Source organism: Chromobacterium haemolyticum (assembly GCF_002081825.1).
GTDB lineage: Bacteria > Pseudomonadota > Gammaproteobacteria > Burkholderiales > Chromobacteriaceae > Chromobacterium > Chromobacterium fluminis.
Map to the genome: position 1 here is coordinate 1 of NZ_MUKU01000031.1, position 57,671 is coordinate 57,671.

At 65.3% G+C, this 57,671-nt stretch carries 46 protein-coding genes (1 of these 46 running past the window's edge); 27 read left to right on the forward strand and 19 right to left on the reverse strand.

Annotated elements, in window-relative coordinates; all coding sequences use genetic code 11:
* Nucleotides 1-597 precede the first annotated feature (597 nt).
* The 10 genes from B0T39_RS18725 to B0T39_RS18770 all read left to right on the forward strand — a co-directional run bounded on the left by B0T39_RS18725 (nt 598) and on the right by B0T39_RS18770 (nt 12,889).
* On the forward strand, nt 598-1,623 hold the full coding sequence (locus B0T39_RS18725) for a hypothetical protein (protein WP_081549245.1): 1,026 nt from the start codon (nt 598-600) through the stop codon (nt 1,621-1,623).
* 10 nt (nt 1,624-1,633) lie between these two features.
* Nucleotides 1,634-3,601 carry a hypothetical protein gene (locus tag B0T39_RS18730; RefSeq protein WP_081549246.1) on the forward strand — a complete coding sequence of 656 codons (1,968 nt, stop codon included), beginning with the start codon at nt 1,634-1,636 and terminating at the stop codon, nt 3,599-3,601.
* A 13-nt stretch (nt 3,602-3,614) separates the two neighbouring features.
* Nucleotides 3,615-4,676, forward strand: a complete 1,062-nt coding sequence (locus B0T39_RS18735; protein WP_166454250.1) for a ferritin-like domain-containing protein — start codon at nt 3,615-3,617, stop codon at nt 4,674-4,676.
* Between the two features lie 292 nt (nt 4,677-4,968).
* Nucleotides 4,969-6,201: a 3-dehydroquinate synthase gene (locus B0T39_RS18740; protein WP_217806279.1), complete on the forward strand. Its 1,233-nt coding sequence runs from the start codon at nt 4,969-4,971 to the stop codon at nt 6,199-6,201.
* On the forward strand, nt 6,188-7,423 hold the full coding sequence (gene eboE / locus B0T39_RS18745) for a metabolite traffic protein EboE (protein ID WP_081549248.1): 1,236 nt from the start codon (nt 6,188-6,190) through the stop codon (nt 7,421-7,423). The genes B0T39_RS18740 and eboE overlap by 14 nt, the downstream gene beginning before the upstream one ends.
* Nucleotides 7,399-8,361 (forward strand): UbiA family prenyltransferase, encoded by a 963-nt coding sequence (locus B0T39_RS18750; RefSeq protein ID WP_217806280.1) that lies wholly within the window; start codon nt 7,399-7,401, stop codon nt 8,359-8,361. The genes eboE and B0T39_RS18750 overlap by 25 nt, the downstream gene beginning before the upstream one ends.
* A 16-nt stretch (nt 8,362-8,377) precedes the next feature.
* Nucleotides 8,378-9,076 (forward strand): EboA domain-containing protein, encoded by a 699-nt coding sequence (locus tag B0T39_RS18755; protein ID WP_081549249.1) that lies wholly within the window; start codon nt 8,378-8,380, stop codon nt 9,074-9,076.
* A complete protein-coding gene (locus B0T39_RS18760; protein ID WP_206119060.1) occupies nt 9,063-9,953 on the forward strand; it encodes a TatD family hydrolase in 891 nt (296 codons plus the stop codon). The genes B0T39_RS18755 and B0T39_RS18760 overlap by 14 nt, the downstream gene beginning before the upstream one ends.
* Nucleotides 9,954-9,957: 4 nt before the next feature.
* A complete protein-coding gene (locus B0T39_RS18765) occupies nt 9,958-11,373 on the forward strand; it encodes an alkaline phosphatase family protein (protein WP_081549251.1) in 1,416 nt (471 codons plus the stop codon).
* Between the two features lie 1,066 nt (nt 11,374-12,439).
* The gene (locus B0T39_RS18770) at nt 12,440-12,889 is read left to right on the forward strand and encodes a hypothetical protein (RefSeq protein ID WP_081549252.1); all 450 of its coding nucleotides are present in this window, start codon (nt 12,440-12,442) and stop codon (nt 12,887-12,889) included.
* A gap of 127 nt (nt 12,890-13,016) precedes the next feature.
* Here the strand turns inward: B0T39_RS18770 and B0T39_RS18775 are convergent, their stop codons facing one another.
* From B0T39_RS18775 to B0T39_RS18785, 3 genes are all read right to left on the reverse strand, one after another.
* Nucleotides 13,017-14,549 carry a catalase gene (locus B0T39_RS18775; protein WP_081549253.1) on the reverse strand — a complete coding sequence of 511 codons (1,533 nt, stop codon included), beginning with the start codon at nt 14,547-14,549 and terminating at the stop codon, nt 13,017-13,019.
* A 127-nt stretch (nt 14,550-14,676) separates the two neighbouring features.
* Complete coding sequence (locus tag B0T39_RS18780) at nt 14,677-15,255, reverse strand: TMEM175 family protein (RefSeq protein WP_081549254.1); 579 nt, start codon at nt 15,253-15,255, stop codon at nt 14,677-14,679.
* A 185-nt stretch (nt 15,256-15,440) separates the two neighbouring features.
* On the reverse strand, nt 15,441-16,472 hold the full coding sequence (locus B0T39_RS18785) for a sensor histidine kinase (RefSeq protein WP_081549255.1): 1,032 nt from the start codon (nt 16,470-16,472) through the stop codon (nt 15,441-15,443).
* 125 nt (nt 16,473-16,597) lie between these two features.
* Between B0T39_RS18785 and argH the strand changes: the two genes are divergently transcribed.
* From argH to B0T39_RS18800, 3 genes are all read left to right on the forward strand, one after another.
* Nucleotides 16,598-17,986 (forward strand): argininosuccinate lyase, encoded by a 1,389-nt coding sequence (gene argH / locus B0T39_RS18790; RefSeq protein ID WP_081549257.1) that lies wholly within the window; start codon nt 16,598-16,600, stop codon nt 17,984-17,986.
* Nucleotides 17,987-18,354: 368 nt separating this feature from the next.
* The gene (locus tag B0T39_RS18795) at nt 18,355-19,950 is read left to right on the forward strand and encodes an EAL domain-containing protein (RefSeq protein WP_166451449.1); all 1,596 of its coding nucleotides are present in this window, start codon (nt 18,355-18,357) and stop codon (nt 19,948-19,950) included.
* A 120-nt stretch (nt 19,951-20,070) separates the two neighbouring features.
* Nucleotides 20,071-20,838, forward strand: coding sequence for a DeoR/GlpR family DNA-binding transcription regulator (locus tag B0T39_RS18800; RefSeq protein WP_019103455.1), 768 nt, complete (start codon nt 20,071-20,073; stop codon nt 20,836-20,838).
* A 126-nt stretch (nt 20,839-20,964) separates the two neighbouring features.
* Here B0T39_RS18800 and B0T39_RS18805 read toward each other — a convergent pair whose 3' ends face one another.
* Nucleotides 20,965-22,554, reverse strand: coding sequence for a GGDEF domain-containing protein (locus B0T39_RS18805; protein ID WP_240937303.1), 1,590 nt, complete (start codon nt 22,552-22,554; stop codon nt 20,965-20,967).
* 113 nt (nt 22,555-22,667) lie between these two features.
* On the opposite strand from B0T39_RS18805, the gene B0T39_RS18810 reads away from it, so the two are divergent.
* Nucleotides 22,668-24,578, forward strand: coding sequence for a ribonuclease catalytic domain-containing protein (locus B0T39_RS18810; protein WP_081549261.1), 1,911 nt, complete (start codon nt 22,668-22,670; stop codon nt 24,576-24,578).
* A gap of 119 nt (nt 24,579-24,697) precedes the next feature.
* On the opposite strand, the gene B0T39_RS18815 is transcribed toward B0T39_RS18810, so the two are convergent.
* From B0T39_RS18815 to edd, 3 genes are all read right to left on the reverse strand, one after another.
* The gene (locus B0T39_RS18815; RefSeq protein ID WP_081549263.1) at nt 24,698-25,519 is read right to left on the reverse strand and encodes an HDOD domain-containing protein; all 822 of its coding nucleotides are present in this window, start codon (nt 25,517-25,519) and stop codon (nt 24,698-24,700) included.
* Between the two features lie 230 nt (nt 25,520-25,749).
* Nucleotides 25,750-26,376 (reverse strand): bifunctional 4-hydroxy-2-oxoglutarate aldolase/2-dehydro-3-deoxy-phosphogluconate aldolase, encoded by a 627-nt coding sequence (locus B0T39_RS18820; RefSeq protein ID WP_081549265.1) that lies wholly within the window; start codon nt 26,374-26,376, stop codon nt 25,750-25,752.
* Between the two features lie 2 nt (nt 26,377-26,378).
* Entirely contained in the window at nt 26,379-28,229 is a 1,851-nt protein-coding gene (gene edd, locus B0T39_RS18825; RefSeq protein ID WP_081549267.1) for a phosphogluconate dehydratase, read from the reverse strand.
* Between the two features lie 254 nt (nt 28,230-28,483).
* Here edd and zwf point away from each other — a divergent pair, with 254 nt between their 5' ends.
* The 6 genes from zwf to gltS all read left to right on the forward strand — a co-directional run bounded on the left by zwf (nt 28,484) and on the right by gltS (nt 36,061).
* Nucleotides 28,484-29,962, forward strand: a complete 1,479-nt coding sequence (zwf, locus tag B0T39_RS18830; protein WP_081549269.1) for a glucose-6-phosphate dehydrogenase — start codon at nt 28,484-28,486, stop codon at nt 29,960-29,962.
* Nucleotides 29,963-30,258: 296 nt separating this feature from the next.
* A complete protein-coding gene (pgl, locus tag B0T39_RS18835) occupies nt 30,259-30,936 on the forward strand; it encodes a 6-phosphogluconolactonase (RefSeq protein ID WP_081549271.1) in 678 nt (225 codons plus the stop codon).
* Nucleotides 30,917-31,942, forward strand: a complete 1,026-nt coding sequence (locus tag B0T39_RS18840) for a glucokinase (RefSeq protein ID WP_081549273.1) — start codon at nt 30,917-30,919, stop codon at nt 31,940-31,942. The genes pgl and B0T39_RS18840 overlap by 20 nt, the downstream gene beginning before the upstream one ends.
* A 4-nt stretch (nt 31,943-31,946) precedes the next feature.
* Nucleotides 31,947-32,798: a transcriptional regulator HexR gene (hexR, locus tag B0T39_RS18845; protein ID WP_081549275.1), complete on the forward strand. Its 852-nt coding sequence runs from the start codon at nt 31,947-31,949 to the stop codon at nt 32,796-32,798.
* Between the two features lie 5 nt (nt 32,799-32,803).
* Nucleotides 32,804-34,462, forward strand: a complete 1,659-nt coding sequence (gene pgi, locus B0T39_RS18850; RefSeq protein ID WP_081549277.1) for a glucose-6-phosphate isomerase — start codon at nt 32,804-32,806, stop codon at nt 34,460-34,462.
* Between the two features lie 381 nt (nt 34,463-34,843).
* Entirely contained in the window at nt 34,844-36,061 is a 1,218-nt protein-coding gene (gltS, locus tag B0T39_RS18855; RefSeq protein WP_081549279.1) for a sodium/glutamate symporter, read from the forward strand.
* Between the two features lie 52 nt (nt 36,062-36,113).
* Here gltS and B0T39_RS18860 read toward each other — a convergent pair whose 3' ends face one another.
* The 6 genes from B0T39_RS18860 to B0T39_RS18885 form a co-directional block, all read right to left on the reverse strand.
* The gene (locus B0T39_RS18860) at nt 36,114-36,791 is read right to left on the reverse strand and encodes an META and DUF4377 domain-containing protein (RefSeq protein ID WP_081549281.1); all 678 of its coding nucleotides are present in this window, start codon (nt 36,789-36,791) and stop codon (nt 36,114-36,116) included.
* A 65-nt stretch (nt 36,792-36,856) separates the two neighbouring features.
* Nucleotides 36,857-37,528, reverse strand: a complete 672-nt coding sequence (locus B0T39_RS18865) for an META and DUF4377 domain-containing protein (RefSeq protein WP_176219606.1) — start codon at nt 37,526-37,528, stop codon at nt 36,857-36,859.
* Between the two features lie 317 nt (nt 37,529-37,845).
* Entirely contained in the window at nt 37,846-39,222 is a 1,377-nt protein-coding gene (locus B0T39_RS18870; protein WP_081549285.1) for an NAD(P)(+) transhydrogenase (Re/Si-specific) subunit beta, read from the reverse strand.
* Nucleotides 39,223-39,231: 9 nt separating this feature from the next.
* The gene (locus tag B0T39_RS18875) at nt 39,232-39,528 is read right to left on the reverse strand and encodes a proton-translocating transhydrogenase family protein (RefSeq protein ID WP_019101645.1); all 297 of its coding nucleotides are present in this window, start codon (nt 39,526-39,528) and stop codon (nt 39,232-39,234) included.
* Between the two features lie 10 nt (nt 39,529-39,538).
* Nucleotides 39,539-40,660, reverse strand: a complete 1,122-nt coding sequence (locus tag B0T39_RS18880; protein ID WP_081549287.1) for a Re/Si-specific NAD(P)(+) transhydrogenase subunit alpha — start codon at nt 40,658-40,660, stop codon at nt 39,539-39,541.
* Nucleotides 40,661-41,123: 463 nt separating this feature from the next.
* A complete protein-coding gene (locus B0T39_RS18885) occupies nt 41,124-41,867 on the reverse strand; it encodes a substrate-binding periplasmic protein (RefSeq protein WP_141111298.1) in 744 nt (247 codons plus the stop codon).
* Nucleotides 41,868-42,177: 310 nt separating this feature from the next.
* On the opposite strand from B0T39_RS18885, the gene B0T39_RS18890 reads away from it, so the two are divergent.
* Nucleotides 42,178-43,113, forward strand: coding sequence for a GlxA family transcriptional regulator (locus B0T39_RS18890; protein WP_081549291.1), 936 nt, complete (start codon nt 42,178-42,180; stop codon nt 43,111-43,113).
* Nucleotides 43,114-43,161: 48 nt separating this feature from the next.
* Here the strand turns inward: B0T39_RS18890 and B0T39_RS18895 are convergent, their stop codons facing one another.
* The 6 genes from B0T39_RS18895 to B0T39_RS18920 all read right to left on the reverse strand — a co-directional run bounded on the left by B0T39_RS18895 (nt 43,162) and on the right by B0T39_RS18920 (nt 49,552).
* Nucleotides 43,162-43,632 (reverse strand): thioesterase family protein, encoded by a 471-nt coding sequence (locus B0T39_RS18895; RefSeq protein ID WP_081549323.1) that lies wholly within the window; start codon nt 43,630-43,632, stop codon nt 43,162-43,164.
* On the reverse strand, nt 43,625-44,587 hold the full coding sequence (locus tag B0T39_RS18900) for an L-carnitine dehydrogenase (protein WP_081549293.1): 963 nt from the start codon (nt 44,585-44,587) through the stop codon (nt 43,625-43,627). The genes B0T39_RS18895 and B0T39_RS18900 overlap by 8 nt, the downstream gene beginning before the upstream one ends.
* A 1-nt stretch (nt 44,588) precedes the next feature.
* The gene (locus tag B0T39_RS18905) at nt 44,589-45,491 is read right to left on the reverse strand and encodes a 3-keto-5-aminohexanoate cleavage protein (protein WP_081549295.1); all 903 of its coding nucleotides are present in this window, start codon (nt 45,489-45,491) and stop codon (nt 44,589-44,591) included.
* Nucleotides 45,488-46,444, reverse strand: coding sequence for a choline ABC transporter substrate-binding protein (choX, locus tag B0T39_RS18910; protein WP_081549297.1), 957 nt, complete (start codon nt 46,442-46,444; stop codon nt 45,488-45,490). The genes B0T39_RS18905 and choX overlap by 4 nt, the downstream gene beginning before the upstream one ends.
* Nucleotides 46,445-46,674: 230 nt before the next feature.
* On the reverse strand, nt 46,675-48,747 hold the full coding sequence (locus tag B0T39_RS18915; protein WP_081549299.1) for a M60 family metallopeptidase: 2,073 nt from the start codon (nt 48,745-48,747) through the stop codon (nt 46,675-46,677).
* A gap of 319 nt (nt 48,748-49,066) precedes the next feature.
* Nucleotides 49,067-49,552: a hypothetical protein gene (locus tag B0T39_RS18920; protein ID WP_081549301.1), complete on the reverse strand. Its 486-nt coding sequence runs from the start codon at nt 49,550-49,552 to the stop codon at nt 49,067-49,069.
* A gap of 496 nt (nt 49,553-50,048) precedes the next feature.
* Here B0T39_RS18920 and B0T39_RS18925 point away from each other — a divergent pair, with 496 nt between their 5' ends.
* From B0T39_RS18925 to B0T39_RS18950, 6 genes are all read left to right on the forward strand, one after another.
* Complete coding sequence (locus B0T39_RS18925; RefSeq protein ID WP_217806281.1) at nt 50,049-51,305, forward strand: MFS transporter; 1,257 nt, start codon at nt 50,049-50,051, stop codon at nt 51,303-51,305.
* Nucleotides 51,306-51,334: 29 nt separating this feature from the next.
* Nucleotides 51,335-52,459, forward strand: coding sequence for a LuxE/PaaK family acyltransferase (locus tag B0T39_RS18930; protein ID WP_081549303.1), 1,125 nt, complete (start codon nt 51,335-51,337; stop codon nt 52,457-52,459).
* Between the two features lies 1 nt (nt 52,460).
* Nucleotides 52,461-54,884, forward strand: coding sequence for an acyl-CoA reductase (locus tag B0T39_RS18935; protein ID WP_081549305.1), 2,424 nt, complete (start codon nt 52,461-52,463; stop codon nt 54,882-54,884).
* Entirely contained in the window at nt 54,881-56,155 is a 1,275-nt protein-coding gene (locus B0T39_RS18940; RefSeq protein WP_081549308.1) for a phenylacetate--CoA ligase family protein, read from the forward strand. Before B0T39_RS18935 ends, B0T39_RS18940 begins: the two co-directional genes overlap by 4 nt.
* Nucleotides 56,152-57,063 carry a GNAT family N-acetyltransferase gene (locus B0T39_RS18945; protein ID WP_081549309.1) on the forward strand — a complete coding sequence of 304 codons (912 nt, stop codon included), beginning with the start codon at nt 56,152-56,154 and terminating at the stop codon, nt 57,061-57,063. The genes B0T39_RS18940 and B0T39_RS18945 overlap by 4 nt, the downstream gene beginning before the upstream one ends.
* A gap of 296 nt (nt 57,064-57,359) precedes the next feature.
* Nucleotides 57,360-57,671: the 5' portion of a DUF1484 family protein gene (locus B0T39_RS18950; protein WP_141111299.1), read on the forward strand. The gene runs 69 nt beyond the window's last position; only the first 312 of its 381 coding nucleotides appear in the window; it begins with the start codon at nt 57,360-57,362; the stop codon falls past the right edge of the window.

A 57,671-nucleotide genomic window follows, 5' to 3' on the forward strand; every position in this document is an offset into this window, starting at 1 on the left:
GGTGGGGGGGAGGGCCATGATGAAAGTTTCCAATTGATGTCGGCGCAGCCTGTCCGGTACCGATCGGAAGCGGGCAAGTCCATGGCGGGGCGGCCTGCCGGCCTGCGTGGGCCGCGTTCCCGGCGCCGGGGAACTCCGGCGCGTCGTGGATTGTCGTCCAGCGCCGCGCTTGGGGTCAAGGCCGGAGGGGAGCCGCCGCGCCCAAACCGCTTTAGGACCTGTTCAAAGTCTGCTGCGCTTCGGCGATACAGCGTTGAAAACCGTTTCGAAATGCTCATGTACCAACTGTACATTCCGCTTTTTCGCTCATTTTCGCCTCGTCTCGCTCTGGCTCGCGAGCCTTTGAACCAGCACTTAGTTCGCATCTCACATTTTCCTTTGCGGCTGATCTGGCCGGCAGCTATAACCACACTTGCATGTAATGATAAAAGCATGATTGTTGGCGTGGATTAATACTAAGTGACTATACGTAGTGCGCTGCATCAGGGAGGGCGGGTCCGCCGCCTGCGAAGCGGCGCCGTCCGCAGTCAGCCGGGAAGGCAACGGCCGCCAAGGGGGCGGATGGCACCGGGGTTCCAATATGAAGGAGCACAATCGATGTCATTGCAACAGTCTGTCTCCGCCAGCGCGCGCTGGGGGTGGCTGGTTCTGGCCTGCGCCGCCGCCGGCGTCCAGGCCGCCGACATGCCGGAGGCTTCCGCCGCCGCCGCGCTCAAGGCCTTGAAGAGCACGCCGGCGGGTCGCCACAGCTACTACACCGGCGGCGTGCATAACACCGTCGGCTGTCTGTTGCCGGGCAGCTGCGTCTATCCGCGCAAGCCCGGCGAACCCAGCGATCCGCTGTTCCCCGAATGGTGGGTCAGCGACTGGACCATGTATCGCATCTTCAATCAGGCGGCGATCAAGGAATATCCGCCGCCGTACGCCTCGCCGCCAGCCGGGATGAGCGAGGGCCAAGATTACGAAACGTCCTACGGCGCCAGCTATTACGATTCCAGCTATGTACCGGCGGACGGCGACGGCCGCGGCGCGATGATGGAACACTATGAAAAACGCTGCCTGCCCATCTTCCCCGGCAGCAATCATTACAGCTGCTCCTTCGTGTCCTTGGGCAACAAGGCTTATTTCCTGCGCTACGCGGACCGGCCCAAGGGCACGCCGCAGTGTTGCCAGTTTTCCTTGGACAATCACCCGCCGCGCCGCGACTTCATCAAGCATCTGCCGTACAACGCCGAGCAGAGCACCCACTTGAACGGCAGCGTCCAGGCGTATTCGCGCCTGGTGCAGCCGGGCAGCATCCTGTTCGGCTACGCCTTCTACAAGCAAGCGACCCGCGACGGCGGCAAGGGCGCGCCGTACCGGCATCCGCAGTCCTTCTTCTTCTCCGGCGATCCCGGCTCGCCGCCGGACGCGCCCATGGTCAGCCAGAACTACAGCCATTTCCGCGCTCAGAAACCGGACCCCAAACAGACCTGGATGAAGGTGGCCGAGATGTGCCCGGCCAAGCCGGAATGGTGCTGCCTGTTCGCCACCGATTGCCCGGACAAGGGCAAGGCGGACGCGCCGGCGGCCGACAAGGCCAACGCCCAACCCGACCCGAGTTGGGCCACTTTGCAGCCGTAAAGGAACCGCCATGAGTTATCTCGACTCTCCCCGCATTCACTTTTCCGGCTACTTCCAGTCGGACGTGTCCACCGTCAACAACAATGTTTGTTATTACGATTCCGACGCCTTCAAGGAGCAATATCAGGAGTATGGCGACGGCGGCTGGAACCCGCAGGGCACCGCCATCTTCCGCTTCGTCAGCTGCAGCGTCACCGGCGCCAGCCTCAACGGCAAGCCGGTCACCAGCAGCGCGCAGGACCCCATCATCGGCATGGCGATGGAAAACGCCGATTGCCGCGCCCCGGGCAAGATGGCGGACCTGGACCCGCAGCAGCAAATGGTGTCCCAGATATGGGCCTTGCAAGTGCGGCTGACCGACAATGTCGAGCGCGCGCTGTTCATCGGCGACATGCTGCCGGTGGGCTTCATGAATTTATGGAAGCGTCAGCAAATCGAGGCGTTCAACGACCAAACGCTGGGTGCCAACTACCAGTCCATCCTGGAAAACGTGCAATGGCACGGGCATAGCCACTCGCCGGTGCTGGAGGCGCTGCGCAAGGCCAGCCAGCACGGCCTGCTGGCCATCGAGTTCAATCTGTTCGGCTACGGCCGCGATCCCTCGATCCCGCGCTACACCCAGGGCCACATCGTCGGCACCATCGGTCCTTACCATGAGCGGGAGCCCAAGCATTTCATCATGGGCCGGCAAATGACGGCGCAGGTGGACAGCAACAATACGACGAAGCCGACGGAAGGGGTTTACAGCTTCCAGTGCAAGAATCATCCGGACCGACAGACCCTGACCGCGGACTTCGGCAACGCGCTGCCCATCATTGACGCCAGCGGCGCCTTCGTCGATCTGGGGCCGTTGACCTTGGCGGTGCTGAAACAGCCGGCGCACGCGCCGATCAGCGGCAGTCTGAGCCAGGACCAGGTCATCGTGCTGGGCCAGGTGGCCTACGACCCGCCGCCGCCGGGCGCGGCGGCCAGCGACGAGCCGTCCGAGTGGTTTCGTCAGACCGCGGCGATCCAGGACTTCGACTACGCCGCCATTCCCGGCGCCAGGCAGGCGCTGGAAGCCTGTCCGCTACTGTTGCTGAGCCCCGCTGACGACGGCTACCAAGTGCGGGTGCAAGAATCCATCGACGGCCTCTACGTGCGTTCCGACGATCATGTGCTGCGGCTGAACGCCGGTCAGCAACTGCCGGTCAGCTTTTTCGCCAGCCGTTATGGCCAGCCGCTGTCTGCCGAAGTCGACGTAGGCTTGTTGCCCAAGAGCAAGAACCCAATGGGCGGCGGCCAGCCGCTGCCGCCTTCGCCGCCGGACAACAAGCCGGTGCTGCCGCCCAGGATCAGCGTGCCGACGGACGCGGTGCACTACCCGGCCAGCTTCCACACCAACGACAGCGGTCATGGCCGAGCGGTGGTCAGCGCGATTCCGGCCGGGCCGGGCAATCCGCGCGGCTATATCGACGGCCAGCTCTACGGCATCGGCTACCAGTTGCGGCAGCAACCTCAAGACTACATCAGCAACCCGTGGAATTTCGTCAGCGTGCTGGCCTTCGACCGCGTGCCGGTGCCGGATCATCCCACTTGGTATGACGACATCCGGCCCATCTTCGTCCAGTACGGCAACCTCTATCCCATCATGAGCAAATACGTGGTGGACCTGAGCGATTACGACTCCGTGGTGCGCCATGTCGACATCCTCAAACTGGCGTTCGCCCTGCCGATGAGCGATCCCAACCACATGCCGGTGACTCGCGACCTGTCCGACGACAAGCGCGCCATCATCCTCAAGTGGCTGAACCAGACCGACGCTCAGGGCAAGCCGCTCAAGGGCGCGCCGCCGCTCAAGGCCGCCGTCGTGCCCGCGCCGCGTGAGGTGGACACCGATGCGGTGGCGGTGCCATTGGACGATCTGCAAATCGCCGGCAAGAGCGCGGTGGTGTTGCAACTCCAGGCGCGACGCAAAGCCGCGCCGTCGCAGGATTGAGGGAGAACAGGCCATGATTCGCTTGCAACGCAGCATCATCCACGGCATCCGCGCCGCCAAGACCGCGGCCGAACTGCATTACTACCTGCAAAACGCGGTGGAACTGGAGCATGCCACCATTCCGCCCTATCTGACCGCGATGTTTTCGCTGAAGCCGGGCTACAACGTGGAAATCCGCCAGTTGATCCATAGCATCGTGATGCAGGAAATGCTGCACATGTGCATCGCGGGCAATATTCTGATCTCCATCGGCGGCCACCCGCAGATCAACAAGCCGCCGTTCATCCCCAAGTATCCGGGGCCGCTGCCAATGTCCATCGGCGGCGATGACTTCATCGTGGGCATCGAGCCTTTTTCCAAGGAGTTGGTGTTCAACACCTTCATGGTGATCGAGGAGCCGGAAGACCCGGTGCCGGTGGAAACGCCCAAGCTCGCCGCCGAGGACGAGCCGGACTACGCCACCATCGGCGAGTTCTACGACGCGATCAAAAAGAAGATCAAGGAACTGGGCGACGGCATCTTCATTCCGGCCACGGTGCCCAAGCAGGTGCTGGGCTGGTTCTCGCCGGAGCGCTTGTTTCCCATCAAGGACATCGCCAGCGCCCTGCACGCCATCAACATCATCATTGTTGAAGGCGAGGGCACCAGCACCAACCCGAACCAATCTCCGGGCAACCCGGCGCACTACTACAAGTTCGGCGAAATCTACTACGGCCGCCGCATCGTCAGCACCCCGGACGGCGGCTACGCCTACGCCGGCGCGGAAGTGCCCTACGACCCGGCCGGGGTCTACCCGATGGTGTCCAACCCGCAGGACTACGACTATCAGGACAACACCCAGGCCAAGGTGAGGGTGGAAGCCTTCGCCTACAGCTACAGCAGCCTGCTCAACGCCTTGCACCAGGCTTTCAACGGCGATCCCAAGCGCATCGACACCGCCATCGGCCTGATGTACGACCTCAAGGTGCAAGCGGTGAGCCTGATGGAAACGCCGGTGGCGCCGGGTAGCGAGAAGACGGCTGGACCCAGCTATCGCTACGTGAATACGCAAGGAGGGATGGACACCAGCGATTAAACGCCGTCCGCCATTGCGCAAGGCCAAAGCGGTCCGGCGGATGCCGGGCCGCGTTTGCCGTCTCATCGGCGCCAGCGCACTGGCCGCGGGATACGAAAGCCAGCCTTGACGGGCCGCAGCGCCGGACCGTCAACGCGCAGCAGATTTAAGAACCGCTAACAAAACCTCGCAGAAAACCTGAGCCAAGGCGCGCCGACGCAGGCAGTACAAAGTGGTACGACAAGGAGGCGCAACGCGGGACCAGGGGTTTTGTTAGCGGGTCGTAAGAGCCGGTTTTTTTAGGAGCAGAGCCATGCCACTGCCAGTCAGCAAGCCAGACCTCGGAGACGCCGCAAGCGGCCGCAGCGCCGGGGCCATGACCATGCAGCGCTTCAGCGTGCCGTTCGAATACCCGGTGTATTTCGGCCGCGGCCTGCTGAGCGACCCTGGCAACCCGCTGTTGCGGCAAGCCATCTGCCGGCGCGAGCCGGAAAGGCGCCATCGATTCGTGGTTCTGATTGACCAAGACGTGGCCGCCGCCCACCCGTGGCTGCCCGCCGCCTTCGAGCGCTACGCCCGGCGTCACCGCGACGCGCTGGAACTGGCCGCGCCGCCTCGGCTGGCGCCGGGCGGTGAAGCTTGCAAGAACGATCCGGAACAACTATTCGCGCTGCAAAGCTGGTTGCAGCAATGCCATGTGGACCGTCACAGCTGCGTGGTCATCGTCGGCGGCGGCGCGCTGCTGGACATGGCCGGCTTCGCCGCGGCCACCACCCACCGCGGCGTGCGCGTGGTGCGCATGCCCACCACCGTGCTGGCGCAGAACGATTCCGGCGTGGGCGTCAAAACCGCGATCAACGCCTTCGGCGCCAAGAACTTCCTCGGCGCCTTCGCGCCGCCGTTCGCCGTGCTCAACGACTACGACTTCATCGCCAGCCTGCCGCGCCGAGACCGCATCGCCGGCATCGCCGAGGCGGTGAAAGTGGCGGCGATACGCGACCGCGCCTTCTTCGACTGGCTGGACGCCAACGCCGAAGCGCTGGCCGACGGCGACGACGAAGCGATGCAATGGATGATACGGCGCTGCGCCGAACTGCATCTGAACCACATCGGCCAGGGCGGCGACCCCTTCGAGTTCGGCAGCGCCCGGCCGCTGGATTTCGGCCATTGGGCCGCGCACAAGCTGGAAGCGCTGAGCGCTTACGCCTTGCGCCACGGCGAGGCGGTGGCGATAGGGCTGGCGCTGGACTGCCGCTACGCGGTGTTGGCCGGCCTGTTGCGCGAACCGGCGCAACTGAGTTTGCACCGGCTGCTGCTGCGGCTGGGCTTTTCGTTATGGCACCCGGCGTTGGACTGGCGCGACGGCGAGCGTCGCCAGGTGCTGGCCGGGCTGGATGAGTTCCGCGAACACCTAGGCGGCGAACTGACCATCACCCTGCTGCAGCGTTTGGGGCAGGGGGTGGAAGTGCACGCCATCGATGCGGATCGGATGAACGCGGCCATAGACTGGCTGCGCGACAGGAGCGATGACCATGTTGCTGCTTGACCCCCAACAACGGCCGGACAGTCTGCCCGCCGCCACTCTGCCCGCGGTCCACATGAGCTACTGCACCAATATCCACCCCGGCGAAAGCTGGCAGGAAATGCGCGCTCAGCTGGGCTTCCACCTGCCGCGCATCAAGGCTCGCGTGGCGCCGGACCGGCCGTTCGGCATTGGGCTGCGGCTGTCCGCGCTGGCCGCGCGCCAGCTGGAGGAAGAACCGGCGCAGGCGGAATTCCGCGATTTTCTGGCCGAACACCAATGCTATGTGTTCACCCTCAACGGCTTTCCCTTCGGCGCCTTCCATCGGCAAGCGGTGAAGGACGCGGTTTACCTGCCGGACTGGCGGGACCCGCAGCGGCTGATCTACAGCAACCGGCTGGCCCAGTTGCTGGCCGCGCTGCTGCCGCCGGAACTGGAATACGGCAGCGTCAGCACCGTGCCCGGCGGTTATCGCCAACACCTGAGCGGCGACGGCAGCGGCGCGCTGTGGATCGCCACCCATCTGCTGGAGCACGCCGCCTTCCTGCATCGGCTGCGACAGGACAGCGGCCGCCGCATCATGCTGGCGCTGGAACCGGAGCCGGACTGCCTGCTGGCCACCAGCGAAGACGCGGTTGCCTTCTTCGAGCTGCACCTATTGAGCCGAGCCGCGCTCAATCAAGTGGCCAAATGGTGCAATGTCAAACGCGAAGAAGCCGAAGCCATCGTGAGGCGGCACCTGGGCGTGTGCCTGGACGCCTGCCACGCCGCGGTGGAGTACGAACAGCCGGAAGACGCGGTGGCGCGGCTGGATCAGGCCGGCATCGCCATCGCCAAGCTGCAGCTCAGTGCCGGCCTGCGCGTGACCCGGCCGGACCGGATGGCGGCGGAAGCGCTGCGCGCCTTCGCCGAAGACACCTATCTGCACCAAGTGGTGGCGCGGCGCGGCGACGACCTGTGGCGCTACCCGGACCTGCCGGCGGCGCTGACGGCCCTGCCGCGGCAGCCGGCCGACGAATGGCGCATCCACTTCCACGTGCCCATCTGCCACGCCGCGCTGGGGCCGTTCGCCAGCACCCAGGACTTCCTGTCGCGGCTGCTGGTCCTGCAACGCCAGCGGCCGCTGAGCAGCCATCTGGAGGTGGAAACCTATAGCTGGGGCGTGCTGCCCCCGGCCCACCGTCAGGGCGATCTGGGCGAAGCCATCTGCCGGGAGCTGCAATGGGCGGAGGGCCAGCTGCGATGAGCGGCCAGCGCGCCCTGCCCATTCCCAAGACCTGCGCCCGGCGGCGGCTGTCGCGGCGGCACGCGCGCCAGACCCGCCGGCGCGTGGCCGGGGTCTGGTCGCTGGCGCTGAGGCTGGGCCGGGTGTCCAACCTGCCCACGGTGTGGAGCAACGTCCTCGCCGGCGCGGTGCTGTCCGGCCACGCCGTGGCCGGCGGCCCGCTCGCCTTGCTGCTGTTGTCGCTGTCCTTGATCTACGTGGCCGGCATGTATCTGAACGATGTCTGCGACCGCCACATCGACGCGCGCGAACGGCCGGAGCGCCCCATTCCCGCCGGGCTGGCGTCGGCGCGGCTGGTGTTGCTGGCCGGCGCCGCCCAGCTTGCCGTCGGCGTCGCCCTGCTGGCGGCGCTGGGCCTGCCTGTCTTGCTGGCCGGTCTGTGCCTGGCCGCCACCGTGGTGCTCTACGACCTTTGGCACAAACACAATCCGCTCAGCCCGCTGCTGATGGGCCTGTGCCGGATGCAGGTTTATCTGATCAGCGGCCTGGCGCTGGGCGCCGGCGCCTTGTCCGGCCCGCTGCTGCTGGCGGCGCTGGCGCTGCTGGCTTATCTGATCGCGCTGACTTACGTGGCCAAGCAGGAAGGCCGCGCCGGACTGGGGCGGCTGGCCCCGTTGTTGGGTCTGGCCGCGCCGCCGCTCTACCTGCTCAGCCAACCGTTCCAACCCTGGGCGCTGCCCTTTTTGCTGCTCAGCCTGAGTTGGAGCGCGCATTGCCTGCGGCTGGCCTGGCCCGGACCCGGCCGTGACACGCCGCGCGCCGTCGGCGGCCTGATCGCCGGCATCGCGCTGGCGGACGCTTTGTTCATCGCCGCCGCGGGCCAGCCGCAGTGGGCGGCGTTGGCGGTTTTGGCCGCCTGGCTGACCCGGACATGGCAACGCCGGGTGCCGGGCACTTGAACGGAGAATCTGCGCGATGGAAACGCAAACCATGCTGGCGGATCAATTGCACGCCAGCCTGCTGGACGCGGCGGACCGCCACAACGCCGCCCAGGCGCTGGTGTGGTTGGAAGCCTGTCGCCGGCTGACCGCCGAGGCGCCGGAGCCCGCCGCCTGTCGCCGCTTGTTCAGCGTGGCCAACCGGCAACTGGCGGCGCTGACCCTGCTGCCCAAGGCCGCGATCAAGGCCTTGCAAGCCCAACGCGTGCTGGCGGCGGAAGCCTGGTCCCCCGGCGACGCCGGCCGCGCCTTGCTGCTGCTGAGGGCCTTGGCCGCCGGCGCTGGCCCGGCGTTGGCGTTCGATCTGTATCGTGGCGGCGACAGCCTGGAACAGCAGGCGGTGGTCAAGGCGCTGATCCTGCTGCCCAAGCCGGAAGACTGGCTGGCGCTGGCCACCGACGCCAGCCGCAGCCACGTGGCCGGCGTGTTTCAGGCGCTGGCCTGCGACAACGCCTACCCGGCGCAACAGTTTCCCGAACTCAATTTCAACCAGCTGGTGCTCAAGGCCTTGTTCACCGGCGCGCCGGCGCGGCATATCGCCGGCCTAGAGCAGCGCTGGAGCCCGGAGCTGGAACACATGGTGGCCGCCTACGCCAGCGAGCGACGCGCCGCCGGCCGCAGCGTGTCCGACGACGTCGTTTTCCTACTGCAAGGACTGCATCATGAAAATGTTTGACCCGCACATCCACATGACTTCCCGCACCACCGACGACTACCAGGCGATGAGCCGGGCCGGCATCAGCGTGGTGGTGGAGCCGGCGTTCTGGATGGGCCAGCCGCGCCGGCACGTCGGCAGCTTCGACGACTACTTCCTGTCGCTGCTGGGCTGGGAACGCTTCCGCGCCGCGCAATTCGGCATCCGCCACTTCTGCACCCTGGGCCTCAACCCCAAGGAGACCAACAACCCGGACGTGGCCGACGGCGTGATGGCGCTGCTGGAACGCTATCTGGACAAGGACGGCGTGGTGGCGGTGGGGGAAATCGGCTTCGACGACGAAACCCCGGCCGAGGAGCGCTACTTCGCCCGCCAGCTGGAACTGGCGATGGAGTTCGACCTGCCGGCGCTGGTCCACACCCCGCACCGCGACAAAAAGGCCGGCACCCTGCGCAGCCTGGCGCTGGTGCGCGACAGCGGCATTGCGCCGGAGCGGGTGCTGATAGACCACAACACCGAAGAAACCTTGCCGCTGGTGCTGGACTCCGGCTGCTGGGCCGGCCACTCCATCTACCCCAACACCAAGATGGACGAACCGCGGATGGTGGCGTTGGTGCGCCAGTACGGCAGCGAACGCATCATCATCAACAGCGCCGCCGACTGGGGCGTCAGCGATCCGCTGAAAGTGCCCAAAACCGTGGAGGCGATGCGCGCCGCCGGCATTGCCGAGCGCGACATCGAAACCATCGTCTGGCGCAACCCGCTGGACTTCTTCGCCCAGAGCGGCCGTCTGGACATCGAAGAAGCCAACAGCCCGCTGGCGGTGGACCAGCGCCGGCTGTATCAGGGCAATTCCGTGCTGCGCGGCCAAAATCCGCAGGTGGACATCGTGGAGTGACATCATGCAACGCACACTCGTTCTGAATGTGGTGGGCCTGACGCCGCAACTGCTGCGGCATGCGCCGCACCTGAGCCGGCTGGCGGAGCGCGGCGCGCAGCGCCCGCTCATGGCGGTGACGCCGGCGCTGACCTGCCCGGCGCAAGCCACCTATCTGACCGGCCAACTGCCGCAGGCGCACGGCTGCGTCGCCAACGGCTGGTATTCGCGAGAGCTGGCCGAGCCGCTGTTCTGGAGACAGAACAACGCCTTGATTCAGGGCGAGAAACTCTGGCACGAAGCCCGGCGCCTGCACGCCGGCTTCAGCTGCGCGCAGTTGTTCTGGTGGTACAACATGTACGCCGACGTGGACTGGAGCGTGACGCCGCGCCCGATCTACAAGGCCGACGGCTGCAAGATTCCCGACTTCTACTGCAACCCGCCGGAGCTGCACGCGGAATTGCGTCAAAAGCTGGGCGATTTTCCTCTGTTTCACTTTTGGGGGCCGGCGGCGGATATCCGCTCCAGCCGCTGGATCGCGGACTGCGCCTTGCATCTGTACCGCTCGCGCCAGCCCACGCTGACCCTGGTCTACCTGCCGCATCTGGATTACTGCCTGCAGCGCTTGGGGCCGGATCATCCGGACGTGGCGGCGGAGGTGGCGGCGGTGGATCAGTTGTGCGGGGAGTTGATCGAGGAGGCGGACCGGGACGGCTGCCGCGTGATCGTCTTGTCCGAGTACGGCGTCACGCCGGTCAGCAACGACATCGCCATCAACCGCATTCTGCGCATGGCCGGTTGGCTCAAGGTGAGGGAGGAGGCGGGCGAGGACAAGCTGGATTGCGGCGCGTCGGCGGCCTTCGCGCTGGTGGATCACCAGATTGCTCACATCTATGTGCGTCAGCCGGCATTGGTGCCGGAGGTGAAGGCTTTGTTGCTGGAGCTGGAGGGGGTGGAAATGGTGTTGGACCAGGCCGGCAAGCGTTTGCTGGGGCTGGATCATCCGCGTTCCGGCGAGCTGGTGGCGGTGAGCCGGCCGGATCGTTGGTTCAGTTATTACTATTGGCTGGACGATGCGCGCGCGCCGGATTTCGCCCGCACGGTGGATATTCACCGCAAGCCGGGTTACGACCCGGTGGAGTTGTTTTTGGACCCGGCTTTAAGTTGGCCGAAGTTGGACATTGCCTGGACTTTGTTGAAGCGCAAGTTGGGGATGCGGAGTTTGTTGGAGGTGATTCCGCTGGATCCGTCCTTGGTGCGGGGTTCGCATGGCCGTCCCACGCTGAATCCGGAGCATGGTCCGTTGATGATTAGTTCTTTGCCGGACAGCTTGCCGCCGGGGTCGGTGCCGGCGACGGCGGTGCGGGACATCATCATGGATCATATGTTTGGGGAGGTGGAGACGCGGCTGGCGTATGGGGAGCATGGGGTGATGGAGTAGGGCGGAGGCCCCGCGTGGGCTTTTTTATGGGGTTTGAGTCTGTTGGGTGGATGATGATTTGGGATTGGCTTTGCGGGGTGCCTTTCCTCTTATTGATCACGTTGTGTTGAGTGGAGACTGTTCAGTTGTATCCACTGCGCGGATGATGTTTTGGGTGCCGCTTTCCGCGCGGCGAACGGGGAGGGGGCGGGCCGCCGCCCCCTTCCAGCCCCCCTCGTCCCCCAGGACGCGAAACCCCGAAGAAAAAGAGGCCTGCAAGGCGCGGCTGAACTCGCGATTTGCTAGCGTCAAATCGCTCAAACAAAGCAGCCGCTTAAAACCTTGCAGACCCCTTTTTCTCCGGCGCGCCCCGAGGGGACACCTGGGCGCTACACGAAGTGGTCTTTTTTTGAAAAGAAAGAGTGATTTAGCTTTGCTGGCTAGTTCTGTGGATAACTATCCAGTTTGACCCTGCCTGTGGATATCTAAGACAAATCAAGAATAAACCACGTATCCGACGCACCCTGGGTCCCTTCAAGCCTGCCGTCGGGTGGCAGGCCCGAGGTTTTAAGCGGCTGCCTGTTCGAGCAGCGCGACGTTAGCGCGCTGCGAGTTCAGCCGCGCCTCGGGCCTGACGGGTCCCGGCGGGAAGCCGTAGGCCAGGCTTGCAGGGTGGCCTTTAGGAGTGGAGAGGATATTTGGCCAAGCAAATATCCTCTCCCTGCTCGCCGGGCAGCCCCGGCAATGAAAATCATTATCCGCGTAGCGGATACAAAACCCACACACCTAGCCACACCAACCACCCCACCTTGACCCCAACCGCCTCCTCGGCAACAATCCCCCCGTTGCCGCCCACACGCGGCACACGGGATTGGCGTCCCGTCGCTAGCATTATCCCCAGGCCTACGCAGCGTGCTGCGTGGGCTGCTTTGCCATGGCAGTGCCATTCGGCAGGCGTGTGGGAGGAGAGTGCCATGCACTCGCCGGTTTAATGCTAGCCCGGTACGCCAATCCGCTCACGCGCCTGCCTCATACCTCAGCTTCTCTCGGCAGGTGGTTTATCTTGTGTCACAGCAGGAGAAACACCATGCATCACGCTCAAAACTTCCCCCGTCGTCGTCGCTACAAACTGCACTCGCTGGAGCAGCAGGAAGCCTTGCTCCCCTTTGTTCGTTTCTGCCCCGGCCGCACCTATCGGCATTACTGGCAAATGCCCACGCCCAGCAAGGACCACCCCTCCAATGTCAGCTACGGCCGCGAATGCGCGGCCCACCTGCTGCAATGGATGAAGGACAACCGCGAATACGTCGGCAAGGGCCTGCTCAGCCGCGTGGCGCGCGACATCGATTTTGACGACCGCGACGGACGTGGTCAGTGGATGGGCTTCTTCAACTATCTGGAAATCATGATGCTGTTGGGCGCCGACCGGGTCCGGGTCTATCGCCATGTGGATAGCCAACATCAGCTCTATCTGGCGCTGGGACAAAGGCTCAAGCTGGAAGCGCGTTTCCGTCGCATCCGCCTGCGCAATCGCTAACCTAAGCAGGTGGGTGGAGCCGTAGGCGATACCCACCAAACCCCGCCGACACCGCTGCCACAGCGCGGCGCGCGCGCAAAAAAACGGGGCGGCCTTGGGCCGCCCCGCTTCACTCAAGCGGCTACGCTTATTCCTGCAACAGCGCCGCCCTGCGCTCAATCCCCTTCGCGTCCACCTTCAAGGCCTTGGCCAGACGCTCGCCGTACTGGCGGTCCGCCTTGTAGAAGTGCGACAACATCACATCGCGGGTCTCGGCATTGCGCACCTTGGCCAAGTCGCCGGACAGATTGCGAATCAGGTCCGCCTGGTCCTGCGCGCTCAGCGAGCGGTAGAACTCGCCGGCCTGCTGGAAGTTCAGCGTTTTGGCGATGGCCTCTTGCTGGGTGTTGCCCTGCAAGGGCAGGCGGCTGTGCTTGAACTGCGGGTCTTGCGGCTTGGGAGCCAGCCGGCTGGGCTCGTAATTGACGCTGCCCTGACGGCCGGAGGCGTTTTGCGCGCCGTCCTGATTGTTGTTCACCACCTCAACCCGCGGGCGGTTGACCGGCAGCGCCTGGAAATTGGTGCCGACGCGGTGCATCTGGGTGTCCAGATAGGAGAACAGTCGGCCTTGCAGCAGGCGGTCTTCCGAGGCCTCGATGCCCGGCACCAAGTTGGCCGGCGACATCGCCACTTGCTCGGTGGCTTCGAAGAAGTTGGCCGGAATCCGGTTCAGCGTCATGGTGCCCACCTTGCGCTCCGCCACGCCGGTCCACACCTTGGTGGGGTCCAGCGGGTTGAAGGCGAAGCGGTTCATGTCCTCTGGCTGGATCAGCTGCACGTACAAATCCCAGGACGGGTAGCGTTTCTGTTCGATGCTTTGCAGCAGGTCCGCGGTGGCGTGGCCAACCGATTGGCCCTGCACCTTGGGCAGTTCGTCCGGGCGCAGATTGCGCTCGCCCTGGCGCGATTTCCAGGTGAACTTGGCGTATTGGTAGCGGCCGTCGGCGGCCACTAGTTTCAGCGCGTGCACGCTGCTGCCGTTCATTTCACGGTAATTGGCCGGGGTGCCGTAGTTGGAGTACACCCGGGTCAGCATGTGGGTGGATTCCGGCTGGTGGGAGAAGAAGTCGAAGACGCGGTTGGGGTCTTGCTCATTGCTCACCGGGTCCGGCTTCAGCGAGTGCACCATGTCCGGAAACTTGATCGCGTCGCGGATGAAGAACACCGGCAGGTTGTTGCCCACTAGATCCCAGTTGCCTTGCGCGGTGTAGAACTTGGTGGCGAAGCCGCGCGGGTCGCGGTCGGTTTCCGGCGCGCCGCGGCTGCCTATCACGGTGGAGAAACGCACGAACACCGGGGTTTGCTCGCCCTTGCGGAATACCAGGGCGCGGCTGACGTCTTGCAGCCCCTCGCTGGCGACGAAGACGCCGCCGGCGCCCACGCCGCGCGCATGCACCACGCGTTCCGGGATGCGCTCGCGGTCAAAGCGCTGCAGCTTTTGCAGCAGTTGAATGTCTTGCAGCAGGGTGGGGCCGTTGGGGCCGGCGGTTTGGCTGTTCTGGTTGTCGCCCACCGGCGCGCCGTTGTCCTGGGTCAGGACTGCGGCTTGGGTCAGAGCGGCGCTACAAGCCAGCGCCACGGTGAAAAGCTTGCGGTTCACGGAAAAGGTCAGAGCAGACATTGGCACTCCCATAAATTATTAGAACATTTACTAAGGGAGTGGCCATTATCGGAACTGGCAATAGTTTTGTTAAATCTTAAATTACAATTTGTTTGATAGTGTTTATTAATGGGCGACGACGACGGCGTTACTTTTCCGCCAACAGCCGCTCAATGCGCCGGTCTGGCACCAGCCAGATCAGGGCCATCAGCACGTACATCGCCGCGGACAGCCATTCCCAGTAAAAGGCGGCGGCGATGCCGATCAGGTAGCACAGCGGGGAGATCTTGCCCTTGATGTCCTTGCCCAGCGCCTCGGACAGCCGGGTGCGGTTGCCGGGCAGACACAGCAGGGATTGCTGCATCAGCCACCAGGCCAGCGCGCACATCAGCAGCACCACGCCGTACAGGGCCAGCGGCAGCGGGGCGAAGTGGTTTTCCCCCATCCAGCCGGTGACGAAGGGGATGAGGGACAGCCAGAACAGCAGGTGCAGATTGGCCCATAGCACGCGGCCGTCCACGCGCTGGATGGCGTGATAGAAATGGTGGTGGTTGTTCCAGTACAGGCCCACGTAAATGAAGCTGAGCACGTAGCTGAGGAAGACCGGCCAGCGGTCCTGTAACGCCGTCCAAGTGGTGTCGTGCGGCACTTTCAGCTCCAGCACCATGATGGTGATGATGATGGCGAGCACGCCGTCGCTGAAGGCTTCCAGCCGGTTCTTTCCCATGATATCCCTATCAGCTGTTTCAAGTAGATGATAGGGCAGTATAGACGGCTTTCAGATCGTAAACAGGCTCTTAGAGCCGCTAACAAAACCTCGCAGAGAACCTGAGCCAAGGCGCGCCGACGCAGGCAGTACAAGTCGTACGACAAGGAGGCGCAACGCGGGATCAGGGGTTTTGTTAGAGGGTCTCAGCCCGGCTGCTGGGTTGGCGCCGGGCGGTAAGGCAGGCGGATGCGGGTGACGAAGCGCTCGCCGTCCAGGCGCGCGTTGAGCGAGGCCTCGGCGTCGAAATACAGCTCCAGCCGCTCGGCCAGGTTGTCCAGCGCCATGTGGTGTCCGAATGTGGCCGCCGCCGGTTCCGGGTTGACCGGATTGCTCAGCGTCAGCTCCAGCACTTGCTCATGCTGGCGCGCCTGGATGCGGATCTCGCCGCCGTCGGCCAGCCGTTCTATGCCGTGAAACACCGCGTTTTCCGCCAGCGGCTGCAGGATCAGCGGCGGCAGCGCGGCGTCCAGCGGCGCTTGCACGTCCCAGCTCACTTGCAGGCGCGCGCCCAGCCGCTCGGCCTCGATCGCCAGATACATGGCCGCCAGTTCGATTTCGCGGCCCAGCGTGGATTGTCGCGCCGGGTCGCCCAGTTGGGCGCGGAACAAGTCGGCCAGGTTTTCCAGCACCATTTCCGCCTTGTCCGGCTGCTTGCCGATCAGGGCGATGGCGGCGTTGAGGCTGTTGAACAGGAAATGGGGGCGGATGCGGGCCTGCAACGCGATCAGCCGCGCTTCGGACAAGGCCGGGGACAGGGCGCGCGCGCGCAGATTGAGGTAGTGCTGCATCAGCCCGCCCACCGCGCCGGCCAGCAGCACCTGGCCCCAGGGCATGGGCGCCAGCGGGTTGAGCAGGCGGCCGCAGAAGGCGAAGGACAATAGGCAGATGGCGGCGGCGGCCAGCGCGGCGCGGCGCCCGTGGTGGAGGCGGCGGCCCAGCAAGGCCAGCAAGCCCAGGCTCAGCAAGGCGCCGGGCACGAGCAGGCTGGACAGGCGCAGCAAGCGCCAGGGCAGCGGTTCTCCGCCCTCGTCCAGCAGCAGGCCGCCCAGCAGGAACAGGCCCAGCAGCAGCAGCGCGCGCAGCAGCACGCCCAGGTTGCGGTAGTCGGGCAGGTCGGGCGAGGGCGGTAGCGGCATGGCGGCGCGGGGAGGGGTGAAATAGGATAGCAGCATCATAGCAAGGAAAACCCGCACTGGCCGAAGGCGCTCGCCGCTGGCATAGTAAGAGATTCCCGGCAGCGTTGCGCGTGTCCGGGGTTTCGCCAAGTTTTTCGTCCGCAGCCATCGTAGAAAGCATTGCCATGCAAGATCAACACGCCTGGTCCGGCCGTTTCTCGGAGCCGGTATCCGAACTCGTCAAGAAATACACCGCCTCGGTGGATTTCGACCGACGACTGGCCGAATTCGACATCGAGGGCTCGCTGGCCCACGCCGCCATGTTGCAGCGCGCCGGCGTCCTGTCCGCCGAAGACCTGGAAGCGATCCGACGAGGCATGGGCGAAGTGTTGGACGATATCCGCGCCGGCCGCTTTGAGTGGAGCGTGGATCTGGAAGACGTGCACATGAACGTGGAGCGCCGGCTGACCGACAAGATCGGCGACGCCGGCAAGCGCTTGCACACCGGCCGCAGCCGCAACGACCAGGTGGCCACCGATATCCGTCTGTGGCTGCGCGCGCAGATCGACGCCATTGTCGGCCTGATCGGCGAGCTGCAGCACAGCCTGCTGGACCTGGCCGAGCAGCATGCCGAAACCGTGTTGCCCGGCTTCACCCATTTGCAGGTGGCGCAGCCGGTGACCTTCGGCCACCACATGCTGGCCTATGTGGAAATGCTGGCGCGCGACGCCGAGCGCATGAGCGATTGCCGCAAGCGCGTCAACCGCCTGCCGCTGGGCGCGGCGGCGCTGGCCGGCACCACCTTCCCTATCGATCGCCATTACACCGCTCAGCTGCTGGGCTTCGACGATGTCTGCCACAACTCGCTGGACGCGGTGTCCGACCGCGATTTCGCGATTGAATTCACCGCCGCCGCCAGCCTGGTGATGGTGCATCTGTCGCGGCTGTCCGAGGAGCTGATCCTGTGGATGAGCCCGCGCGTCGGCTTCATCGACATCGCGGACCGCTTCTGCACCGGCAGCTCCATCATGCCGCAGAAGAAGAACCCGGATGTGCCGGAGCTGGTGCGCGGCAAATCCGGCCGCGTGGTGGGCCATCTGATTGCGCTGGTAACGCTGATGAAGGCGCAGCCGCTGGCTTACAACAAGGACAATCAGGAGGACAAGGAACCGCTGTTCGACACCGCGGACACCTTGATCGACACCCTGCGCATCTACGCGGACATGATGCGCGGCGTCACCGTCAAGCCGGAGGCGATGCGCGCGGCGGTGCTGCAAGGCTTCGCCACCGCCACCGATCTGGCCGATTATCTGGTGAAGAAGGGCGTGCCCTTCCGCGACAGCCACGAGGTAGTGGCGCTGACGGTGCGCCACGCGGAGCTGCAAGGCGTGGACATTGCAGACCTGTCGCTGGCCAAGCTGCGTGAGTTCTCGCCGCTGATCGAAGACGACGTGTTCGCCGTGCTGAGCCCGGAAGGCAGCCTGGCGCAGCGCGATCACGTGGGCGGCACCGCGCCGCGCCAAGTGCGCTTGCAGATTGAGCGCCATCGTCAACGCTTGCAGCAGCCGCGCTAAGCGCCCCGCATGGCCGTCAGGCCGCGCCCCGCCCACCCCGGCGGCGCGCGGCCTGATTGCGTTTTGGGCTGCGTTGATTGCGGCAATTTATATCAAATACAAGTCAATCAAAGACATTTTATTAAATAAATCTTTCTAATTAGCTTTTCTGTCTTCGGCTAAACCGTTATCTTTAGCGCCAGACTTGCGGGCGCTTTGAAAAATCGCGACGGCGGCCGGGCACGCGCCGAGCGGCCATGCCCGCCTATCCCTCATCCTGGCAGTCCCCGTCCATCCATGCTGTTCTCGCCAGCGTCCGCGGATTGGCGCGCGTCGTCATGGCCGGACGCCGGGCTGCTTCTTGTCATTCAGTCACGCCGGGGAACCATGTGTTTTGTCGCCATCGCTTCCGTCACCTGATCAGCCGAGGCAATCAGTTCCGCGGCAGCCTCAACGCCGCGGAATGGGCCTTGGTCTTGCTGGTGGCCGTGTTGCCGGCGGCGATAGGCCTGCCCCTGACCTGGAACCGCTACCAGCTGGATGTGCAGGCGCAGCTGCAAAGCGCCGCGGGGCGCGCGGTCAATTCCGTGGACCGGGTGTTTGGTCAGGTGGATCGCTCGCTGCGCGAAGCTGCGCCGCTGGCCGGCCTGCCCTGCGCGCAGGCGCGCGGCAAACTGGTGTCGCTGGCGGCTTTCGATCCCTATATCCGTTCGCTGGGGCTGATGGACGGCCGCCGCCTGTACTGCACCTCGGTGCTGGGCGCGCAGGACACGGTGCTGCCCTTCACTCCGTCGGCGCCGCAACAGCTGATCCATCGCCAGGGTTCCGGGCCTCTGTATCCCAAGCGGCCCTTCCTGATGCGTTCTTTGCTGGGAGAGCGGGGACAGGGCATTGTCGCTAGCGTGGAGCTGGCCTATTTCAGCCCCTTGCTGCCCTGGCAGGCCGACGATGGTCACAGCGGCTCGTTGCTGGTGTTGAACCACAAGGAAGCGGTGCAATCCACCTTGCCGGGCGTCGCCGAGGTGCCGGGCAGCGCGGTGCTGCGCGTGATCGCGGCGTCTCAGCACTATCCGCTGGCGGTGCACAGCTGGGTGGACGCCGAGTACCTGTGGCGCGGCGCGTCGGCGCGTCTGCTGCGCGCCTTATTGTTGTTGATGCCGGTGGGCGTGGTGGGTGCGGCCCTGCTGCTGGGCTATCTGCGCAAGCGCGGCTCGGTCAGCGGGGAGATACTGCTGGCCTTGCGCAATCAGGAGTTCCTGCCTTACTACCAGCCGGTGTTCGACGCTTGCGGCCACCGCTGCATGGGGGTGGAAGTGTTGCTGCGCTGGCAGCATCCGCGCCAGGGCCTGGCGCCGCCGGATTTGTTCATCCCGGTGGCGGAAGCCTCCGGCATGATCATCCAGATCACCCGCTACCTGATGCGGCGGGTAGCCGCGGACATGGAGTCGCTGTCCTTGCCCGAGTGCTTCTTTGTGGCGCTCAATCTGTCGCCCAGCCATTTGCAAGATGCGCAGCTGGTGGAGGACTGCCAGGCGTTTTTGCAACACTTCTCAAAGACGCCGCCGCGCTTGGTGTTGGAAGTGACCGAGCGCGAGCCTATCCAGGTGACGCCGCAAAGCCAGCAGGTGATGGCCGAGCTGCGACGGATGCGGGTGCAGATCGCCATCGACGACTTCGGCACCGGCCACAGCAGCCTGGCCGAACTCAACCGCATTCACGCCGACCATCTGAAGATAGACCGCGTGTTCGTGGCGGCGATAGGCAGCGATTCCATTGCCAACCGCATTCTGGAAATGATCATCGACCTGGCCAAGCAACTGCGCATCTCCATGGTGGCCGAGGGCGTGGAAACCGAACAACAGCGCGCCTATCTGCAGCAAAGCGGCGTGCATTACCTGCAGGGCTATCTGCTGGCGCGGCCGATGCCGCTGGAGCAGTTGCGCGATTTCCTGTGGGGGCGGCGGAAGGGCCAGCCGGCTTCCTGAGTAAAAAATGCGCAATAAACGAACACTATTGGCCGATATCAAGTCAGAATAGTGGTTCTGTTTGCCGCTGACCCGCAAAATATGTTACTAAAGTGACGTGATTTTCGATTCCGAATAGTTATGAGCCGCTCACCCCGTCACGACAAGATTCTGCAGCTGGTCCGCGAAAACGGCTTCATGCCGATCGAAGAGCTGGCCAGACTGCTCGATGTCACCCCGCAAACCATTCGCCGCGATATCAACCAGCTGTGCGAGGCCAATTTGTTGCGCCGTTACCACGGCGGCGCCGCCTTGGGCAGCAGCGTGGAGAATGAGGACTATTTCGCGCGCAAAGGAAAATTCCAGAGCGAAAAAGCGCATATCGCGGACATGATCGCCAGCAGCATTCCCGATCATGCCTCGCTGTTCATGAGCATAGGCACCACCATAGAGGCTGTGGCCCAGGCGCTGACCAGCACGCACAAAGGCTTGCGGGTGATCACCAACAACATTCACGTTGCCTCCATCATGTCCACCAATCCGGATTTCACGGTGATGATCACCTCCGGCACGGTGCGCGCGTCCGATGGCGGCATCACCGGCGTGGCCACGCTGGACTTCATCAATCAGTTCAAGGTGGACTACGCCATCATCGGCGTATCCGGCATTGAACCGGATGGCTCGCTGCTGGACTTCGATTACCGCGAAGTGCGGGTGGCGCAGGCGATGATGTCCAACGCCCGTCACCGCTATCTGGCGGCGGACCACAGCAAGTTCGGCCGCAACGCCTTGGTGCGCATGGGCCACATCAGCGAATTCCACACCGTGTTCACCGACGCGCTGCCGCCGGAGCCGGTGACCAAGCTGCTGGAAGAACAGGGCGTGCGCCTGGTGCTGACCGAGGCCTGATGACCCGCGTGTAAGAGCCTGTTTACGATCTCGCTCTTGCTCGCGAGATCGTGAACAGGCTCTAAGCGTGCGCGAAAAAGCCGGGGCGTCAAGGACGCTCCGGCTTTTTCATTGCCCGCGCCAGGTTCAGCTAGGCATGGTTTCCACCCGGTTGCGGCCGTTGGCCTTGGCCCGGTACAGCATTTCGTCGGCCTGCTGCACCAGCTCCGTGCTGTTGCCGGCTGTGTCCAGCGAGCTGATGCCCACGCTGAAGGTCTGACGGAAATCGCCGTCCGGCGCGCGCTGCTGAATCTGGCTGAAGTCCTGACGCAGCTGGTCCATCAGTTCACGCGCTTGCGTCTGATTCGTGCCCGGCAGCACGATGGCGAACTCCTCGCCGCCGTAGCGGCCCACCAGGTCGCTGCTGCGCAGCCGTTCCTTGAGAAAGCGCGCCAGATTGATCAGCAACTCGTCGCCGGCCGGGTGACCGTGGCTGTCGTTGATGGTTTTGAAAAAATCCAGATCCAGCATGGCCAGCGACAGCGGCCGTTGATCGCGGCGCGCGCGCTGGATGCCGTACTCCAGTTGGCCGTGCAGATGGGAGTGGTTGAGCAGGCCGGTGAGGCTGTCGTTGATGATGTAGGAGCGCAGCTTGCGGTAACGGCGCGCGCGGTTGATCACGGTGACGATGAGCTCCTCAGGCGCCACCGGCTTGGTCAGGAAACCGTCTATGCCCAGGGTCAGCGCGTCCAGCTGCACCGCTTGGCGTTTTTCCACCGACAGGAACACCACGGGGATGCCGTCCAGCAGCCGTTGCTGGCGGATCACCTTGGCCAGCTCCATGCCGCTGCATTGCGGCATGTACATGTCCATCAGGATCAGGTCCGGGCGGAACTGCTCTATCATGTCCAGCACCCGTTCCGGCTGGGTCTCCTCTCGGGTTTCCACCCCCTGGGCGTTGAGCACGCTGGAGTAGAGCCCGGCCAGCGACTCCATGTCTTCCACGATCAGCACGCGCAGGGGCTCGCGTTTCTCGCCCAAATCTCCGAAGCTCAGTTGATCTATCAGCTGATGCGCTTGCAGCGGCCAGTCCAGCAGGCTGCCGGCGCCGGCGCGCACCGCCGCCAGCCTAGCCTGGAAATCGTGCAGCGGCGAGGTCAGGATCAGCGGACAGATGCTGCTGATGGTGGGCGCCAGCAAGAGGATGGGGTCGTTGGCGGCGAATTCGGTGAAGGCCACCACGGCTTCCGGCGCCATGTCCTGCAAGGCTTGGGCCAGTTTGGCCGCCTGCTGGATCACTTTGGCGTGGATGCCGTAGCAAGACAGCTGCTGGATCAGCGGCGTGGCGTCCACGTCTTGCGGCAGCCATAAATAGAGAGTGACCAGATCGCCGCTCAGCAGCTTCTCGTAGTCGATCTCCGGCAGGCCGTCCTTGCGCTCCATCATGCCCAACTGGCTGACTAGGCCCAGGTGGTGGCGCAGGCGGTTGTATCGTTCGCTTTCCGACGGCGCGGTCTGCGGTTGTTGGATCCAGCCCTGCAGCAAGCGCGACAGGGTTTGGATTTCTCCCGTGATTTCGTTGAGGTCCTGCTCGCGCACCATATCTTCCAGCCGCAGGATCAGCGACAGCAGGTGGGCGGCCAGCGGTCGTTCCCAGCGAGTGACCAGCAGGTGGCCGATGCGATCGATTTCCTGCGCCAGATGCACGCGTTGTTTGAAAGCCTGATGTTGCGACATGATCAAGTGTTCCCCGGTGGACCCGGTTGTCCGATATTCAAGTTCTGAAGCCGCGCCTTGGGCGCGCTGTTATAATTCGCCGTTGGATTGCAACGGCCTGGCAAAAATTTTTAATGAACGTTTTTTACGAAGAGAGCGGCGGCTTTAAGGTCGGCAGCATCGTTTCGCGCAATGACGCTAGTCTGCAAGTGGATACCCAGCATGGCAAGCGCGCCAAGATCAAGGCCGCGAATGTTTTTCTGGAGTTTAGTTCCGCATTGGGCGATTTTCTGCCCATAGTAGAGCAACTTGCCGCGGATATTGACCTGGATTTCCTGTGGGAATGCTGCCCGGACGACGAGTTCGGCTATGAGGCGTTGGCGGCCGATTACTGGGGCCGCGCGCCGTCGGCGGCGGAGGCCGCCGCTATCGTGTCGCGCCTGTACGGCGCGCCGATGTATTTCTACAAAAAGGGCAAGGGCCGCTACAAGAAGGCGCCGGAAGACGCGCTGAAGGCGGCGCTGGCCGGGCTGGAACGCAAAAAGCGCGAGCAGGAGCAGATCGACCAATGGGTGGCGGAGCTGAAAGCCGGCCAACTGCCGGAGGCGATCCGCGGCCAGCTGATGACGCTGTTGTGGAAACCCGACAAGAACACGCTGGAGTTCAAGGCCTTCGACCAGGCCTCGCGCGAGCTGAGCCTGCCGCCGCTGCGGCTGGCGGACAAGGTGGGTGGCATCTCTTCGGTGCCGGATTACCTGATGGCCGGCTTCATGCTGGAGTTCTTCCCCAAGGGCCGCGGCTTCGGCAAGTACGAACTGCCTACGCTGCCGGAAGAGCTGCCGCTGTCGCCGGTGCGCGCCTTCTCCATCGACGACGCCAACACCACCGAGATCGACGATGCCTTGTCGGTGCAGGACCTGCCCAACGGCAATAAGCGCGTGGGCATTCATATCGCCGCGCCGTCGTTGGGAATAGAGATAGGCTCTCCGCTGGAGAAGCTGGTGCTGTCCCGTCTGTCCACCGTGTATTTCCCCGGCGACAAGATCACCATGCTGCCGGACGATCTGGTGGACATGTTCACCCTCAAGGAAGGGCACGACTGCCCGGCGCTCAGCCTCTATGTGGAGGTGACGCCGGAGTTCGAGCCGGTCGCCTACGAAAACCGCATCGAAAAAGTGCATATCGCCGCCAACCTGCGCCACGCCGCGCTGGAGCAGTTCTTCAACGAAGAGACGCTGGCTTGCGATCCGGGCGTGGACTATCCGTTCAAGCAGGAGCTGATCTGGTTCTGGCAGTTCGCCGAGGCCTTGGAGAAGCGCCGCGGCAAATACGACCCGACCCGGCCGGTGCAGATGGATTACAACTTCGACGTGGTCGACGGCAAGGTGTTGATCACCTTGCGCAAACGCGGCGCGCCGATGGACAAGCTGGTGTCCGAGCTGATGATCCTGGCCAACAGCGAGTGGGGCCGGATGCTGGCCGAGGCCGACATCCCCGGCATGTACCGCGCGCAGAGCATGGGCAAGGTGAGGATGACCACGCGGCCCGAGCCGCACACCGGCTTGGGCGTGGCTCAATACGCGTGGGCCACATCGCCGTTGCGCCGCGCCACCGACTTCATCAACCAGCGCCAGCTGATGTCGATGATCCGCGAGGAGAAGCCGCAGTTCGAGCAAGGCGACGCGATGTTGTTCGCCATCCTGCGCGATTTCGACACCACTTACTCCGCCTACCTGGGCTTTCAGGACCGGATGGAGCATTTCTGGTGCCTGCGCTGGTTCAGCCAGGAAGGGGTGTCCAATCCCACCGCCGCCTTCATCAAGGAGGACTTGGTGCGCATCGACGGCTTGCCGATGCGGGTGCGCATCCCGGGCCTGCCGGAACTGGCGCGCGGCGACCGCATCCAGCTGTCGGTGATTCGCATCGACGAGCTGATGCAGGAGATCGAGCTGCGCTGCGTCGGAGTGCTAGGCCATGTCGATGCCGCCGAGGACGAGGAGACCGAAGCGGAGACGACGGGCGAGGCGAGCGGCCAGGCTGGTTGAGTCCGCAATGCGAGACGTGCGAAAGGCGGCCTAGGCCGCCTTTTTTGCGTCCGGCTGGACGGTTCCTAGAGCAGTTTCAACGCCGTATCGCCGATGTGCAGTAGATCGTAAACAGCTTCTTAGAACATCTCGTCCAGCGAGGTGCAGGCCTCGCGCAACTCCGGCAGCGCTTCCGCCAGCGCCTCGCGGTGCAGGCCGGCGCGTTCCATCACGCTGGCCGGCAAGGTGGCCAGCATGTCTTCCTCGCTCATCTCGTGGCAGAAGCCGGAAATCATGAAGGACGCCAAGCCGATCAACAGCGCGTACGGCGACACCTCCTCATTCAGCAGGTCGTGCTGGTTGAAGATGGCCTCCTGGATTTCGTCCGGAAAATTCCAGCGCCGTGCCAGCTCGGCCCCCACCTCGGTCAAATCCATGCCCAGCAGCATGCGTTCGGTGGCCACCCGGTCGGCGCCGCCGGCGACGATGCGGTCTATCTGCAGCGCCTGTTCCGGCACCGCCACATAGAGCACCAGTTCGCCGATATTGGACAGCAGGCCGCAGGTATAGCCCAGTTGCGGGTCCAGCTTGGCCAGCCTGGCCAGCCGCTTGGCGGCGTTGGCCATCGCGAAGCTGCGCTGCCAGAACGCTTTCATGTCGAAGCCCTGGATGCCCAGCGTGGCGCCGGTGACGCCGGAGGCGATCACCAGCACCCTGAGATTGTCGAAGCCGAGCAGAATGATGGCGTCGTCTAGAGAGCCCACGCGCCGGCTGCCGCCGAAGCGCGCGGTATTGGCCAAGCGCAGCACGCGCGCGGTCAACACCTGATCATGTCCCACCTTGTCGGTAATTTCATCGATGTTCACGTCGGTGCGGTGAAAACTGGCCACCAGCTCCTGGACCACCTTAGGCACCATGGGCAGCTTGCCCGACGCTTTTTCAAATATTTCCGCCACTTGCATATGGGTCTCCAATATGAGGATCTGTTGACGCCTGTTTTCCAGCGGAAAAACAGGCGTCAACAGACCCAACGGTGCCGGCGCGGGCGTGGGCCGGCGGCGATGAAGTCCTGCTCCTTGAGCTTAGGCAATTGGCGGGGGAAAGGAAGGACAAAACCGGACAGGGGCGCGCCAGCGACGGACTGCCCCAAAAAAAAACAGGGCCGGGAGGCCCTGTAAAGAAGCAACGTCGTTTAATTCCTCTGCAGCTGGCTGGCTTCCCGCGCCAGCTGGGTGATGCGGTCCCAATCCCGGTTGGCGATGGCGTCGTCCGGCGTTAGCCAGCTGCCGCCCACGGCCAGCACATTGGGCAGCGCCAGGTATTCCGGCGCTTTCTTGATGTCGATGCCGCCGGTGGGGCAGAAACGCAGATCGGAAAACGGGCTGGCCAGCGATTTGAGCAGCTTGACGCCGCCCACGGCCTCGGCCGGGAACAATTTCTGGATGGTGAAGCCTTCGTCTTGGGCGCGCATCGCCTCGGACGGGGTGGCCACGCCGGGAATCAAGGTCAGATTGGCGGCGCGGGCGGCGGCGCCCAGCTCCGGGGTGAAGCCGGGGCTGACGCCGAACTGCGCGCCGGCGTCGATGGCGGCTTCCACATGGGCGCGGGTGCGCAGGGTGCCGGCGCCCACGATGGCGCCCGGCACTTCGTCGCGCATGCGGCGCATCGCCGCCAGCGCGGCCTTGGTGCGCAGCGTCACTTCCAGCACGCGCACGCCGCCGGCCACCAGCGCCTGGGCCAGCTCCACGGCCACGGCCGCGTCGTTGACGATGATCACCGGAACAACCGGGCCTTGGCGCAGCAGGGTCAATGCGTCCATATTCATTTTCTCCAAGAAGCGGGGTGGAAGTCGGGATGGCGGAAGCTGGTGGCGCCGGCTTCGGCGTGGTCTGCCACCGAGCGGAACACCGCGAACAAGTCCCGGCCCATGCCAAAATCATTATGCGTCAGGTCGGCCTGCGCCTGTTCGCGCGCGGCCCATTCGGCGTCGTCTACCAGCACGGTCAACTCGCCGCTATTGGCGTCCAGCCGCATCGGGTCGCCGTCGCGCACTTTGCCGATCGGCCCGCCGGACAAGGCTTCCGGCGAGACGTGGATGGCGGCCGGCACCTTGCCGGAAGCGCCGGACATGCGGCCGTCGGTGACCAGGGCCACCTTGAAGCCGCGCTCCTGCAAAATGCTCAGCGCCGGGGTCAGCTTGTGCAGTTCCGGCATGCCGTTGGCGCGCGGGCCCTGGAAGCGGATCACCGCGATAAAGTCTTTTTCCAGCTCGCCGCGCTTGAAGGCGGCCAGCATGTCGTTTTGGTCGTGGAAGATCAGCGCCGGCGCTTCCACCAAGCGGTGTTCCGGTTTGACCGCGGACACCTTGATCACCGCGCGGCCCAGTTTGCCGGACAGCAGCTTGAGGCCGCCGTCTGCGGAGAAGGGGTCGGCGGCGGTGCGCAGCACGCTGTCGTCTCCGCTGTCGGTGGGCGCGTCGCGCCATTTGAGCTCGCCGTTGTCCAGCCACGGCTCTTGAGCGTAGCGCGACAGGCCGCGGCCCGCCACGGTGCCCACGTCTTCGTGCAGCAGGCCGGCGGACAGCAGTTCGCGGATCACGAAGCCCATGCCGCCGGCGGCGTGGAAGTGGTTCACGTCGGCCTTGCCGTTGGGGTAGGCGCGGACCAAGAGCGGCACCACGGCGGAGAGTTCGTCGAAATCGTCCCAGTTCACGGCGATGCCGGCGGCGCGGGCAATGGCGACGATGTGCATGGTGTGGTTGGTGGAGCCGCCGGTGGCCAGCAGGCCGACGATGGCGTTGACGATGGACTTCTCATCTATCATCTCGCCCACTGGAGTGAAGGCCTTGCCCTGGGCGGCGATCCGGGCCGCTTGATGGGCGGCGGCGCGGGTCAGCGCCTCGCGCAGCGGGGTGCCCGGATTGACGAAGGCGGCGCCGGGCAGGTGCAGGCCCATGATCTCCATCAGCATCTGATTGGAGTTGGCGGTGCCGTAGAAAGTACAGGTGCCGGGGCCGTGGTAGGACTGGCACTCGGATTCCAGCAACGCGTCGCGGCCCACCTTGCCTTCGGCGTACAACTGGCGCACCTTGGCTTTTTCATCGTTGGCGATGCCGGTGGTCATCGGGCCGGCGGGAACGAACACCGCCGGCAAGTGGCCGAAGGACAGCGCGCCTATCAGCAGGCCGGGCACGATCTTGTCGCACACGCCCAGATAAAGCGCGGCGTCGAACATCTGGTGGGACAGCGCCACCGCGGTGCTCATCGCGATGATGTCGCGCGAAAACAAGGACAGCTCCATGCCCGGCTGGCCCTGGGTCACGCCATCGCACATCGCCGGCACGCCGCCGGCGAACTGAGCGGTGGCGCCGGCCGCCAGCGCCGCTTCCTTCAGCTGCGCCGGATAGGTTTCCAGCGGCTGGTGGGCGGACAGCATGTCGTTGTAGGAAGAGACGATGGCCAGATTGGGGCGGTGTTCTTCCTTAAGATGTATCTTGATGCCGTCGGGCATGGCGGCAAAGGCGTGAGCCAAGTTGGTGCACGACAATTGCGAGCGCTCCACCCTTCCCTGATGGGCTGCTGCGCGCAAGCGGTCCAGGTAGGCGGCGCGCGTTGCCTGGCTCCGGGTGACGATGCGCTCGGTAACGGCGGACAGGGTGGAATGCAAGGCCATGATGACGTTCCGTGTTGAAGTGGGTTGATAGTAGTTTTACTACACTCAAAATGCAAGACGCGCTCCAGCGCCGTCTGGCCATGATACGCCCGGCGCCGCTGGGCAACACCCGCCGTTGCTGCGATTGAGAGAATTGTTTGCTTTGAGGCAAAAGGTGTTGCAAAAGCGGCCTGCGTCAGCGTGATGACATGGACAAGGCAAAAGCTGGTGGTAATATAACTACATCTACAAACATCTCGAGATGGAAGATCAGGATGGATACCCGTACTACGCCAACCCCGGCCTTCGATATGGTGTTGTTCGGCGGCGCCGGCGATCTGGTGATGCGCAAGCTGCTGCCCTCCTTGTATCAGGCGCATGCGGCCGGCCTGCTCAATCAGCAGGGCCGCATCCTGGCGCTGGGCCGCAAGGAACTGAGCCGCGACGACTACCTGGCCTTTGTCGAGAAGAACTCGCGCCAGCACGTCAAAGCCCATTTCGACGCCGCCGCCTGGGACAGCTTCTGTGCGCGGATCGAATACCTGAAAGTGGACGCCTCGCAGCCGCGGGATTTCCCGGCGCTGGCGGACAAGCTCAAGGGCGACGACGGCCGCGTGGTGGTCTGTTATCTGGCCACCGCGCCCAATCTGTTCGCCGGCATCTGCGAGAACCTGGCGGCGGTGGGCCTCAATAGTGGCAATGTGCGCGTGGTGCTGGAAAAGCCGCTGGGCACCGACCTGGATTCCTCCAACGAGATCAACGACGACGTGGCGCGCTTCTTCAAGGAAGAGCAGCTGTACCGGATCGACCACTACCTGGGCAAGGAGTCGGTGCAGAACCTGATGGCGATCCGCTTCGCCAACGCGCTGTTCGAGCCGCTGTGGCGGCGTGAATGGATACACGACGTGCAGATCACCATCTCCGAAGACTTGGGCGTGGGCAGCCGCGGCGATTTCTACGACGGCACCGGCGCGCTGCGCGACATGGTACAGAACCACCTGCTGCAACTGCTGTGCATCGTGGCGATGGAGCCGCCGGCCAATATGGAAGCCGACGCGGTGCGCGACGAAAAGCTCAAGGTGCTGAAGGCGCTGCGCCCGTTCAGCGAGCAGGACGTGGCGGCCAAGACCGTGCGCGGCCAATATAAGGCCGGCGCCGTGGGCGGCCAGCCGGTGGTGGGCTATCTGAACGAGCAAGGCATCCCCGCCGACAGCCAGACCGAAACCTTCGTCGCGCTCAAGGCCGAGATCGACAACTGGCGCTGGGCCGGCGTGCCCTTCTTCCTGCGCACCGGCAAACGGATGCAGGAGCGGGTAGCCGAGATCGTCATCAACTTCCGCGACGTGCCGCACCAGCTGTTCAACGGCCCGATGAGCGGCAGCCACACCGCCAACCGGCTGGTAATCCGCCTGCAGCCGGAAGAAAGCATCCGCCTGTACTTCCTGGCCAAGGAACCGGGCGACAATATGCGCTTGCAGCCGGCCTATCTCGACCTGGACTTCTACAAAGCCTTCAAAGTGCGTCGCGCCGACGCCTACGAGCGCCTGCTGCTCGACGTGATCCGCGGCAAGCTGGCGCTGTTCATGCGCCGCGATGAATTGATCGAAGCCTGGCGCTGGGTAGAACCCATCATGGACAGCTGGAGCCGCAGCAGCAATCTGCCGCCCAAGCAGTACACCGCCGGCACCTGGGGGCCGGCGGCGTCTAGCGCTTTGCTATCGCGCGATGGGATAGGCTGGCACGAGGAATGCTGATCCATCTGCTGCGCGTCCCGATCTCGAATGCTGCGGTGCTCGCCGTACCATTGTACGGCTGCGCGTCTCGCTTCGACCTCGAGGCGCTCGCGACGATGGCTGTCCTATGCTGACCGTTTGCCGCGCGTCCCGATCTCGAATGCTGCGATGCTCGCCGTACTACCGTACGGCTGCGCGTCTCGCTTCGACCTTGGGCCGCTCGCGACGATGGCTGCTCCATGCTGACCGTTTGCCGCGCGTCTCGATCTCGGGGCTGCGATGCTTGACCTTAACTTCTTACCCGCGGAGCGCCGCTGATGAACTGCGTAGAATTTTCCGATAGCGAGCAACAGTCCACCGCGCTGGCCAATAGCGTGGCCTCGCGGCTATCCGCCGCCATCGCCAGCCAGGGCGCCGCCGTGCTGGCGGTGTCCGGCGGCAAATCGCCGATTCCCTTCTTCCACATGCTCAGCACCATGGCGATAGACTGGTCCAAGGTGACCGTCACCCTGGTGGATGAGCGTTTCGTGCCGGACAGCCATCCGGACAGCAACGCCGCGCTGGTGCGCGCCCACTTGCTGCGCGACCGCGCCGTGGAGGCGCGCTTTCTGCCTTTGGTCGGCGACGCCGCGGACATCGACGCCGAGGTGGCGCGCGCCAACGCCGGCTTCGTTCCGCCCACCGTCGCCATCCTGGGCATGGGCGAGGACGGTCACACCGCCTCGCTGTTCCCCGGCGCCGACGAGCTGACGGCCGGGCTGGACCCGGCGTCCGCTGCGGCCTTCCTGGCGGTGACGCCCAAGACCGCGCCGCACCGCCGGGTGTCGATGAGCTACGCCGCGCTCTTGCGCGCCGGCTGTCTGATTCTGTCCATCCAGGGCGACAAGAAGCGCCAGGTGCTGGACGCCGCCGCCAAGGGCGTCAGCGACGCGCTGCCCATCAGCCATTTCCTGGCCCAGAACAAGGTGGAGCTGGATGTCTACTGGTCTGCCTGAGCAATGGCCGCGGCTGCTGGCCGACATCGGCGGCAGCAACGCCCGCTTCGCGCTGGAAACCGCGCCTGGCGTGATAGAGGACATCGAGGTGCTGCCCTGCGCCGGCCATCCCACGCTGCTGGACGCGGTGCGCGCCTATCTGGACCTGGCCGGCGCGCGCGCGGTCGCCCACGCGGCTTTCGGCATCGCCAACCCGGTGCTGGGCGACTGGGTGCAGATGACCAATCACCATTGGGCCTTCTCCATCGAGGCCACGCGCCGGGCGCTGGGCCTGACCACGCTGCTGGTGATCAACGATTTCACCGCGCTGGCGCTGGCCCTGCCGCATCTGCCGGCCAGCGAACTGCTGCAAATCGGCGGCGGCGAGGCGGAGGCCGGCGCGCCGCTGGCGCTGATCGGCCCCGGCACCGGCCTGGGCGTGTCGGCGCTGATTCCCTATCCGGGCGGCCATGCGCCCTTGTCCGGCGAGGGCGGCCACGTCGGCTTCGCTCCGTTTGACGAGCGCGAGGCCGATATCTGGCGTCACGCGATGCGGCGCTTTGGCCACGTGTCCGCCGAACGGCTGCTATCCGGCTCCGGCATCCCCTTGATTTACCAAGCCTTGTGCGAGCGCGCAGGCGAAACGGCCGCGGAATTGGACCCGGCCGAGGTCACCGCGCGCGGCTTGTCCGGCGCCTGTCCGCGCTGCCGCGAAACCCTGGAAGTGTTCTGCGGCATGCTGGGCGGCGCGGCGGCGAATCTGGCCCTGAATCTCGGCGCCCGTGGCGGCGTGTATCTAGGTGGTGGTATCGTGCCGCGTCTACGCGGTTTTTTTGAACAATCACCATTCCGCCGCCGCTTCGAGGATAAGGGACGGATGTCCGGCTATCTGGCCGCGATTCCGGTCTATCTGATCGTCAGCTCCTACCCGGCCTTGCCGGGCGTGGCCGCCCATCTGGCGGCCGAACTGGCGAGCGCCCGCGCCCGACCCCGGGCGCATCCTGACGACGGCGCGGCAGGAGAGTAAATACATGCTTGAACGTATCAGGAGCCAATTGGAGATCCTGTCCTCGGCCGAGCGCAAAGTGGCCGAGCTGGTGCTGGAACAGCCTTACACCGTGATCCAGGCGGCGGTGGCCGACATCGCCAAGAACGCCGGCGTCAGCCAGCCCACCGTGATCCGCTTTTGCCGTACCGTGGGCTGTTCCGGCCTGCCGGATTTCAAACTGAAACTGGCCGGCAGCCTGGTCACCGGCGTGCCCTATGTGCACTCCAGCGTGCGCCCTGAAGATCCCACCTCGGAAATCGTCGCCAAGGTATTCGACAACACCGTGTCCGCGCTGCTCAAGTGCCGCAACGATGTCAATCCGCAGTCGATAGAGTCCGCGGTGAGGTTGCTGACCGACGCGCGCCGCATCGAATTCTACGGCCTGGGAAACTCCGGCATCATCGCCGCGGACGCCCAGCACAAATTCTTCCGCTTCGGCATCCCCACCGTCGCCTATTCCGACACCCACATTCAGATGATGGCGGCGTCGGTGCTGGGCCCGGGCGACGTGCTGGTGGCGATTTCCAGCTCCGGCCGCACGATGGAGTTGCTGGAAGCCGTGGACGTGGCCTTGGCCGCCGGCGCCAGCGTGGTGGCGCTGACCACCAGCGGCTCGCCGCTGGCGCGCCGCGCCACCGTGGCCTTGATCGCCGACACATTGGAAGACAATGAAACCTACAGCCCGATGATTTCGCGCATCGTGCACCTGGTGCAGATCGACATCCTGGCGGTGAGCGTGGCGCTCAAGCGCGGGCCGGGCCTGATCAGCCAGCTGGAAAAAACCAAGCACAGTCTGAAGAACCGAAGGCTGGACAACAAAACCGAAGAGGATTGACCATCATGAGCGAACTGACCGAACTGCCGGCCTGGCAGGCACTATGGGACCATTTTGCCGAGGCCAAGCACCAGCACATGCGCGATTTGTTCGTCTCCGATCCGGAGCGGGCGGAGCGCTATGCGCTGGAGGTGGGCGGCCTGTTCCTCGACTATTCCAAAAACCGCATTACCGACGACACCCTTAAGGGCTTGATGCAGCTGGCGCGCGAGTCCGGGCTGCCCGCCAAGATCAAGGCCATGTTCAAGGGCGAGAAGCTCAACAGCACCGAAAACCGCGCGGTGTTGCACGTGGCCCTGCGCAACCGCACCAACTCGCCCATCCATGTGGATGGCGAGGACGTGATGCCCAAGGTCAACTCGGTGCTGGAGCGCATGGGCAAGTTCGCCCACGCGGTGCGCTCCGGCGAGTGGCTGGGCTACACCAACCAGCCCATCACCGACATCGTCAACATCGGCATCGGCGGCTCGGACCTGGGTCCGTTGATGGTCTGTAGCGCGCTCAAGCCCTTCGGCCACCCGCGGCTGAACATGCACTTCGTCTCCAATGTGGACGGCGCCCAGCTCAAGGAAACGCTGAAGAAGGTGCATTCCGAGACCACCCTGTTCGTGGTGGAGTCCAAGACCTTCACCACGCAAGAGACGCTGACCAACGCGCTGACCGCGCGCGACTGGTTCCTGCAGCGCTCGCGCGATGAAAGCGCGGTGGCCAAGCACTTCGTCGCGGTGTCCACCAACCAGAAGGCGGTGGCGGATTTCGGCATCGACCCGTCGAACATGTTCGAATTCTGGGACTGGGTGGGCGGCCGCTACAGCCTGTGGTCGGCCATCGGCCTGCCCATCATGCTCTATCTGGGCGAGGAGAACTTCACCGAACTCCTCAACGGCGCCCACATCATGGACCAGCATTTCAGAAACGCGCCGTTCGAACAGAACATGCCGGTGCTGCTGGCCATGATTGGCGTCTGGTACATCAATTACTACGGCGGCGGCAGCCATGTGATCGCGCCTTACGATCAATACCTGCACCGCCTGCCGGCCTTCATCCAGCAGCTGGACATGGAGTCCAACGGCAAGCAGGTGATGCTGGACGGACAGCCGGTGAACTTCGAAACCGCGCCCATCATCTGGGGCGAGACCGGCATCAACGGCCAGCACGCCTTCTTCCAGCTCTTGCATCAAGGCACCCACATTTCGCCGATCGACCTGATCGCCTCGGTGCAGAACTGTTCCAGCCTGCCCGGCCACCATGAAATCCTGCTGGCCAACGTGTTCGCGCAGGCCGAGGCCTTCATGCGCGGCAAGACCGCGGACGAGGTGCGCGCGGAGCTGGCGGAGCAAGGCCTTAAGGGCGAGGCGCTGGAAGCGCTGGTGCCGCACAAGGTGTTCGGCGGCAACCGGCCCACCAACACCCTGCTGATGAGCCGCTTGAACCCGCGCAATCTGGGTTCCTTGGTCGCGCTGTACGAGCACAAGATCTTCGTTCAGGGCGTGATCTGGCACATCAACAGCTTCGATCAGTGGGGCGTGGAGCTGGGCAAGCAGCTGGCCAAGACCATACACGCCGAGCTGACCGGCAAGCTCAAGCACGCCGAGCACGACAGCTCCACCCGGCGGTTGATCGAGCTGTACCGTCAGGTCAACGCCGACGACTGCAAGTGCTGAGCCGGACGGCGGACCATTGAAAACGCGAGGCCTTGGCCTCGCGTTTTGTTTGGGTCACGCGCATCGCTGCGCACGATCTGCTGCGCTTCGTGGGATGCCCCACGGTGAGTACGGCTTCAGAATGCTCATGTACCGCTTGTACATTCCGCTTCTCCAGCCGCAACGCCTTGTCTCGCTCTTGCTCGCGAGATCGTGAACAGGCTTTAAGACTGCGGCGACGGACAAGCTGGGAGGGGGGGAGGCGGCATCGCCTCCCCCGACCGTTTGGGCTGGCGTTTGGCGTGGATATCGTTAAACTATTCATCAAATGCCGGCTTAGCCGGCATTGGCTTGTCCGCTCTCAGCCCGCGTCGGCGCGGCGCATCAACCCGGAATCCCGTCATGGAAAAGATGGTGCAGTACGAAGTCCACTCCTTTATCAGCTTCACTCTGGCGATCATGCTGTTGTTCATCGGCAAGGCCCTGACCCTGCGCTACGAGATCCTGCGTCGCTACAGTATTCCCGAACCGGTGATAGGCGGTTTCGCCTGCGCGGCGGCGGTCACCTTGCTGTACTTTGCGTTTGGGGTGCAACTGAGTTTCGACTTGCAGATCCGCGACTACTTGCTGCTGTATTTCTTCGCCGCGCTGGGCTTGAAGTCGGACCTGGCTTCCTTGAGGCGGGGTGGCAAGCCCTTGGCCATCCTGCTGGCGTTGGCCAGCGTCTTCATCGTGTTGCAGAACCTGCTGGGCATGGGGATGGCCGCCGGCTTCGGCCTGAATCCCAAGGCCGGCCTGATGGTGGGCTCGGTGGCGCTGACCGGCGGCGTCGGCACCACGCTGGCGTGGGCGCCGATTTTCAGTCAGACGCTGGGCATAGGCAATGCGTTGGAATTGGGCATCGCCAGCAATACGGTGGGCCTGATCGCCGCTTGCGTGATCGGCGGCCCGCTGGCTCATTACCTGATCCGGCGCCACCGGCTGACCCCGTCCGCCGACACCGCGCTGGAGGTGGGCACCGTCTATGCGCAGAAGCACGCGACGCTGTCCTACTACGATGTGCTGTGGGTGTGGATGTGGTTGAACCTGGCGCTGATGCTGGGCTACGGCTTTAATCTGGGTTTTGTCGCCGCCAAGCTGACGCTGCCGCCTTTTGTCAGCTGCCTGATCGCCGGCATCCTGATCCGCAACCTGGGCATGTGGCTGCTGGCGAGACGCGGCCTGCGCGCGGAGCCGGCTTCCGGGCTCAGCCTGGCGCTGATTTCCGATATCTGCCTGGGCATGTTCCTGACCATGGCGCTGATGGGGATGCAGTTGTGGGAACTGCACGGCTCGGTGCTGTTCATCTTGAGCACGCTATGCCTGCAGGTGCTGTTGACCATAGGCTTCGCGTTGTGGGTAGTATTCCGCTGCATGGGCGGCGATTACGAGGCCAGCGTGATTGCCGCCGGCTTCGGCGGCATCGGCCTGGGCTCCACCGCCACCGCCATTGTCAATATGAGCGCGGTGACGCAGCGTTATGGCGCCGCGCATCTCGCGTTTCTGATCGTGCCGCTGGTGTGCGGCTTCTTCATCGACATTGTCAACGCGCTGATCATCGGGGCGATGGCCGGGGTGTGAGCCGGCGCCGCGCGGCCATGGGCACAGGACCGGCCGCGTGGCGGCAAGGCGCTTACTTGCCTACGACTTCCTGCTCCACCACCATGTCCAGCACCCAGCGGAGGGACGAGGCGTCGGCCGGCGGATTCTCCACCTTGAATTCCTTCAGGCGCAAACGGTAGGCGATGCCCGGCTCCGGCTTGAAGCCCTCGATCTCGCCGTAGTGCAGCTGCCATGGCTGGTCCTTGCTTTCGCGGATCTGCAGGCATTGCATCGGCACCACGCCGGTGCAGGGCTTGCGCTCGGCCGCCACGTAGACGAAGCGGGTGACGCCGCCTTCCAGCGAAGGCTGGCGCTCAAAGCTCAGCGTCTTGTCGCCGGCTTGCAGGGTCAGTTTGTCGCCGTCCAGCTTGACCGCGGGCTTGGCGCCCAGGAAGGCGGCCAGCGCGCGGTCGCGCTCCATCGCCTCCGGCGGACACATCATCAGGGTGCTGGCCAGCTGCTTGCTGACCAGTTGGCCGCCTTCCAGCGACACCGGGCCGAACATGCCGTTGCAGCCGGCGCGGGCGGACACGCCGCCGTCCTTGAAGCTCAGGGTGATCGGGTGCTCGGCGGCGGCTTGTTTCCATTGGCCGGCCAGCGCGTCCAGTTTGATATCCGCTTGAGCGTCCATTTTGGTTCCGGTTTGCGGGGTGGCACAGGCGCTCAGGGCGGCTGCGGTCAGTGCGGCGAGCAAAAGCGATTTTTTCATTATCGATGTTCCGTGGTTAAGGGCAGGGACGGGACGCACTAGGAGCGCCCGTCGTTCTCAAGAGTTCAGCGTAGCTTGCTGACTTCCTCGCTGTAGACGATGCGTTCCAACGTCCAGCGCGAGCCGGCGTCGGCCTGCGCCGCCGGTTTCAGCTTGATGTAGTAGCTGACGCCGGGCTTGGGGTGGAAGCCGGCGATTTCGCCTTGCAGCGGCCGCCAGCTCTGCTCGGCGCGTTCGCGCACTTGCAGGCAGTCGCGGGAGGCTTCGCCGTTGTGGCAGGCCTGGCGTTCGGGCGCCACGTACAGGTATTGCAGCTTGGCCGGCTGGGCCGCCGGGTCGGCGTTGGGCGACAAGCGCACGAAGCGGTACTCGGCGCGTTCCGATTTCAGCACCAGCTTCTGCGCGCGGCCGTCCGGCAGCACGCGGAAGGGGCTGGAGAGGAAGGCGATGAAGTGTTGCTCCATCTCCATCAGCGGCGGCCGGCAGGCCATGCGGGTGGTGGCCACCTGCGCTTTGCCCTTGGCGTCAACGGTGCGGATGAAGCGGTTGCAGCCGGCGAAGCCGGTCATCTTGCCCGGCTGGAAGGCCACGGTGGGCGGCTGGCCCGCGGGCGCAGGTTCCACCATCCGCCATTCGGTTCCCTGCAGATTGGGCATGGCCAGCGCCGGCAGCGGCAAGGCCAGCGCGCCCAGCCACAGCGCCGCCAGGCGACGGGCGGAGAAGCCTGTATTTTGCATTGCCATACTCCATGTATAAACAAAAACTAATATTTGTTTACAATACACCTGATAACCGCCGCTTGTGAAGCGCGGCGGCATGGAAAAGCAGGGCTCGAAATAGACGGAAACAAAAAACCGCCCAAGCTTAAAACATTGGGCGGTTTTGATATGCCTAAGGCATGAGGCGGCGCCTTAGAGCCTGTTCAAAGTCTCGTGAGCAAGAGCGAGACAAGGCGAAAACGAGCGAAAAAGCGGAATGTACAAGTGGTACATGAGCATTTTGAGCTTGTTTTCAACGCCGTATCGCTGAAGCGCAGCAGACATTGAACAGGTTCTTACAGCTGCTCCACTCCCCTGAGCAACTCCTCCACCACCTTCTTGGCGTCGCCGAACACCATCATGGTCTTGTCCATATAGAACAGCTCGTTGTCCAGACCGGCGTAGCCGGCGTTCATCGAGCGTTTGACCACGATCACGCTGCGCGACTTATGAGCGTCCAGGATGGGCATGCCGTAGATCGGGCTGGTTTTGTCCTTCTGCGCGGCCGGGTTGACCACGTCGTTGGCGCCTATCACCAGCACCACGTCGGTGTTGGAGAAGTCGGAGTTGATTTCCTCCATCTCCTGCACCTGCTCGTAGGGCACCTCGGCCTCGGCCAGCAGCACGTTCATATGGCCCGGCATCCGGCCCGCCACCGGGTGGATGGCGTAGCGCACGTTGACGCCTTTCTGATGCAGGATTTCGGCAAACTCCTGCAAGGCGTGCTGAGCGCGCGACACCGCCAGGCCGTAGCCGGGGACGATGATCACGCTGTCGGCGTTGGCCATCAGGAAGGCGGCGTCCTCGGCGGAGCCGGACTTGTGGTTCTTGGGCCCGCCGTCGCCGGCGCCGCCCCCCGAGGCCGTCTCGGCGCCGAAGCCGCCCAGCAGCACCGCGACGATGGAGCGGTTCATCGCCTTGCACATGATGTAGGACAGAATCGCGCCGGAAGCGCCGACGCAGGCGCCGGCGATGATCAGCACCGGGTTGTTCAGCGTGAAGCCGATGCCGGCGGCCGCCCAACCGGAGTAGGAGTTGAGCATGGACACCACCACCGGCATGTCGGCGCCGCCGATCGGAATGATCAGCGTCACCCCCAGCGCCAGCGCGATAGCCAGCATGGTCAGGAAGGCGGCCTGGCTGTCGCTGAGGAAATACACCACGCCAAAGCCAACCATGGCGACGGCCAGCAGCAGATTAAGCAGATGCTGGCCCTTGAAGTTCACGGCCTTGGAGCCGAAGCGCCCGGACAGCTTGCCGTAGGCGATCACCGAGGCGGTGAAGGTGATCGCGCCGATGAAGGCGCCGATGAACAGCTCCACCTTTTGCACCTGGGTGTGCTCTACCCCGCTGTGGAAGATGGCCGCCACCGCGATCAGCACCGCGGACAAGCCCACCAGCGAGTGCATCGCCGCCACCAGTTCCGGCATGCCGGTCATCTGCACGGTCTTGGCTTTCCACGCACCGATGGCGCCGCCGGCGACAATGGCGGACGCGATCAGCGCCAGCACCGGTTTGTCCATGATCAGCAAGGTGGTGGCCACGGCGATGAGCATGCCTATCATGCCGTAGAGGTTGCCGCGCAAGGCGGAGGCCGGACTGGACAGCCCCTTGAGCGCCAGGATGAACAACACCGCGGCGATGAGATAAAGAATTGCGGACAGGTTTTCCATCTTGGTCCCTTATTTCTTCTTTTTCTTGAACATGTCCAGCATCCTCTGAGTGACCAGGAAGCCACCGAAGATGTTGATGCTGGCGAGGAAGATGCCGATGGTGCCCAACACCGAGGTGAGGGTGATTTCGGAACCGTTGATGTCCACCACCTGCAGCATGGCGCCGACGATGATGATGCCGGAAATGGCGTTGGTCACCGCCATCAGCGGGGTGTGCAGCGCGGGGGTGACGTTCCAGACCACGTGGTAGCCGACGAAGACGGCCAGCACGAAGACGGTGAGGCTGGTGATGAAGGGATCTACCATCTTGTTCTCCTTAGTCGGCGGCGGGGAAGCGGACCTGGCCGGCGTGGGTCACCAGCGTGGCGGACAGGATCTCGTCTTCCAGATTGAGGTTCAGGCCTTCCGGCGTCAGCAGCAGGCCGAGGAAGGTCAGCAGGTTCTTGGCGTACAGGCTGGAGGCGTCCGCCGCCAGCAGGCCGGGCAGATTGGTCTGGCCGACGACGGTGACGCCGTTGTCCAGGCGCACGGTTTCGCCGGGGCGGGTCAGCGCGCAGTTGCCGCCGGTTTCCGCCGCCAGGTCCACGATCACCGAGCCCGGCTTCATCGCCGCCACCACCTCGGCCGACAGCAGCTTGGGCGCCGGTTTGCCCGGGATCAGCGCGGTGGTGATCACGATGTCCGCCGCCTTGGCGTGCTTGGCCACCAGCTCGCCCTGACGCTGGCGATAGCTCTCGGACATTTCCTTGGCGTAAACGCCGCTATTGGCCATTTTCTCTTCCTCGCTCATCGGCACTTCGATGAACTTGGCGCCCAGCGATTCCACCTGCTCCTTGGTGGCCGGCCGCACGTCGAAGGCCTCCACCACCGCGCCCAGGCGCTTGCCGGTGGCGATGGCCTGCAGGCCGGCCACGCCCACGCCCAGGATCAGCAGCCGCGCCGGCTTCACCGTGCCGGCCGCGGTCATCAGCATGGGCATGAAGCGCGGATAGTGCTGAGTGGCCAGCAGTACCGCGCGGTAGCCGGCGATGTTGTTCTGGCTGGAGAGCACGTCCATGCTCTGCGCGCGGGTGCTGCGCGGCAGCAATTCCAGCGCGAAGGCGGAGACGCGTTTGGCGGCCAGCGCCGGCAGATTGTGGTTGTGGTAGGGGTTGAGCTGGCCGATCAGCGCCGCGCCGTCCTTCAGCGCGGCGATGCCGTCTTCGTCCAGCGGGCGCACCGTCAGCACGATGTCGGCCTGGGCCAGCGCCGCGGCGCGGTCCGCCGCGATGACGGCTCCGGCTTCCTGATAGGCCGCGTCCGGCTGCGCGGCCGCGAGGCCGGCGCCGCGTTCCACCGTGACGGCGTGGCCGCCGGCCACGAGCTTCTTCACCGTGTCCGGCGTAGCGGCCACGCGGTGTTCACCGGCCAGCCTCTCGGCTGGGATAGCGATATGCATGGTCTTCCTTTCCTGCGATTAGATAACAAAGATTCCAGATAGCGAACGCCCGTGCGGCGCAAAATCGAACGAGCGTTTGAATTCAATTAAAGGCATGCGGGATTTTTCCGCGCAACACTTATATTGCCGACCGTATACCGTCGGACAATTTCGACGGAGAAAGGGCCGGATGCTAGCAAAACCCTACAGCAGCGATGTGACGTGAATCAGACAGAGGCCAGTCAACGGCTGTTGGAGCGTAAATGCGGAAGAAAGACGGCGAAGCGGCCGCGGGCGGGCAGGCGGAACAAGGCGCGGAGGCAAGTACGGCCGGTCGACGCGCATATGCTGCCGGCAAGGCTTATGCAGGACACTAGCGTTGATGGCGCGGCTTGTAAAGCTGCGACAAGCGCCAGTTGCCAGCCCGGGCGAGCGCCCGCGGCGGGCGGCGTCGGCTGTTGCGTGCGCGCGACGGCGGGGCCGGCTAGAAAGCCGGACGAGGCGTTTCCGCCAACAACCGTCCCACGGTGCCGTCCTGCAGCATGGAGCGCACCGCCAGCGCGATGCGGCGCTTGTGCGGGGAGCGCGGGGACAGGCCGATGCGGCGCGGCTCCGGGGAGTACAGCAGCAGTGGCGCGCGCCTTACGTATTGGCGGAATTCGGGGTCGGCGGCCAGCTCGGCGGTTTGGCGTTCGTCGGCGATCAAGGCGTCGATGCGGCCGGCCTTGAGCTTGCGGAAGTTGGAGTCCAGCGACGGGGCCGGCTCGCGCCGCACGCGCAGGTCGCTGTCGAATTCGTCCTGGTAGCGCACGCCCTCCACCACGCCGATCAGAAAGGGGTAGAGCTGACGATAGCTGCGCAGCGGCCGCGGGTCGTCGGCGCGCTGATACAAGGCCAACCGGCTGCCGGAGGCGAAGGCGGGTTCGATGAAGTCGATGAACTCGCGGCGGGCTGCGGTGTTCTTCACCCCGATCACCACATCGGCCTTGCCCTGGCGCAGGTATTGGAGACAGCGAGTCAGCGGGCAGGGGAGAAAGACCAACCGCAGCTTGGCGCGCCTGGCCATCTCCCGCATCAGCTCGGTGTACGGGCCTTGCGGCGCGCCGTGCGCGTCCATGGTCTTCCAGGGCGGGAACAGATTGTAGGCGAAGACCAGCGCCGGCTCCGCCACCGCGCACTGCATGCCTGCCAGCAGGCAGACCAGGGCCAAAAGGGACTTGAGTTTCACAATGATGAACAGGTGCGAACGGGCGTCGGCGGCCCCACGCCGCCGACTGCAGCCAGAGAGCCATTATCGGACGGCTGGGCGCGGCGCGGGCGGAAAAATTCACCGTTCCGAAAAAAAACCATGAAAACAATATGGTATTGGAAATGTCCGCATCGGCAACCTGTCCCATTGGCTGGCGCGGCGCGGATCGGCGTGGATTGCCGCGCGTCGGCTTGCCGTTTGCAGTGGATGAACGGTAGGCTATTGATTGTAAACATGTTTAACGAAGGCGCGCCATGGGTTTCATCATCGCCGCGGACAAGGGCTGAGCATGCGGGATTTCAGCTTTGTGCTGCTGCCCGAGTTTTCCATGCTGGGCCTGCTGGCGGCCACCGAGCCCTTGCGCGTGGCCAACCGCTTTCACGGCGGGGCCTATCGCTGGCGGCTGTTAAGCGCCGATGGCCGGCCGATTGTTGCCAGCAACGGCATGTCCTTGGCGGCGAATGGCGCCTGGGGCGAGTCGGAGGCGGCCGACGCGGTGCTGGTGGTGGCCGGCTTTCATCCGCTGCGCCACGGCGGCGCCGGCCTGCTGGCCTGGCTGCGCGGACAGGACGCCGCTGGCCGGGTGCTGGGCGGCATCGACACCGGCTGTTTCATCCTGGCCGAGGCCGGACTGTTCCGGCAGCAGCGGCTGACCCTGCACTGGGAGGCGCTGCCGGCGTTCCGCGAGCGCTATCCCTTGCTCAACGCCACGCAGGAGCTTTACGAACTGGGGCCGCGGCGCATCAGTTCCGCCGGCGGCACCGCCTCCATCGACATGATGCTGGCCTTGATGGCGCGCAGCCATGGCCATGATCTGGCGGTGCAGGTTTCGGAGCAATTCGTGCTGGGGCGCATCCGCGCTCAGAGCGATCATCAACGACTGGAACTGGGCGCGCGTTACGGCGTGCACAGCCGCAAGCTGATCCAGGCCCTGGCCCTGATGGAAAAACATATGGACGCGCCGCTGGACAGCGCGGCCTTGGCGGCCGGGGTGGGCGTGACGGCGCGTCAGCTGCAACGCTTGTTTCGCGCCCAGCTGGGCGCGGCGCCCAATGTCTTTTACCTGGGGCTGCGTCTGGAACACGGGCGGCGCTTGCTGCGCCAGAGCGGGCTCAACGTCACCCAGGTCAGCGCGGCGTGCGGCTTCGAATCCGCCAGCTACTTCGCGCGCGCTTATCGCCGCCGCTTCGGCTGTGCGCCTGGGGTAGAGCGGCGCGAGGCGTGAGGCGCTCTCAGAGTCTGTTCAAAAGCGCGGTAGGCACTGAACAGGTTCTCAGCGCATCTCGATGCGGCGGCCGCAATCCTCGGGCCAGGGCTGGCCGGCTTGTCGCCGCGCCAGCGCGTCCAGGCTTTGTCGTACCGGCGCGGAGAACGGCGCGCTCCGGCCCAGCCGGGGGTCCACATTGAGCAGCATCAGTTCACAGCCGGCCGCGGCGTGGGCCTCCTCATCGCGATGCAGGCTCAGGTAGAGCCGCAGCCGCTTGGCGTCGTGGTCCAGCAGCTGCCCCTCCACCCGCAGCTCGGCCTGTTGGCGGATTTCGCGCAGATAGCGCAGATGCAGCTCCGCCGTGTACAGGGTGTGGCCGCCGCGCTCGCGCGCCGCGGCGTCCATGCCGATGCGCTCCATCAGCGCGTCCACCGCGTGGCTGAACACCAGCAGGTAATAGGCGTCGCGAACGTGACCGTTGTAGTCCAGCCATTCCGGCCGCGTTTGCGCGCGGAGCAGGACGAGGCGCTTATTCATGCGCGGCCAGCCCATGCTTGCGCTTGACGGCCGCCACCGCTTCCATGATTCCAATCAGGCAGTCGTCGCGATAGCGCTCCATATCCGCGATGGAGCGTTGGCCCAACTGGCGCGCGCAACCGTCCACCACCCGGTCTATCAGCGCTTCGCTCAAGTCCGGGGCCGGCAGCCGGGTCCAGGGCAGTTGCAGCGCCGGGCCGAACTGGCTCAGAAAGTGGCGCATGCCGGCTTCGCCGCCGGCCAGGGCGTAAGTCTGGAAGGTGCCCATGAAGGCCCAGCGCAGGCCGGCGCCGAAGCGGATGGCGTCGTCGATTTCGCCGGTGGTGGCCACGCCGTCGTTGACCAAGTGCAGCGCTTCCCGCCACAGGGCCTCCAGCAGCCGGTCGGCGATGAAGCCGGGCACCTCGTGGCGCACGCGCAGCGGCCGCATGCCCAGCGCCGTATAGACGTGTTCCGCGGCGTCCAGCGCCTGCGGCGCGGTGTCGTGTCCGCCCAGCACCTCGACCAGCGGCAGCAGATAGACCGGGTTGAATGGGTGGCCCACCAAGCAGCGCGCGGGCCGGCGGACGTCCTGGTAAAACTCGGAAGGCAGCAGGCCGGAGGTGGAGGAGGCGATGATGACCGTCTCCGGCGCGGCCGCGTCGGCGCGGCGATGCAGCTCCCGTTTCAGCGCCAGCGTTTCCGGCGCGCTTTCCTGGATGAAGTCGGCGGCGGCGGCGCAGTCTTCCAGCCGTGAGACGAAGCGCAGCCGCTCGGGCGCGGCGCCGGCGGACAGGCCGCGGCGTTCCAGCGCCGGCCAGGCGCGCTCCACTTGGGCGCGCAGACGCGCTTCGGCCTGCGGCGCGGGGTCCCAGGCCAGCACGTCGCGGCCGGCCGCCAGCGCGCGGCAGGCCCAGCCGCCGCCGATGACGCCGGCGCCCAGCAGGCCCAAGGTGGCGATGTCGGTACGGTGCATCTCAATCTCCTTTTTCGCCGCGCGGCGGCAGGCCCAGGTGGATCCGGCCTTCCGCCGGCGTCAGCACCCGCGCGCCCATCAGGTCCAGTAATTGGCGAGCCTGTTCCACCAGCGCGCCGTTGCTGGCGTACACCCCTTTGGCCAGATACAGATTGTCTTCCAGCCCCACCCGGACGTGGCCGCCCAGCAAGGCCGCTTGCGCCACCATGGGCATTTGCAGCCGACCGATGCCAAAGGCCGCCCACTGCGCGCCCGGCGGCAAGCTGTCCACCATGGCCTTCATCGTGGTGGTGTCGGCCGGCGCGCCCCAGGGAATGCCCAGGCAGAGTTGGAACAGCGGCGGCGCGTCCAGCAGCCCCTCGCTCAATAATTGTTTGGCGAAGCGGAGGTGGCCGGTGTCGAACACTTCCAACTCCGGCTTGACGCCCAGTTGCTGAATGCGCCGCGCGCCGTCGCGTAGCTGCCCGGGCGTGGCCACGTAGATGAAGTCGCCATCGCCGAAGTTGAGCGTGCCGCAGTCCAGGGTGCAGATTTCCGGGCGCAATTCCTCCACATGCAATAGGCGCTCCAGACCGCCGACCAGATCCGTGCCCGGCCCCAGCGGCAGGGGCCGCTCGCCGGGGCCGATCTCCACGTCGCCGCCCATGCCGGCGGTCAGGTTGAGAATCATGTCCACGCCGGACGCGCGGATGCGCTCCACCAGCTCCCGATACAGCGCCGGCTCGCGGCTGCCCTTGCCGGTGAGCGGATCGCGCACATGGCAGTGCACCACGGTAGCGCCGGCGCGGGCCGCCTCCACCGCGGCGGCGGCGATCTGCTTGGGCGTGACCGGTATCGCCGGGTGCTTGCCCACGGTGTCGCCCGCGCCGGTGACGGCGCAGCTCAGCACGATATCCCGGTTCATGGCCCGCTCCCTTCGCCTTGGCGCAGATAGGCCTGGACCGCGGGCAGGCCGGGTTTGCCGTCAAAGGAGGAGACGCCGTCCAGCCAGCGTTCCAGCGGCTGAGGGTTGGCTTGCAGCCATTGGCGCGCGGCGCGGGCGGGCGGGACCCGTTTGAGGATGGCGTTCATCACCTGGTTTTCCATGTCCAGGCTGAAGCGCAGCTGGCTGATCAGCTTCCCGGCGTTGGGACAGCGCTGCATGAAGCCGTTGGCCACCACGGTATAGACCTTGGAGCCGCCGTATTCGGCGCCAAAGACCTGGTCGCCGCCGGCCAGATAGCTTAGCCGCATCAGGTAGTTCATCGGATGCGGCTCCCAGGCGAGGAACACCACCATGCGTTTTTGCCGGATGGCGCGGGATACCGCGGCCAGCATGCCGCTTTCGCTGGACTCCACCAGGGTGAAGCCTTTCAGGCCGAAATCGTTGTTGGCGATCATCCGCTTGATGATGGCGTTGCCCTGGCTGCCGGATTCTATGCCGTAGATCTTGCCGTCCAGCTGTTTGCGAAAGCGCGCGATGTCGGCAAAGGTGCGCAGGCCCTGTTCCGCAAGCTGGTTGGGCACTGCCAGCGTGTATTTGGCGCCGCTCAGATTGGGTTCGGGCAGTACTTGCAGCGCCTTGGCCTGTAGAAAGGGCGTGATGGCCGGCGTTTGCGACGGCACCCAGTAGCCCAGATACACGTCGATCTGCTGATTCTTGAGCCCGGTGAAGGCGATGGGTTCCGAGGCGAGCTGAGTGCTGGGCTGGTAGCCCAAGCCTTGCAGCACGGCGGAGGCCAGGCCGGTGGTGGCCGCGATATCGGTCCAGCCGATGTCGGCGAAGCGGATCTTGCGACAGCTTTCCGGCTCCGCGGCCCAGGCCTGGGCCGCCAGCGCGCCGCACAGCAGCGCCAGCCAGGGGGTAGAGAGTTTCATGTCGGCTTCTCCCGCAGGCGGTTCCGTCGCCGGCGGACAGCGCCGGGCCGCTGGGTTGGAAGGCATGGCCGTGACCATGTTGACGCCGCGGACTCTGAGGGAGCCTGGGCGTAAGGACCAATCTAGGCGGGCGGCGCCGAATGTTAGCGCACGGGAGCGACCAATGCCGTCACTAGGGCGACCGGGCCGGCCTCGATAAACGAGGCCGGCGCCGTTTACGGAACCCGAGTTTACGGAGTCAGGTACTGGCTGCCGTCATAAGCGCCGATGAAGGTCCAATTGCCGTTGCTGACGCCGGTGGTGGGAAAGTAGCCGTAGTTCGCGTTCTTCAGCACAAAGTAGTCGCGGGTGGAGCGATAGGGATTGTCGTAGACATAGACGTCCCCCACCGTGCCCGTTCGACTCTCGCTCCAGCTGTTCAAACGGCTCTTGCGCTGCGAGGTCAGCATCGCCAGGTCGTAGGACTGGGTGGCGGACAGCGGGGCGCCGTTGTAGCTGTCCAGGAACTGCCAGCCGGCGTTGCTGCCGCCCTCGGTCGGGAAGTAGCCGTAGCGCGCGGTTTTCAGCTGGAAGTAGTCGCGGGTGTTGCGGTAGGGGTTGTCGTAAACGTAAACGTCGCCCGGCGTGCCCGTGCGGCTCTCGCTCCATTTTTGCAGCGATCCCTTGTTGTACGCGGCCAGAATCATCGCGTCGTAGCCTTGCGCGCCGGGGCGGCGCAGCTGGATGGCGCTGCCCAGCGTCATCTGGGTGACGCCATCGCTGACGGTGACGCGAATCGGCGCGTACGCGCCTTGCAGCGCTTGCGCGGGCGCGGTCAGCGTCGCCGTCGCGCTGTTGCCGGGCGAACCGCCGAAACCGGGCGGCAACTGCCACTGGTAGCGCAGCGTCTTGCCGCCGGCGTTGCTGACCCGCGCCTCCACGCTGAACGTGCCGCCGGCGTTGACAGAGGCCGGCAGCGACACGCGGCCGGCCAGGCCCTGCTGTTCAAGCGGGTAGCGATAGAGCAGGCTTTCGTCGCGGTTTAGCCAGATCGGCTGCGACAGGGCGGGCAGGCTGCTCAGGGTTTGCCGGGTGGTCGTGTTGGCCTTCAAGCCCCATTTGTCGAAAAACGGGGCCAGGCTGTGGCCGGCGACGCGGCTGGTTTCGATGATGAAGCGCTGGCGCTTGTCCTCGTCGCTGGCGGGCAGCTCGGCGAAGGGCATGCTGCGGTAGCGCTGCCCCAGCCGGCTGTAGAAATCCTTGCCAAAAGCCAGGTCCAGCTGCCAGAACATCGCCGCGCGTACGAACAAGTCCGCTTGCGCGTCGTAAGACGGCTGCGCCTGGTTCAGGTGCTGGCGCACCAGGTCCCATTTGCCGCCGGTTTCCAGCCGCGAACGCTGGCCCAAGGCCCGCTGCACATAGAGCGAGGTCAGGTTCACCGTTACCTCGGTCTGGTCGTTCCAAGTCATCGCCGGCATCTGGTAGTGATGGCCCAGCTCATGCCAGGGGCCCCAACCGTCCTGCTGCAGCAATTTGGAATTGGCCACCGAGCCGGCGCCGCCGACATTGGTGCCCAGCCAGTAATTGCTGGCCGACATATAGCCGCCGCTGCTGTCCGGTTTGGTGACGAACTGGTACTGGAACGGCGTCGCCGCGTGCGGGTAAGGGTTGCCGGCGGCCAGGCCGTATTGTTCCTCGGCCAGGGTGACGATGCGGTCCCACAGCGTCATGGTGGCGGTCGGATCGTCCACTTGCTGGCGCAGGATGGACTGCGGCATGGTCACGATCATGCGCTTGCCCACCAGCTCCGCGTAGGGCTCGGCCGACAGGCGGTTCAGCATGGCGTTCCAGTCCGCGCTGCTGTGCTGACCCAGCACGAAACGCGGTATTTCACGGCCGCCGCTTTGCAGCGTCGCCACGATCTTGCCGCTGCCGGGCTGGCTGCGCGGCGCGAAATAGATCACGCCGTCGTTCTGCGCGGTGATCTGGTTGAGGCCGGGGCGCAGCTGGACCACCTGATTGGACGGCATCGCGCTGTTGGCGTTGGCGATAGGCTCCAGCCAAAGCTCAGGAGGGAGATTGGGCGGCGTGCCCTGGTAGGCGATATTGACGCTTAGCGCTTCGCCTTTGCGCGCCCAATAGCCGGTGGACTGGGTGGGATGGGTGAGAAAACCGCGGCGGTGCGCCAGCAGCCACTCGCTGGGATCGCCGCGTTGTTCCAGCGTCAACTGGCGCGGCGCGTCGGCGACGGCGGGCAGAGAGAACAGACTGGCGGCCATAGCGGCGCCGAGCCACAGACAGGAACTGAGCTTAGATGCGTGCATATTTCTCTTATTCCATCAGGCCATGCCGGACTGCTGCGGGCGCTGGGCACGGCCTGTCCAGTTGCGGGTTGCGCCCTGGTCCCCGTTGGCTTGATGGGGGGACCTACCCACTGGAGTCCGCTTCTTATTCCAAAGTTCTTGTTTTATTCAGGTAAATATTTACTTTGGGCTGATTGGCTTTTTCAGTACATGGACATTTCTAGTGGCGAACTCGGCTAACCAGACCCGCAGTTCAAAGCCTCGCGAGCAAGGGCGAGACAGGGCGTTGCCCCCGGGAAGCGCAGCGGGCTTTGAACCGGTTTTCAGCGCCGCGCCGCGCTCAGCGCACCACCAGCGCTTTCACCCGCCAGGCCAGCTTGGCGTCGATGTCGGCGGTTTGCAGTTCGCGGAAGTCGTTGAGCGGATACATCATCCATTGGCTGAAGCCCATCTCCTCCAGCGGCCGGCCGTTGATGCGCAGCGCCAGGATGGGTTGATAACGGCTTTGGTCACCAGGCGGGATCACCACCTTGTACTGGTCTTCGGTCACTACTTCCACCGGCCGCCCGGCCGCGCCCACGACGCGCAGGATGGCGGAGAGCGTGGGACCGGTAAAGGCGGACTTGGGCGTCCAGGTAGTCTTGGTCTGGATGGTGCGTTGCTGCAAGCGTTCCAGCTCGGCCTTGCTGAAGTGGTATTCGCCGGCGCTGGCTTGGTTGGATACCTTGATCTGGCCGGAGACTACCAGGGCCGGAGGCGCGCCGGCCCAGGAAGGGGCGGCGCAGAACAAAGACAGGAGGGCGGCAAAGGACAGGATGGATCTCATGGGGATGGACTCCTGAAGGGGGAATGTCGATGAAGATGACATTCTAACCTTGAGAATCCATTGTCATGCTTGCCGCTGCGCAATAAAACCAGTCCATCCCGAGTTTGGGGCCTTCATCGCCCAGCGCGATTTAGATGCTAGCTGTGAAAGTCGTTTCTCAATCAATTAATGGTTTTAATTGAGATTGTTTTGTTGTGCATTAACAAAATTGCCATCTGCATATTATTTTATATTATGGTTTATTTGTATAAATATCCGTCGCCAAACTTGGATATTAATATATTTACTCTAGAATAACTGTCCAATAGGGCAGTCAATTCAAACAAAAAGCCTGTCTATAATCTCGCCCCTTCTGAGTAGTTCAATGTCATGTGTTGAGCCTGCTCGATCACCGAAACAAATGCCGCGCCATCCATCTCTCCGCGTTGCTTTTCATTGTCGGTTTTAAATTGCCCGTGGTTTTTATAGGGCTGCCATTCAATTACCTTGATATTTTATGAGTCAAAACGTAATTCAATCCTTGCTGCCTATTTCCCGAGGCCGCGCGCTAGGCTTTTGCCTATTGCTGGCCGCTTTCGAACTATTGACTTATATCGGCAGCGATATGGTGATGCCGGCCATGCTGCAAGTCGTCGCCGACTTGAACGCCGACGCCCGTCACGTGCCCACGGCGCTCAACGCCTACCTGCTGGGCGGGGTGGCTCTGCAATGGCTGATTGGCCCATTGTCAGACCGTTATGGCCGCAAGCCGCTGCTGGTGGCCGGCGCCGTTGGCTTCGCCCTGGCTTGTCTCGCCGCCGTCGGCAGCCGCGATATCGAGCTGTTCAATCTGCTGCGCTTCATCCAGGGCCTGTCTCTGGGCTTCGTGATGGTGGTCAGCTACCCGGCGCTGCAAGAAGCGTTTCCGGAAAAAGACGCGGTGCGGCTGATGGCCTTGCTGGCCAATATCGCGCTGCTGTCGCCGCTGATCGGCCCGCTGCTGGGCAGCTTGTTGCTGGGCCTGTTGCCGTGGCGCGGCTTGTTCGCGCTGATCGGCGTATTGGCGGCCTTGGTGGCAGTCGGCCTGTGGCGCTGGATGCCGGAAACCCTGGGCGTGGAGCGGCGCGACGGCAGCCGGCTGGCGGCGAGCCCGCTGCGTCTGGGCCGCAGCGCGCGTCAGTACGCGGCGCTGCTGCGCAACGTCCCCTTCATGCACGGCAGCGTGGCGTTGGGCCTGCTGTCCATTCCACTGGTGGGCTGGATCGGTCTGTCGCCGCTGCTGCTGATGCGCGGCCTGGGCTTGTCCGGCATCGAATATGGCCTGTGGCAGCTGCCGGTGTTCGGCGGCTTGATCGCCGGCAATCTGACCTTGAACCGGCTGGCGGTCAGCCTGGAGCTGGAGCGGGTGCTGCGGCTGGCGCTGTGGCCCTTGTTCGGCGGCCTGGCGGCGATGCTGGCGCTGACTTGGTCCAGCGGCGCGCTGCCGGCGCTGGCGGCGGGCCTGACGCTGTACGCCTTCGGCCTGGGCCTGGGCCACGCCACCCTGTACCGCTTCACCCTCTACGCCAGCGACAGCGGCAAGGGCGCGGTGGCGGCGATGCTGGGCATGATCTCCACCGCCTTGCTCGGCCTGGGGTGCAGCGCGCTGGCCTGGCTGGGCGCAGGCGCCGGCCTGCAAGCCTTCGCCGGCTGGGCCGCGCTGGGCGCCGGCCTGGCGGCCTGGCCGCTGTGGCGCTTGCTCAAGCAGCGCGCTTACGCGCTGCAAGCGGCTTGAATCCCCATTCTCACTCCCGGAGCTCCACCATGCTGAACCATGTCGACGCGCTGTGCGCGCTGGAACACCCTTATCGCGCCGATGCCGACGGCGACCGTCTGTTCGACGCCGCCATGCGCGAGCTGAGTCATTACCACTGCGAACACACGCCCGGCTATCGCCATTGGCTGCAGGCCAACGGCCTGAACGCCGCCGCGCTGGAGACGCTGGACGATTGGTCGCGGCTGCCGCCGCTGTTCGCCAACTACTTCAAACGCCAACTGGTGGTAAGCGCCGCCGGTCAGGACGCGCTGGAGCTGACCTCCTCCGGCACCACCGGCCAGAAAAGCCGAATGCGTTACGACGCGCGCAGCCTGGGCGCGGCGCAAAGCATGGTGGACCGCATCTTCCGGCATTACGGCTGGGACACGCCGCAACAGCCGTGCAACTACCTGCTGCTCAGCTACGAACCGGCCGGCGCCATCACCCTGGGCACCGCCTACACCGACCAATTCCTGTGCAAGTACGCGCCGGTGAACCAGGCCTGTTACGCCTTGCGCCACAACGGCCACGGCAACGAGTTCGACCCCTTCGGCGTGATCCGCGCCTTGCAGGACTTCGCCGAACAAGGCCTGCCGGTGCGCATGCTGGGCTTCCCCGCCTTCCTGTGGTTCGCACTGGAACGCATGCGGGAACTGGGCCTGCCGCCGCTGCAACTGCACCCGGAATCGCTGGTGTTCCTGGGCGGCGGCTGGAAAACCCACGCGGACCGCGCCATTCCCAAGGCCGAGCTGTACCGGCGGCTGGGCGAGCAACTAGGCATCCCGGACGCTCGTTGCCGCGACGGCTACGGCGCGGTGGAGCATCCGGTGCCTTACGTGGAGTGCGAACGCCATCGCTTCCACCTGCCCAGCTACGCCCGCGCGGTGATCCGCGACACCGCCAGCCTGCGGCCGCAACCCTACGGCGCAGCCGGCTTCCTCAACCTGCTGTCGCCCTACATCACCTCCAGCCCGGCCCACAGCATCGTGATGGGCGATCTGGCCGTGCTGCATCCGGCCGAGAGCTGCGGCTGCGGCCTGGCCACCGACTGGTTCGAACTGCTGGGCCGCGCCGGCACCAGCAAGAGCCGCAGCTGCGCGGTGGCCGCCTCTGAATTGATCAAGGAATCCTGATATGTATCTATTGAACGGAACACTGAACACCGCGGTGGACGCCGCCGCCGCGCTGGCGCAATTGCAAGCTGGCCTGCCGGCCGCGCTGGCCCGGCCGCCGGCCTTGGACGCGGTGCTGGATTGCGCCGAGCGCTTCGCCGCCGCGCTGCCGCAACGGGCGGAGGCCCTGGGCCTGGACGCCGCCGCCGTCGACGCGCTGCAAGGCTTTTGCCGGCGCGAGGCGCTGGAAGCCAAGGTCCGCCGCGAGCTGGGCGAACAGGCCTTCTCGCTGCGCCGCTTCGACTACCGTCAGTCGCGCTTCGAAAGCTGGCGGCCGCTGGGCCTGGTGGCCCACATCACCCCGGCCAATGCGCCGCTGCTGCCCTTCATGGCGGTGTTGGAAAGCCTGCTGGCCGGCAACGTCAACTGGCTGCGCCCCAGCGGCAGCGACCAAGGTCGCAGCGCGCGGCTGCTGGCCGATTTTCTGAGCCACGACACCGCCGGCGTCCTGGCCGCCCACGTGGCGGTGCTGCCGCTGGCCACCGACCAACTGGCCGGCCTGCTGGCCCGCGCCGACGCGGTGTCCGCCTGGGGCGGCGACGCCGCGCTGGAGGCGATCCGCCGCCAAGTGCCGGCCGGCTGCCGCTGGATACCCTGGGGCCACCGCATCAGCTTCGCCTACCTGGACCCGGGCGCGGCGACGGCGGCCGATTACGACGCGCTGGCCGACGACGTCTGCCGCTTCGACCAGCAAGCCTGCTCCAGCCCGCAATGCCTGCTAGTGGACAGCGAGGACGAAGCCGTCTTGCGCGGCGCGGCCCAGGCCATGGCCGCCGCGCTGGCGCGCCGCGCGCCGGCTTGGCCGGCCTTGCAGCCGGACGTGCAGGAAGCCGCGGAAATCTCCAGCCAGCTGGCCATGTTGCGGCTGGACCAGTCTTTCGCCGGCGTGGCCGGCGCGGTGGAGCAGGGCGAGGGCTGGCGCGTGGCCTGGGCGCAGCGCCAGGAACTGGCGGCCTCGCCGCTGTTCCGCACCCTGCAACTGCGGCCGGCGCCGCGCGCGCGGCTGGTGGAACTGCTGCTGCCCTGGCGCACCCATTTGCAAAGCTGCGGCCTGATCGCCGCGCCGGAACAGCTGCCGGCGCTCAGCCGCCTGCTGCTGGACGCCGGCGTTGGCCGGCTGTGCCCGGCGGGAGCGATGCACGACGGCTACGCCGGCGAGCCGCACGACGGCGTCTACGCGCTAAGCCGGCTGACGCGGCGGGTGTCGGTCAGCCTGCGCGACGGCCAACTGCCCGGCCATGCGACGCTGGACGCCTTGCCGCCGCCGCCGGCCGGCCTGGACGCGCTGCCGGTGATGGACAAGGCGGCCTTCCAACAAGCCGAGATGGGGCCGGCCGCCCAGCTGTTCTTCCGCAGCGGCGGCAGCAGCGGCGAACCCAAACTGGCCGGCTTCAGCTACCGCGACTACCACCGCCAGATGCAAGCGGCGGCGGACGGCCTGCTCGCCGCCGGCCTGGACCCGGCGCAAGACCGGGTGATGAATCTGCTCTACGGCGGCAATCTCTACGGCGGCATGCTCAGCTTCTTCACCATCCTGGACAAGCTGGGTGTGCCGCAATACCCGATGGGCGGCCCGGTGGACGACGATTTCAGCCAGATCGCCCACTTCATCGTGTCCCGCGGCGTCAACACCCTGGTGGGGATGCCGGGCACCTTGCAGCGCCTGTTCGAATGCGAGGAAACCGCGCTGCGTGCCTACGGCGGCGTGCGCAAGCTGTTCTGCGGCGGCGAACACATCAGCGACGGCCAACGCCAGTTCCTGACCGGCTTCGGCGTGGAACTGATCCGCTCCGCGATGTACGGATCGGTGGACGCCGGCCCGCTGGGCCACGCCTGCGGCCACGGCTGCGACGGCGAATTCCATCTCTTGGCCGACATCCAGTGGCTGGAAATCCTGGAACAGGACAGCGACCGCCCCGCAGCGCCCGACGCCGTCGGCCGCCTGGCCTTCACCTCGCTGGCGCGAGAGGGCCAGCCGGTGCGGCGCTACGATCTGGGCGATCTGGGCCGCTGGCTGCCCGGCCACTGCGGCTGCGGCCTGCCGTCGCCGCGCTTCCAGCTCACCGGCCGCCACGGCGCGCTGCTGCGCGCGGGCACCATCTTTGTCAATCCAACCGAGCTGTCCGCGCCGCTGGGCCTGGCTTTGCAATGGTTGGTGGACCACGCCGCCAACGGCTGCGACCGCATTCGGGTGCTGGCCGACGGCGACGCCGAGCAGGTGCGCACCCGTCTGCTGCAACACCCGATGCTGAACGAGGTCGTCAGCGGCGGCCTGCTGCAACTGGAAGTCATCGCCGCCCCGGCCAGCCAGTTCCAGCGCCATCCGCAAAGCGGCAAGACCCCGCTGGTGTTGGACCTGCGCCGCAAGACGGAGCCGGCGCGATGAAGGCCGCCACGGAGGCCGGGCTGCGCCGGCTGGTGGAACACGCCCGCGCTCATTCGCCGTTTTTCGCTGAGCTGTACCGCGAGCTGCCGGCGGACTGGACGCTGAGCGATCTGCCGCTGATCGAGCCGGCGGACTACTGGCGCCAATGCCAGCCATTGGAAAACTGGCCGGTGCTGAGCGGCCCGCTGGCGGACGGCCATGTGTTCAAGACCGGCGGCTCCACCAGCGAGGGCAAGCTGTCGGTGTTCCGCCGCGACGAATGGCAGGCCTTTGTGCGCGCCTTCGGCCAGGGCCTGGGCCGGCAACTGCTGCCCGGCGACCGCGTCGCCAACTTGTTCTTCGCCGGCGATCTCTACACCAGCCTGCTGTTCATCCACGGCGCGCTGTCGCACTCGCCGGCGCCGGTGGTGGAGTTTCCCTTCACCTGCAATGTCGAGGACGCCGCGCTGGCCGACGCCATCGACACGCTGGACATCAATGTGCTGGCCGGCGTGCCGGTGCAACTGGTGCGCTTCGCCAGCTGGCTGCAACAGGCCGGCCGCGCGCTGCCCGGCGTGCGCTGCCTGCTTTACGGCGGCGAAAGCCTGTTCGCCGAGCAACTGGCCCTGCTGGGCCGGGTGTTTCCCAATGCCCGTATCGGTTCCATAGGCTGCGCCAGTGTGGACGCCGGCCTGATCGGCGCCGCCGGGCCGGATTGCGCCCAGGGCGAACACCGCGTGTTCGACGCCGACACCATCGTCGAAATCATCGACGAGGCCAGCGGCCTGCCGATCACGGAGCCGGACCGCAAAGGCCTGCTGGTGGTCAGCAATCTGCAACGGCGGCTGATGCCGGTGATCCGCTACCCCACCGGTGATCTGGCCTGCTGGCGCGAGCCGGCCGGACGGCCGGAACGCAAGTTCGCGCTGCAAGGGCGCGCCAGCCGCGGCCACCGCGTGCGCGTCTGCACGCTGTCCTTGTTCCCGGACGAGCTGGACCCGCTGCTGCGGGGGCAGGACGGTGTGTTGGCCTGGCAGCTGCTGGTGGGCCGCCGCGACGGCGTCGACACCCTCAGCTTGCGAGTGGCCAGCGAATACGCGCCGGCCCCGGCGGCGGAGCCGCTGCGCGAACGGCTGCTGACGGCGCAACCGGCCTTGGCCGAACTCTGCCGGCAGGGCCTGCTGCGGCTGGACGTCGCTTATTGCGCGCCGGAGGCCATGCTCACCCATCCGCGTTCCGGCAAGCTGATGCGGGTGGTGGACCAGCGCCGCTACGACGAGGTGGCGGCATGAGCATCGCCATCCGCGATTTCCAGCCGGACGACGCCGCCGGCGTCAGCGGCTTGTTCCGCGCCATCTACGGCGAACACTACGTCTATCCGGACGTCTATCTGCCGTCTATGATCCGCCGCCACAACGCCGCCGGCCGCTGGCATTCCGCCGTCGCCGTGAGCGGCGGCCGCGTGCTGGGCCACGCCGCGCTGTGGCGCGACCCGCATTGTCCGGGCAGCGCCGAGCTGGCGCTCAACGTGGTGCATCCGGACGCGCGCGGCCAGGGCCTGGCCACCGCGCTGGGCCGCCATCTGCGCGCCCAAGGCGTCGCCCTGGGCCTGAGCATGCTCACCATCAAGCAAGTGTCGTCCCACGGCCAGAGCCAGCGTCTGGCCAAGACTCTGGGCTTCCACACCACCGGCCTGCTGCTGGACTACGTGGCCTCGCCGTTTGGCCAGCCGCAGCCGGAAAGCATCGTGTTGGGCTGCCTGCCGCTGCAAAGCCGGCCGATCCCGGCCTTGAACTGGCCGGCGGCGTGGCGGGAATGGCTGACGCCGCTAAGCCGCGCCTTCGGCAGCGCGCCGCCGCCGGCGCTGGCACCTGCCGGCGGCCTCAGCATCGCTAGCCACGGCCGGCGGCTGGAAGTGGTGCTGGAGGACATCAGCGGCGGCCGGCTGCGGGAAGTGGCGGCGCTGCCGGCCGGGCGGCTGGTCTACGTCAGGCTGGCGCTGGGGCCGGACGCCCCGCGCGCGGCGGCCGTGCTGCAACAGGCCGGCTTCGTCTGCGGCGGCCTGGTGCCCGGCCCGGACGGCAGCTGGCAGGCGTTGCTGCTGCGGGGGCATGGTCAGCAGGAACTGGCGCTGAGCTGCCCTTTGGCCAATCGTCTGCATCTGTTGAGCCGGCAGGTGGCGGCGGCGGATGCCGCCTGAGGCTTCTGTCCCTCTCCGTTCCTTGACGGCCTCTGCCAGCCTGTTTAGGCTTGGTCCCGCGTCGTGCTCAATCACACGGCGCCGGGCTGGCAAGCCTATTAATCATTCCTCCGCAGATACATCGGTGCGCTTTGGCACCGTTACGTCTGCTGCCACGCCGTACCCATTCGGGGCGGGCCGTGGCAGGGAGTCCTCTGGACTGCCGGTCTTTGTGGAATGAACCGGTCTTGCCACCTTGTCACGTGCCTGTCCTAGCCTCGCCTGGGCAGGTTTCCAAAGATGACATGGAGACCGTAATGACCTTTTCCACCTTTCCCCCCGCGATTCCCCCTCCCGCCTGTCCCCATTGCGCAGGCCAACACCCCACGCCCGCCGCTGTGCCGGTGATGGAGCAGCTACACCTTTGTTCCCAGCGCTTGCCCGCCGCCGCCGGCGATGTGACGCTGCTGGGCGAATTGGGCCAGCAGCTCAACCATTGCTATGTCGAACTGGACACCGCCCTGCTGCGCGGCGTGATGGACATGCGCGCCGCCCACACCGGGCTTTTAGCCTTGCTGACTTTGCTGGAGCGACGCGACGAGCCGCTGCTGTTCAGCAGCGAAGAAGCC

Coding starts and splice junctions, on each gene's coding strand:
- B0T39_RS18725 (WP_081549245.1), top strand. CDS start 598: ATGTCATTGCAACAGTCTGTCTCCGCCAGCGCGCGCTGGGGGTGGCTG.
- B0T39_RS18730 (WP_081549246.1), top strand. CDS start 1,634: ATGAGTTATCTCGACTCTCCCCGCATTCACTTTTCCGGCTACTTCCAG.
- B0T39_RS18735 (WP_166454250.1), top strand. CDS start 3,615: ATGATTCGCTTGCAACGCAGCATCATCCACGGCATCCGCGCCGCCAAG.
- B0T39_RS18740 (WP_217806279.1), top strand. CDS start 4,969: ATGCCACTGCCAGTCAGCAAGCCAGACCTCGGAGACGCCGCAAGCGGC.
- eboE (WP_081549248.1), top strand. CDS start 6,188: ATGTTGCTGCTTGACCCCCAACAACGGCCGGACAGTCTGCCCGCCGCC.
- B0T39_RS18750 (WP_217806280.1), top strand. CDS start 7,399: ATGGGCGGAGGGCCAGCTGCGATGAGCGGCCAGCGCGCCCTGCCCATT.
- B0T39_RS18755 (WP_081549249.1), top strand. CDS start 8,378: ATGGAAACGCAAACCATGCTGGCGGATCAATTGCACGCCAGCCTGCTG.
- B0T39_RS18760 (WP_206119060.1), top strand. CDS start 9,063: ATGAAAATGTTTGACCCGCACATCCACATGACTTCCCGCACCACCGAC.
- B0T39_RS18765 (WP_081549251.1), top strand. CDS start 9,958: ATGCAACGCACACTCGTTCTGAATGTGGTGGGCCTGACGCCGCAACTG.
- B0T39_RS18770 (WP_081549252.1), top strand. CDS start 12,440: ATGCATCACGCTCAAAACTTCCCCCGTCGTCGTCGCTACAAACTGCAC.
- B0T39_RS18775 (WP_081549253.1), bottom strand. CDS start 14,549: ATGTCTGCTCTGACCTTTTCCGTGAACCGCAAGCTTTTCACCGTGGCG.
- B0T39_RS18780 (WP_081549254.1), bottom strand. CDS start 15,255: ATGGGAAAGAACCGGCTGGAAGCCTTCAGCGACGGCGTGCTCGCCATC.
- B0T39_RS18785 (WP_081549255.1), bottom strand. CDS start 16,472: ATGATGCTGCTATCCTATTTCACCCCTCCCCGCGCCGCCATGCCGCTA.
- argH (WP_081549257.1), top strand. CDS start 16,598: ATGCAAGATCAACACGCCTGGTCCGGCCGTTTCTCGGAGCCGGTATCC.
- B0T39_RS18800 (WP_019103455.1), top strand. CDS start 20,071: ATGAGCCGCTCACCCCGTCACGACAAGATTCTGCAGCTGGTCCGCGAA.
- B0T39_RS18805 (WP_240937303.1), bottom strand. CDS start 22,554: ATGTCGCAACATCAGGCTTTCAAACAACGCGTGCATCTGGCGCAGGAA.
- B0T39_RS18810 (WP_081549261.1), top strand. CDS start 22,668: ATGAACGTTTTTTACGAAGAGAGCGGCGGCTTTAAGGTCGGCAGCATC.
- B0T39_RS18815 (WP_081549263.1), bottom strand. CDS start 25,519: ATGCAAGTGGCGGAAATATTTGAAAAAGCGTCGGGCAAGCTGCCCATG.
- B0T39_RS18820 (WP_081549265.1), bottom strand. CDS start 26,376: ATGGACGCATTGACCCTGCTGCGCCAAGGCCCGGTTGTTCCGGTGATC.
- edd (WP_081549267.1), bottom strand. CDS start 28,229: ATGGCCTTGCATTCCACCCTGTCCGCCGTTACCGAGCGCATCGTCACC.
- zwf (WP_081549269.1), top strand. CDS start 28,484: ATGGATACCCGTACTACGCCAACCCCGGCCTTCGATATGGTGTTGTTC.
- pgl (WP_081549271.1), top strand. CDS start 30,259: ATGAACTGCGTAGAATTTTCCGATAGCGAGCAACAGTCCACCGCGCTG.
- B0T39_RS18840 (WP_081549273.1), top strand. CDS start 30,917: ATGTCTACTGGTCTGCCTGAGCAATGGCCGCGGCTGCTGGCCGACATC.
- hexR (WP_081549275.1), top strand. CDS start 31,947: ATGCTTGAACGTATCAGGAGCCAATTGGAGATCCTGTCCTCGGCCGAG.
- pgi (WP_081549277.1), top strand. CDS start 32,804: ATGAGCGAACTGACCGAACTGCCGGCCTGGCAGGCACTATGGGACCAT.
- gltS (WP_081549279.1), top strand. CDS start 34,844: ATGGAAAAGATGGTGCAGTACGAAGTCCACTCCTTTATCAGCTTCACT.
- B0T39_RS18860 (WP_081549281.1), bottom strand. CDS start 36,791: ATGAAAAAATCGCTTTTGCTCGCCGCACTGACCGCAGCCGCCCTGAGC.
- B0T39_RS18865 (WP_176219606.1), bottom strand. CDS start 37,528: ATGCAAAATACAGGCTTCTCCGCCCGTCGCCTGGCGGCGCTGTGGCTG.
- B0T39_RS18870 (WP_081549285.1), bottom strand. CDS start 39,222: ATGGAAAACCTGTCCGCAATTCTTTATCTCATCGCCGCGGTGTTGTTC.
- B0T39_RS18875 (WP_019101645.1), bottom strand. CDS start 39,528: ATGGTAGATCCCTTCATCACCAGCCTCACCGTCTTCGTGCTGGCCGTC.
- B0T39_RS18880 (WP_081549287.1), bottom strand. CDS start 40,660: ATGCATATCGCTATCCCAGCCGAGAGGCTGGCCGGTGAACACCGCGTG.
- B0T39_RS18890 (WP_081549291.1), top strand. CDS start 42,178: ATGCGGGATTTCAGCTTTGTGCTGCTGCCCGAGTTTTCCATGCTGGGC.
- B0T39_RS18895 (WP_081549323.1), bottom strand. CDS start 43,632: ATGAATAAGCGCCTCGTCCTGCTCCGCGCGCAAACGCGGCCGGAATGG.
- B0T39_RS18900 (WP_081549293.1), bottom strand. CDS start 44,587: ATGCACCGTACCGACATCGCCACCTTGGGCCTGCTGGGCGCCGGCGTC.
- B0T39_RS18905 (WP_081549295.1), bottom strand. CDS start 45,491: ATGAACCGGGATATCGTGCTGAGCTGCGCCGTCACCGGCGCGGGCGAC.
- choX (WP_081549297.1), bottom strand. CDS start 46,444: ATGAAACTCTCTACCCCCTGGCTGGCGCTGCTGTGCGGCGCGCTGGCG.
- B0T39_RS18915 (WP_081549299.1), bottom strand. CDS start 48,747: ATGCACGCATCTAAGCTCAGTTCCTGTCTGTGGCTCGGCGCCGCTATG.
- B0T39_RS18920 (WP_081549301.1), bottom strand. CDS start 49,552: ATGAGATCCATCCTGTCCTTTGCCGCCCTCCTGTCTTTGTTCTGCGCC.
- B0T39_RS18925 (WP_217806281.1), top strand. CDS start 50,049: ATGAGTCAAAACGTAATTCAATCCTTGCTGCCTATTTCCCGAGGCCGC.
- B0T39_RS18930 (WP_081549303.1), top strand. CDS start 51,335: ATGCTGAACCATGTCGACGCGCTGTGCGCGCTGGAACACCCTTATCGC.
- B0T39_RS18935 (WP_081549305.1), top strand. CDS start 52,461: ATGTATCTATTGAACGGAACACTGAACACCGCGGTGGACGCCGCCGCC.
- B0T39_RS18940 (WP_081549308.1), top strand. CDS start 54,881: ATGAAGGCCGCCACGGAGGCCGGGCTGCGCCGGCTGGTGGAACACGCC.
- B0T39_RS18945 (WP_081549309.1), top strand. CDS start 56,152: ATGAGCATCGCCATCCGCGATTTCCAGCCGGACGACGCCGCCGGCGTC.